The 57,671-nt window shown below is 41.5% G+C and carries 51 protein-coding genes, 2 tRNA genes and 1 riboswitch (1 of these 54 running past the window's edge); of the genes, 31 read left to right on the top strand and 22 right to left on the bottom strand.

The genetic code is table 11. The features are described from left to right. Positions 1 to 4,245 carry the 5' portion of an alpha-2-macroglobulin family protein gene (locus tag C900_RS22580; protein ID WP_009582582.1) on the bottom strand. It extends 1,344 nt beyond the left edge of the window, so 4,245 of the gene's 5,589 nt are visible here — the first part of the coding sequence; the start codon lies at positions 4,243 to 4,245; its stop codon lies off the left edge, out of view. A 134-nt stretch (positions 4,246 to 4,379) separates the two neighbouring features. On the opposite strand from C900_RS22580, the gene C900_RS22575 reads away from it, so the two are divergent. The 5 genes from C900_RS22575 (at position 4,380) to C900_RS22555 (ending at position 10,317) form a co-directional block, all read left to right on the top strand. After that, positions 4,380 to 4,853, top strand: coding sequence for a hypothetical protein (locus tag C900_RS22575; RefSeq protein ID WP_009582581.1), 474 nt, complete (start codon positions 4,380 to 4,382; stop codon positions 4,851 to 4,853). Positions 4,854 to 5,264: 411 nt separating this feature from the next. Continuing rightward, positions 5,265 to 5,954, top strand: coding sequence for a response regulator transcription factor (locus C900_RS22570; RefSeq protein WP_040497336.1), 690 nt, complete (start codon positions 5,265 to 5,267; stop codon positions 5,952 to 5,954). Between the two features lie 374 nt (positions 5,955 to 6,328). Further along, the gene (locus C900_RS28825) at positions 6,329 to 7,312 is read left to right on the top strand and encodes a sirohydrochlorin chelatase (protein ID WP_009582577.1); all 984 of its coding nucleotides are present in this window, start codon (positions 6,329 to 6,331) and stop codon (positions 7,310 to 7,312) included. A gap of 8 nt (positions 7,313 to 7,320) precedes the next feature. Further along, complete coding sequence (locus tag C900_RS22560) at positions 7,321 to 9,645, top strand: TonB-dependent receptor (protein WP_009582576.1); 2,325 nt, start codon at positions 7,321 to 7,323, stop codon at positions 9,643 to 9,645. Between the two features lie 6 nt (positions 9,646 to 9,651). After that, positions 9,652 to 10,317, top strand: coding sequence for an HmuY family protein (locus C900_RS22555; RefSeq protein WP_040497335.1), 666 nt, complete (start codon positions 9,652 to 9,654; stop codon positions 10,315 to 10,317). 183 nt (positions 10,318 to 10,500) lie between these two features. Here the strand turns inward: C900_RS22555 and C900_RS22550 are convergent, their stop codons facing one another. The 5 genes from C900_RS22550 to C900_RS22530 form a co-directional block, all read right to left on the bottom strand. Continuing rightward, positions 10,501 to 11,256 carry a hypothetical protein gene (locus tag C900_RS22550; protein WP_009582574.1) on the bottom strand — a complete coding sequence of 252 codons (756 nt, stop codon included), beginning with the start codon at positions 11,254 to 11,256 and terminating at the stop codon, positions 10,501 to 10,503. A gap of 126 nt (positions 11,257 to 11,382) precedes the next feature. Beyond that, positions 11,383 to 12,153, bottom strand: coding sequence for a DUF4097 family beta strand repeat-containing protein (locus tag C900_RS22545; RefSeq protein ID WP_083867557.1), 771 nt, complete (start codon positions 12,151 to 12,153; stop codon positions 11,383 to 11,385). Between the two features lie 71 nt (positions 12,154 to 12,224). Then, positions 12,225 to 13,001, bottom strand: a complete 777-nt coding sequence (locus C900_RS28820) for a HEAT repeat domain-containing protein (protein WP_009582572.1) — start codon at positions 12,999 to 13,001, stop codon at positions 12,225 to 12,227. Positions 13,002 to 13,005: 4 nt separating this feature from the next. Continuing rightward, positions 13,006 to 13,545 carry an RNA polymerase sigma factor gene (locus tag C900_RS22535; RefSeq protein ID WP_009582571.1) on the bottom strand — a complete coding sequence of 180 codons (540 nt, stop codon included), beginning with the start codon at positions 13,543 to 13,545 and terminating at the stop codon, positions 13,006 to 13,008. A 155-nt stretch (positions 13,546 to 13,700) separates the two neighbouring features. Then, entirely contained in the window at positions 13,701 to 14,813 is a 1,113-nt protein-coding gene (locus C900_RS22530) for a T9SS type A sorting domain-containing protein (protein WP_040497334.1), read from the bottom strand. A gap of 371 nt (positions 14,814 to 15,184) precedes the next feature. On the opposite strand from C900_RS22530, the gene C900_RS22525 reads away from it, so the two are divergent. Then, positions 15,185 to 16,228, top strand: a complete 1,044-nt coding sequence (locus C900_RS22525; protein ID WP_009582569.1) for a hypothetical protein — start codon at positions 15,185 to 15,187, stop codon at positions 16,226 to 16,228. 24 nt (positions 16,229 to 16,252) lie between these two features. Here C900_RS22525 and C900_RS22520 read toward each other — a convergent pair whose 3' ends face one another. Next, positions 16,253 to 16,750 carry a DUF6232 family protein gene (locus tag C900_RS22520; RefSeq protein WP_009582568.1) on the bottom strand — a complete coding sequence of 166 codons (498 nt, stop codon included), beginning with the start codon at positions 16,748 to 16,750 and terminating at the stop codon, positions 16,253 to 16,255. A gap of 325 nt (positions 16,751 to 17,075) precedes the next feature. Here C900_RS22520 and C900_RS22515 point away from each other — a divergent pair, with 325 nt between their 5' ends. Together C900_RS22515 and crcB are read left to right on the top strand one after the other, a co-directional pair. Continuing rightward, positions 17,076 to 17,516 (top strand): hypothetical protein, encoded by a 441-nt coding sequence (locus tag C900_RS22515; RefSeq protein ID WP_009582567.1) that lies wholly within the window; start codon positions 17,076 to 17,078, stop codon positions 17,514 to 17,516. A gap of 21 nt (positions 17,517 to 17,537) precedes the next feature. Then, a complete protein-coding gene (gene crcB / locus C900_RS22510; RefSeq protein ID WP_009582566.1) occupies positions 17,538 to 17,915 on the top strand; it encodes a fluoride efflux transporter CrcB in 378 nt (125 codons plus the stop codon). A gap of 26 nt (positions 17,916 to 17,941) precedes the next feature. Here crcB and C900_RS22505 read toward each other — a convergent pair whose 3' ends face one another. Together C900_RS22505 and C900_RS22500 are read right to left on the bottom strand one after the other, a co-directional pair. Beyond that, positions 17,942 to 18,577 (bottom strand): carboxypeptidase-like regulatory domain-containing protein, encoded by a 636-nt coding sequence (locus C900_RS22505; RefSeq protein WP_009582565.1) that lies wholly within the window; start codon positions 18,575 to 18,577, stop codon positions 17,942 to 17,944. Between the two features lie 212 nt (positions 18,578 to 18,789). Further along, on the bottom strand, positions 18,790 to 19,839 hold the full coding sequence (locus C900_RS22500; protein WP_040497333.1) for a M42 family metallopeptidase: 1,050 nt from the start codon (positions 19,837 to 19,839) through the stop codon (positions 18,790 to 18,792). Between the two features lie 394 nt (positions 19,840 to 20,233). Continuing rightward, positions 20,234 to 20,358: riboswitch (SAM riboswitch) on the top strand. 256 nt (positions 20,359 to 20,614) lie between these two features. Between C900_RS22500 and C900_RS22495 the strand changes: the two genes are divergently transcribed. From C900_RS22495 to C900_RS22410, 18 genes are all read left to right on the top strand, one after another. Further along, positions 20,615 to 20,962: a 4Fe-4S binding protein gene (locus tag C900_RS22495; protein ID WP_009582559.1), complete on the top strand. Its 348-nt coding sequence runs from the start codon at positions 20,615 to 20,617 to the stop codon at positions 20,960 to 20,962. 18 nt (positions 20,963 to 20,980) lie between these two features. Next, a complete protein-coding gene (locus C900_RS22490) occupies positions 20,981 to 22,159 on the top strand; it encodes a trans-sulfuration enzyme family protein (RefSeq protein WP_009582558.1) in 1,179 nt (392 codons plus the stop codon). Between the two features lie 158 nt (positions 22,160 to 22,317). After that, a complete protein-coding gene (locus C900_RS22485; RefSeq protein ID WP_009582557.1) occupies positions 22,318 to 24,438 on the top strand; it encodes a HEPN domain-containing protein in 2,121 nt (706 codons plus the stop codon). Next, positions 24,435 to 25,190 carry a uroporphyrinogen-III C-methyltransferase gene (gene cobA / locus C900_RS22480; RefSeq protein ID WP_009582556.1) on the top strand — a complete coding sequence of 252 codons (756 nt, stop codon included), beginning with the start codon at positions 24,435 to 24,437 and terminating at the stop codon, positions 25,188 to 25,190. The genes C900_RS22485 and cobA overlap by 4 nt, the downstream gene beginning before the upstream one ends. After that, positions 25,174 to 25,767, top strand: coding sequence for a precorrin-2 dehydrogenase/sirohydrochlorin ferrochelatase family protein (locus C900_RS22475; protein ID WP_009582555.1), 594 nt, complete (start codon positions 25,174 to 25,176; stop codon positions 25,765 to 25,767). The genes cobA and C900_RS22475 overlap by 17 nt, the downstream gene beginning before the upstream one ends. Continuing rightward, a complete protein-coding gene (locus tag C900_RS22470; RefSeq protein WP_009582554.1) occupies positions 25,727 to 26,428 on the top strand; it encodes a phosphoadenylyl-sulfate reductase in 702 nt (233 codons plus the stop codon). Before C900_RS22475 ends, C900_RS22470 begins: the two co-directional genes overlap by 41 nt. Positions 26,429 to 26,882: 454 nt before the next feature. Then, a complete protein-coding gene (locus C900_RS22465) occupies positions 26,883 to 29,519 on the top strand; it encodes an ATP-binding protein (RefSeq protein WP_009582553.1) in 2,637 nt (878 codons plus the stop codon). After that, on the top strand, positions 29,519 to 29,980 hold the full coding sequence (locus tag C900_RS22460) for a response regulator (protein WP_009582552.1): 462 nt from the start codon (positions 29,519 to 29,521) through the stop codon (positions 29,978 to 29,980). Before C900_RS22465 ends, C900_RS22460 begins: the two co-directional genes overlap by 1 nt. Before the next feature lie 57 nt (positions 29,981 to 30,037). After that, positions 30,038 to 31,393, top strand: a complete 1,356-nt coding sequence (locus tag C900_RS22455; protein WP_009582551.1) for a sigma-54-dependent transcriptional regulator — start codon at positions 30,038 to 30,040, stop codon at positions 31,391 to 31,393. Between the two features lie 508 nt (positions 31,394 to 31,901). Further along, positions 31,902 to 32,339 (top strand): response regulator, encoded by a 438-nt coding sequence (locus C900_RS22450; protein WP_009582550.1) that lies wholly within the window; start codon positions 31,902 to 31,904, stop codon positions 32,337 to 32,339. Positions 32,340 to 32,420: 81 nt separating this feature from the next. Then, a complete protein-coding gene (locus tag C900_RS22445) occupies positions 32,421 to 33,311 on the top strand; it encodes a Cbp1 family collagen-binding glycoprotein adhesin (protein ID WP_009582549.1) in 891 nt (296 codons plus the stop codon). Between the two features lie 234 nt (positions 33,312 to 33,545). Further along, positions 33,546 to 34,064, top strand: a complete 519-nt coding sequence (locus C900_RS22440) for a nucleoid-structuring protein H-NS (RefSeq protein WP_245558472.1) — start codon at positions 33,546 to 33,548, stop codon at positions 34,062 to 34,064. A 60-nt stretch (positions 34,065 to 34,124) separates the two neighbouring features. Further along, a complete protein-coding gene (locus C900_RS22435) occupies positions 34,125 to 34,676 on the top strand; it encodes a hypothetical protein (protein WP_009582547.1) in 552 nt (183 codons plus the stop codon). Further along, positions 34,673 to 35,509: a hypothetical protein gene (locus C900_RS22430; RefSeq protein WP_009582546.1), complete on the top strand. Its 837-nt coding sequence runs from the start codon at positions 34,673 to 34,675 to the stop codon at positions 35,507 to 35,509. The genes C900_RS22435 and C900_RS22430 overlap by 4 nt, the downstream gene beginning before the upstream one ends. Continuing rightward, positions 35,496 to 37,940 (top strand): leucine-rich repeat domain-containing protein, encoded by a 2,445-nt coding sequence (locus C900_RS22425; RefSeq protein ID WP_040497330.1) that lies wholly within the window; start codon positions 35,496 to 35,498, stop codon positions 37,938 to 37,940. The genes C900_RS22430 and C900_RS22425 overlap by 14 nt, the downstream gene beginning before the upstream one ends. A gap of 4 nt (positions 37,941 to 37,944) precedes the next feature. After that, positions 37,945 to 40,332 carry a penicillin-binding protein 1A gene (locus C900_RS22420; protein WP_009582544.1) on the top strand — a complete coding sequence of 796 codons (2,388 nt, stop codon included), beginning with the start codon at positions 37,945 to 37,947 and terminating at the stop codon, positions 40,330 to 40,332. 331 nt (positions 40,333 to 40,663) lie between these two features. Beyond that, on the top strand, positions 40,664 to 41,254 hold the full coding sequence (locus C900_RS22415; protein WP_040497329.1) for a DUF4136 domain-containing protein: 591 nt from the start codon (positions 40,664 to 40,666) through the stop codon (positions 41,252 to 41,254). A gap of 173 nt (positions 41,255 to 41,427) precedes the next feature. Continuing rightward, on the top strand, positions 41,428 to 42,378 hold the full coding sequence (locus tag C900_RS22410; RefSeq protein ID WP_009582542.1) for a hypothetical protein: 951 nt from the start codon (positions 41,428 to 41,430) through the stop codon (positions 42,376 to 42,378). A gap of 82 nt (positions 42,379 to 42,460) precedes the next feature. Here C900_RS22410 and C900_RS22405 read toward each other — a convergent pair whose 3' ends face one another. The 9 genes from C900_RS22405 to C900_RS22375 form a co-directional block, all read right to left on the bottom strand. Next, entirely contained in the window at positions 42,461 to 43,471 is a 1,011-nt protein-coding gene (locus C900_RS22405; RefSeq protein WP_009582541.1) for a LacI family DNA-binding transcriptional regulator, read from the bottom strand. 835 nt (positions 43,472 to 44,306) lie between these two features. Then, entirely contained in the window at positions 44,307 to 45,671 is a 1,365-nt protein-coding gene (locus C900_RS22395) for a hypothetical protein (protein ID WP_157494139.1), read from the bottom strand. 231 nt (positions 45,672 to 45,902) lie between these two features. Beyond that, positions 45,903 to 48,089, bottom strand: coding sequence for a peptidase domain-containing ABC transporter (locus C900_RS22390; RefSeq protein ID WP_040497326.1), 2,187 nt, complete (start codon positions 48,087 to 48,089; stop codon positions 45,903 to 45,905). A 5-nt stretch (positions 48,090 to 48,094) separates the two neighbouring features. Next, positions 48,095 to 49,255 carry an HlyD family secretion protein gene (locus tag C900_RS22385; protein WP_009582537.1) on the bottom strand — a complete coding sequence of 387 codons (1,161 nt, stop codon included), beginning with the start codon at positions 49,253 to 49,255 and terminating at the stop codon, positions 48,095 to 48,097. Positions 49,256 to 49,266: 11 nt separating this feature from the next. Next, on the bottom strand, positions 49,267 to 49,935 hold the full coding sequence (locus tag C900_RS22380; protein ID WP_157494137.1) for a CPBP family glutamic-type intramembrane protease: 669 nt from the start codon (positions 49,933 to 49,935) through the stop codon (positions 49,267 to 49,269). Positions 49,936 to 49,941: 6 nt separating this feature from the next. Beyond that, the gene (locus C900_RS30070) at positions 49,942 to 50,079 is read right to left on the bottom strand and encodes a hypothetical protein (RefSeq protein WP_157494136.1); all 138 of its coding nucleotides are present in this window, start codon (positions 50,077 to 50,079) and stop codon (positions 49,942 to 49,944) included. A gap of 138 nt (positions 50,080 to 50,217) precedes the next feature. Continuing rightward, complete coding sequence (locus tag C900_RS30910) at positions 50,218 to 50,340, bottom strand: hypothetical protein (RefSeq protein WP_009582535.1); 123 nt, start codon at positions 50,338 to 50,340, stop codon at positions 50,218 to 50,220. A gap of 52 nt (positions 50,341 to 50,392) precedes the next feature. Then, a complete protein-coding gene (locus C900_RS30065; protein WP_009582534.1) occupies positions 50,393 to 50,554 on the bottom strand; it encodes a hypothetical protein in 162 nt (53 codons plus the stop codon). Positions 50,555 to 50,585: 31 nt separating this feature from the next. After that, positions 50,586 to 50,771 (bottom strand): hypothetical protein, encoded by a 186-nt coding sequence (locus C900_RS22375; protein WP_040497325.1) that lies wholly within the window; start codon positions 50,769 to 50,771, stop codon positions 50,586 to 50,588. Positions 50,772 to 52,237: 1,466 nt separating this feature from the next. On the opposite strand from C900_RS22375, the gene C900_RS30060 reads away from it, so the two are divergent. Together C900_RS30060 and C900_RS22370 are read left to right on the top strand one after the other, a co-directional pair. Next, positions 52,238 to 52,408 (top strand): hypothetical protein, encoded by a 171-nt coding sequence (locus C900_RS30060; protein WP_157494135.1) that lies wholly within the window; start codon positions 52,238 to 52,240, stop codon positions 52,406 to 52,408. Positions 52,409 to 52,528: 120 nt separating this feature from the next. Further along, the gene (locus tag C900_RS22370; protein WP_009582531.1) at positions 52,529 to 53,770 is read left to right on the top strand and encodes a tetratricopeptide repeat protein; all 1,242 of its coding nucleotides are present in this window, start codon (positions 52,529 to 52,531) and stop codon (positions 53,768 to 53,770) included. On the opposite strand, the gene C900_RS22365 is transcribed toward C900_RS22370, so the two are convergent. Further along, entirely contained in the window at positions 53,767 to 54,177 is a 411-nt protein-coding gene (locus tag C900_RS22365) for a helix-turn-helix domain-containing protein (protein ID WP_009582530.1), read from the bottom strand. The genes C900_RS22370 and C900_RS22365 overlap by 4 nt on opposite strands. Positions 54,178 to 54,306: 129 nt before the next feature. Here C900_RS22365 and C900_RS22360 point away from each other — a divergent pair, with 129 nt between their 5' ends. Genes C900_RS22360 through C900_RS22350 form a run of 3 tightly spaced genes read left to right on the top strand, consistent with a single transcriptional unit; the run spans position 54,307 to position 55,031 of the window. Next, a complete protein-coding gene (locus C900_RS22360) occupies positions 54,307 to 54,549 on the top strand; it encodes a hypothetical protein (protein WP_157494134.1) in 243 nt (80 codons plus the stop codon). A 7-nt stretch (positions 54,550 to 54,556) separates the two neighbouring features. Then, positions 54,557 to 54,766: a hypothetical protein gene (locus C900_RS22355; RefSeq protein WP_009582528.1), complete on the top strand. Its 210-nt coding sequence runs from the start codon at positions 54,557 to 54,559 to the stop codon at positions 54,764 to 54,766. Next, entirely contained in the window at positions 54,759 to 55,031 is a 273-nt protein-coding gene (locus C900_RS22350; protein ID WP_009582527.1) for an HTH domain-containing protein, read from the top strand. The genes C900_RS22355 and C900_RS22350 overlap by 8 nt, the downstream gene beginning before the upstream one ends. A 30-nt stretch (positions 55,032 to 55,061) precedes the next feature. Here the strand turns inward: C900_RS22350 and C900_RS22345 are convergent. The 3 genes from C900_RS22345 to C900_RS22335 all read right to left on the bottom strand — a co-directional run bounded on the left by C900_RS22345 (position 55,062) and on the right by C900_RS22335 (position 57,232). Further along, positions 55,062 to 55,143: transfer RNA gene (locus C900_RS22345), tRNA-Leu, on the bottom strand. Positions 55,144 to 55,216: 73 nt separating this feature from the next. Then, positions 55,217 to 55,301 (bottom strand) — tRNA-Leu (locus tag C900_RS22340). A 149-nt stretch (positions 55,302 to 55,450) separates the two neighbouring features. Next, on the bottom strand, positions 55,451 to 57,232 hold the full coding sequence (locus tag C900_RS22335) for an ABC transporter ATP-binding protein (protein ID WP_009582526.1): 1,782 nt from the start codon (positions 57,230 to 57,232) through the stop codon (positions 55,451 to 55,453). Between the last annotated feature and the right edge of the window lie 439 nt (positions 57,233 to 57,671).

The raw sequence follows: 57,671 nt of genomic DNA, 5'->3' as shown, positions 1-57,671 counted from the left end.
CGATGAGGTGGTCTGCTCAATACATCCGTGCGGATATCTGATCAGGTACCTCAAGCGTTTCTCCAGGTTAATAGGGGGAATATTCGATACTTCCAGGGTGGCTTTATTAGTTTCAGACATCCCCAAAGGCATGAAATCCGGACTCCAGGATTGCCCCGCTTCCAGCAAGGCATCCATTACCCTTACAATGGGAGGATTAGGATTTCTGACATCCAGTTCTATACTATGATTAGCCTTTTTTCCGGCCGAAGTAGCCGCTATATCTACCTTGCCAATGCCTAATTGAGGCTTCACCTTCAGATCAAAGTATACCACCTGATCACCCAGGTCGTCAAAGGTGATGGTTTTGGATGCTGGTCCTACTATTTCAAACAAGTCATTGGCCTTTATCTGTACCTTCACATTTTTCACATCTTTTTCCTGTGCAAATACCGTTACTGGCAGCTTCACCTCTTCTTCCGGCCCTAGTACCCGGGGCAGTGTACCCAGCACCATAAGCGACTGCCTTACCGGAGTGGCTTTTTCAGCATTGCCATAGGCACCTTCATATCCTGCCACCACCATGGTACGCACAGAACCAATGTACTGCGGCATGATGAATTTATGGGTATTGGTTTTTCCTTTTTCCAGGGTAAAAGGCCCCAGGTATTTAACTACCGGTTCAAAACGATTGGCTTTGGTTGCACCTTCTTTTGTTCCTTCCTCGTCTCCACCTATAGCCAGCAGGCGCTCAAGCTTGCCACCAAAGGCTCCCATTACATATTCATAAAGATCCCAGGTCTTTACCCCCAACGCTTCCCGGGCATAGAAGGTATGCCATGGGTTAGGGGTTCTGAACCTGGTCAGGTCGAGCAGGCCTTCATCCACTACAGCAACGGTGTAGGTCATCTTCTTCTGGCTTTCTTCACTGACTTTAATGGTTACTTCTTCTCCAGGCACCAGCACGTCCGGCATGTTTATTACAGGCTTGAGGATCGTCTTCGGATCTTCAATGGCTATTGGGATCACTCCATATAACCTTATTGGCAGATCATTTACGGTTTGTTCGTGTTTTTGAAGCAGGGTAACGAAGACATAAATATTAGGGGCCATTTCTCCCGAAGCTTCAAAGGTAAAAGTCGTTTCTCCACTTTGTGTCTGTATCCAATGGGTTTCCAGCACTCTGCTACCACTTTCAATACTCACCAAAGCCCGTCCCTGACTGCTGCCCGGTATTTTAACGGTTACTTTTTCACCTACCTGGTACTTTTCTTTATCTGAAGTGAAATTAAGCATGGTAGCTCCGCCAGGCATGCTGTTCCTGTCACCTCCCCACGAGGTGTAGTGTATCTCACCGGTGCAGTGACCGCTTACAGGATCACAAACCCTAATGTAATATCGACCCCATTCATTCAGGTTAAATTGAAAGCTTCCCTTTCCATTGCTGGTGCTAGCTGTACCGCGCACTTTCGGGTCCATGCTAGACCTGCTGATATAGTTCGCCACGGATTCACCATTCTGGTTCCACCACCAGCGCCAGTCTAGCCTATAAACCTCCACATCAAGTTTCTTGCGAGAAACGGGATTCCCCTCTGCATCGGCAGTAGCGATATCTATGCTGTTGGGTTTATCGTAAAACAGTCGACTCCAGGTTTTCGACTCAGGAAGTTTCATCCCCACAAAAGAAGTGTAAGGATAGTAAGGCATAGAAAAATTATCTATACTGAAATTTCCCCCTTCTTCAAACACCTTGCCTTTAAAAAACGCTTTTAGCATTCCCGGTGCAGTAGATTCGGTGGAGAGGTTAGCATATACGGTTGCCTTTCCCTTGTCATTGACATACCCTTCAAATATTTTCTGACTCTCGGAATAAAACTCACGAGCCGGATCATCAAAAGTGTACGCCTGGAACTTATCAAAAGTGGTTTTGGAAGGCACCAGCATAACTTCAAACTCAGCTTTTAAATTTCTTGCCGGAGCGCCATGAAGCCAATTGACCTGTAGTTGACCGCTCACATCACTATCCAATGCGGTAAGTTTATCTTTTCCAAAGTCCAGATTGATCTTCAGACGATTAGGTTTAACGGTTTCTATTTTAATGCGTTCTGTAAATTCGGCACCTCCTACCTTTACTTTTGCAGTCCAGTTGCCTGTTGGCGCTTCAATATCTGTAGCTACACTAAAATTGTAGAAGCCGTTCATACCGGCTGACCTTACGATTCGTTTATCCAATTGAAAAGAGGGGTTGTACAATTCAAATATTACAGGGTGGGCTTCAGGGATCTTTTTTAGTTTATCCTCTAGCACAAAAGTGAGATGAAGTGTATCTCCCGGTCTCCAAACACCCCTTTCTCCATAAATGAACCCCTTGATACCTTTTTCAACCTTTGAACCGGATACGTCAAAATTACTTAATGAAAGGGACGAGCCATCATCCAGCTTCAGGTACCCTTTTTCATTGTTTCTGGTAGCCACTACAATGAATGGGTTCTTCTTTAATGGCATGATCACCAAACCATCGGCATCTGTAACAGCAGATGACAGCACCTGCTGCTGAAAATCGTAGGCATCTACCCTTACACCAGTAAGTGGTTCGGTTGTCTTCAGGTTAGTGACCAGTACCATCAGTTCACCACTGTTTCCTTTTTTAGCAATTACACCCAGGTCCGAGGCAAGGACGTTTCGTTTGACCGATTTATTGTTTCCATAAAGGCTGTAGTACGATGCATGACAAGGATTGTCACGTTCATCCCAGTCGTAATTGGGATCGTATTCATAGCGTTCATAAGAGTCCCACGTATCAAATTCAAGAGGATCGCTAGGATTCTCCAGTGGCTGGTCCTGCAATGACACCATGTTCTCTTCTGCCTCCGATTCACCGCAGTAGTATGACGAGTGATGCTTTCTAAAGCTCAAACGCACCTGATAAATAGCTCCTGGCTCCGTTTTCATCAGTTCGGCCAGGTCAAGTGTATACCTGTTCCATTTTCCAAGATCAACTATCCCCGAAGTATTTAAAGGCACTGTTTTACGAAGCACAGGCTTGGCCACACGTCTTAATTCGCGACTCCCGTCAAGGTCATTGCCCTGTAAAAACTGTATAATGTTATTTTCATAGACCTTAATGATCTCCACATCAATAGCCTTGAGGCTCACTGCCTCAAATGGAAACACCAGCCCGTTGGAGCTAGGCAGGATATTGCCCTGCCCGACCAGACGTACCGCAGGCTTTATTTGCGCGAAGGTAACCGATCTGGTATCACCGACATTCATTTTATAATCCAGAACATTGCGGATCCCTGGTGAAACGCGAACAGTCTTAGTTCCAGCTTGCCTCACCGGTGGATAAACAAACACCTGATTCTCCTTGATATCAAAGTCAAGTGAGTAAAGCCCATCTATGGAAATAAGCCCTTCCAGGTTTTGTTTAGGTTTCAAAGGGTCTGAAAACTGGAGCACCAGATACTGACTTGGACTTTGTACTACTTTGGCATCTATAAGAGTAAAATCTCCAAGGGCAGCGATATTTACCCCTTCTTCCTTCTTCTTATCTACACCCAGTGCAGTGCCATTTACTGTAAGTATTACCTTGCTTTTCTCTCCTTTTCTTTCAACACCCCCAACAACAAAACGGTGTTCACTTTGGCTGTGCTGCCAGGCAACCGGCAAAGATTTTCCATCTTGTACCGCTGTCATCAATTTTTCTACCTCAGTGTCATCAGCAGCATCCGCGGTGTGTAGCACTCCAACTATTCGTTGTTCTTTTAATGAAGATTTATCAACTGTTTCAATATTTTCAATTGATAACTCAAAATTTTGCTCAATAACCTGAAACTGATAATCAAAAACATCCAGCCCTTCAGGTACTTTTTGCAGCTTGGCCAATTGGAATTTTACGGAATATATCTGTCCTGACTTAAGTTTTTCTGCAGGCTGAAATTCAACTGTTCGCGAGTCAACCCAAAGTGCCTTACCCTTAACCGAGGGTTCGAAAGCGAATATTTTCTTCTCTACTTCTTTACCAAACATGGACGAATCGGCTACGTCCATGGCCAGGCGTACCCTTACAGTAGAGTTTGATGGCACAACGCCGGCAGTATAGGAAGAAATAAAAGCTGAAAATGCAGGGTCTATCTCATTCTTTTCCAGTGTACCTGCCTTTCCCGATTGGTTAAAATAAAGAACACCTGCCAGTATCAATACGATTCCTGCAACAGCTCCAATGATGATTTTCTTGAGTTTGCCGGAGTTACTTCCATCAGCCATAGTAAAATTGAATTAGTTATTTAAGGGCAACAATATCGCTAAATATTTTAAAAATACACTTAATGCATTCACATTTTATTCAGGATTTGTATGCAATTGCTGTTATTGATAGTTTTGCTTAAAACCAGATACCAATGAAATACATCCAGCTTTCTATTCTCCATATTATGACTGCAACCATTTTATTTTCATGCGGTCAAAAAAGTGAGTCTGATAATGACGACCTAAAGATTGAAAATAAAGAAATGCCAGCCGAAGCAAGGGCTGAAAAGGCGCTTTATGACGAGGTAATGGCCGTTCACGATGAGGTGATGCCGAAAATGGATGATATGATGAGGCTTAAGGGCCGGCTTCAGACTAAGTTAGATCTCGCCAGAGAGCAGGAGAACCAAAATCAGGAGGAGCTTAAAACGCTCGAAAATGCTATCAAACAACTTGAGGAAGCTGATGAGGCCATGATGCAATGGATGAGAGATTTTGAGCCACAGGAGAATATGAATGATCATGAAAAAGTGATGGGATACTATAAAGCTCAGAAAAATGAGATTGAAAAAGTGAAGGAACAGATGCTCAATGCCATGAAAAATGCACAGGATAATTTGAATTAATGTTTCTGTACCGACCCTGTTGATCTTCCGTAAACATGGCCGGGACTGTCCGTTTCAAACGGCTGGCCTAATATCATATATAAGGGAGCGGGAACGATGGTTACAGTCAGAGAAAATATCATAGCGGGTCATTGCCTATCCCCAAAGGTGTGTGAAATTACTTACTGTTAAGCCTCCATCACTCATATCCCTGAAACATTGGAACCGCATCGTTATTGATAACGGTGTTTCCTATCGGCAAATCTTTAAACAATTCTAATGACATATCTAAAAAACGGAGCAAGAAGCTTGTGCTCACCTGAAACTATATTCCCCTAAATCCAATAACACATACTCCATGGCCGTTTCTGGTTAATTTTTATTTAGAATAAATCTAAATAATATTGTTATTCGTTCGATTTTTCCTCAATTTTGAAGGCATTCAACCAATTTCTAAAAATTTCGACTTTCAAGGTGGCTCAACGGGATATACTAATAGCTGACCAACAGGCGCTGACGGCCACAGGCTTGACCTCTATATTAGCCGATATCTGCAGTGCTTCCTCCAAAAATGTTACCTCCGCTTCAGAATTATTTTCCAGCATGGGCACAGATCAATATGGAATACTATTTATCGATTACCGGCAACTCCCCGGATTTGACATTGAGCAATTTAGTTTATTGAGCGCCCGTAATCCTGAGTTAAAAATTGCAGTTGTATCCGATGATAATGATCACAAATCGATTCTACAGGTGCTTAATCAAGGTGTTTCGGTATTCATTACGAAGAATTGCGGCCTACAAGAAATTACCATGGCTTATCATGCTATGCAAAGGGGTGAGAAATTTTTCTGTAACAAAATTCTCAATATACTTCTGCAATTGCGCACACCAGAACAGGCTATAAAAAACTCTGTGTTAACTGAGCGAGAGTTGGAAGTTTTAAAGCTGATAGCGATAGGGTATTCTACACTGGAAGTAGCTGATCAACTTTATCTGAGCCCTCATACCGTCAGCACACATCGAAAAAACATTATTAAAAAGCTTACTATTAAATCCCCTACCGAATTTGTTGTTCACGCCATTGACCTGGGGCTGGTGAATTTTGATGCGAAATGCTAGCACATCACAGGTTACATTGTCTTGAATTCATTTACGCAGCAACAAACTAACACAGTCAGCCCTCATTCTACCTAGTACTTCTAAGAAAACTCACAATTTATCGTCATTGGTAACTAAGTGAGGCAATCCCCTCCTCTTTGGCGTGCATTAAGAGGGGATCGCTTCGATTCCTCCTCGTGGCAGGCACGGGACAGGCGCGATAACGACAAGGGTTTTCTTATAGACACTACCTAACACTAGGTATATATCTACCATTTTCAGGTGCTGAATATACCCTTTTATGCGTATCGCAAAATCCCCGGAGATAGTCATTGCCAAAGAAATCTGATTCCCTGACCTTTGTCATTATTTATAATTATTCTAAATAACTAAATATGAAAACTCTAATACGAACCTTTATAGTAGCTATGTGGCTGATATTTTCCACGGTAGCAGTCGCCCTGACCCACTCTACGCCCAAAGTAGGAATACTGATACTGGCACATGGTGGCAGTAATTCGTGGAATGAACATGTAGAAGCGGCTGTTGCGCCCATTCGCTCAGACTTTCCGGTAGAAATTGCCTATGGAATGGCATTACCGCGCACCATACAGCAAGGGATTAATAACCTGGAAAATAATGGGGTTGATAAGATTATAGTCGTTCCGCTTTTCATTTCTTCACATAGCTTTATCATTCGCCAGACTGAATATTTATTGGGCAAACGAAATGAGTTAGCCGATCCGCCTATCGTTATGGATCATTCCGGAGGCCATGGCGGCCATGGCACATCGGGGCATCATGGCTCACAGCATGGGGCATCGGATCAACACCACTCTGCGGGGTCAGGCCATAAGCCGGAGCTGCTCCCTCTTCAATTTAAATCGGAGATAATAATGACAACTCCCCTGGACAACCATCCTTTGGTGGCTAGCATGCTGTACGATCGCATACAGGAATTAAGTGAGCGCCCTGCTCAGGAAACAGTAGTTATTGTTGGGCATGGCCCCAACCCGGAAGACGACAATCGCAAGTGGGTAAAGGCCATGGAAAGTCTTGCTGACCAGATCAGAGAAAAGCAGAAAACTGCTGGTACACAGTCTAAATTCATCTTTACTACAACCGTGCGCGATGATGCCGATGAGGCTATTTACGAACAGGCCAGGGAAAATTTAAGAAACATGGTTCACCAGGCCGGCAAGCAAGGTGATGTTATTGTAGTCCCTCTTTTGCTTTCAAAAGGCGGTGTCGAAAAAGGGATTGTAAAAAGGCTGGAGGGACTTACCTACAAATGGAGTGGAAAGACACTTCTCCCCGACTCAAAAATAACAGAATTTATAAGGGTATCCATTGATCAGGCCCTGCATAGCAAACTTTAGATTGCAGTATGAGGCTTATATGTATTATGTGCATTGCAGCATGGGCTTTACCCGTAAGCCTCCATGGGCAAAGCTCCTTTATCTTCTCTATCAGCGGTAAGGTTACGGATAGCTCCGGCAGTCCATTGATAGCAGTAAATGTGACCCTGGAAGGCTCCAATCGGGGTACTGCTACTGATGAGCATGGAAAATTCATATTCACCAATATACCCTCAGGAGAATATGTTCTGAGTTTTAGCGCAATTGGTTTTTCCAAACAAAAGCTAACCATGACAGTGGAAAAGGAGTCACAGTCCATTAACATCAAGCTCGTTGAAAATATACGGCAGCTTTCTCCCGTTGTAGTTACTGCCACCCGCAATGACCGTGTCGCAAGTGATATCCCGGTGAAAGTCAGCACCATCGACAAACAGCAGATACAACAAACCGGGTCTTTAAGGCTAAACGACATATTGGCGGAGCAAACTGGGTTGACTATCATAAATGATCATGGTGCAGGCCTTCAGGTACAGGGCCTGGATTCGGATTATACGCTGCTGCTGATCAACGGAGAGCCGGTAATAGGGCGCACTGCGGGCACCCTGGACCTCAATAGAATTACAGTAGGCAACATTAAGCAGGTAGAAATAGTCAAGGGCCCGGGCTCCAGTCTGTACGGTTCTGAAGCGCTGGCCGGTGTGGTGAATATCATCACAGACCGGGCATCAGGTACCGGAGGTAGTGCGGCCTTGCGCTATGGCTCCAACAACACTACCGATCTGGCGCTTGAGGGGCAATATAAAAGTGAAAAGTCAGGACTTTATCTATTCGGCAACAGGTATAGCACAAATGGATATGACCTTTCTAAAGACGTGTTCGGCCAAACAGTAGATCCGTTTTCCAGCCACACCTTGGGCTCAACTTTTGACTATAATTTCTCGTCAAAAACGAATTTCTCGATCAATGGAAAGTATTTTACCGAAACCCAACAAAGCAAATTTAAAACCGGGACACAACAGCAAACTGTGATCGGAGCAGGTGAGGTTACCGAATGGAGTATCAACCCGAAGCTAACCCACAGCCATAATGATCAGTTGAAGTTAACATTTCGATTCTATGGTACCACTTACAACACAGAATCGTTGTTAGAATATAAAACTACTGGTGAAGTATATGACAGAACCTCTTTCGGGCAATCTCTTTATAAGCCTGAATTACAAGCTGAATACTTCGTCAACGCCAGGAATATTATAACAGGAGGCGTTGGCAACACCTGGGAAGCCGTAGAAGCCACTCGTTACCAGTCACGGCAGCATTTTTCAAACACATATTTATTCGGTCAATATGAATGGCTCCCGCTCGATCGACTCAATATCACCGCGGGGGCGCGTATAGATATGCACAGCGCCTACCAATCGCAACTGAGCCCGAAGGTGGCGCTCAAATATGATGTACTTCCCTGGCTTTCCATCCGGGGTGTAGCGGGCGTAGGTTTCAAGGCGCCCGACTTTAGACAACTGTACCTCAATTTCACCAATTCAGTGGCTGGCTATAGCGTGTTTGGAGCTGGCGTGGTAACAGCAGAGGTTGAAAGTATGCAGACACAAGGACTTATAACTGAAATTCTAACTGATCTAAAGCAGTTTCATGACCTAAAAGCCGAAAGCTCACTTTCCTTCAATCTTGAGTTTCTGACCCAATTATCATCTACATGGTCAGCATCAGTTAATCTCTTTCAAAATAACATATCTAATCTTATAGAAACAGTAACGGTAGCCAGAAAAACAAACGGGCAAGCTGTTTTCAGCTACCTCAACAAAGATGAAGTTTATACGCAGGGATTTGAAAGTGATATGAGCTACTCACCAGCACAATCGCTTCGGCTTTCTGTAGGTTATCAATATCTGGTTGCCAAAGACAGAGAGACACTAAGCAATCTGAATGATGGGAACATTTATGCCCGCGACCCGGATACGCAGGAAACCTACAGGGTGAGTAAGAGTGAGTATGGAGGTCTCTTTAACCGCTCAAAGCATACAGCTAATGTTAAGGCTTTTTATCATCATGCAAAAAGTGGTTGGGGTGCCAGTCTTCGGATCAATTACCGTAGTCGGTACGGTTTTGCCGATAGGAACGGTAACGGAATTCTGGACATTGATCAGGAATACATCAACGGCTACGCAACTGTCAACACCAGCATTACTAAAATTATTGGAGAAGTCATCTCAATACAAGCTGGTTGCGATAACCTGTTTGATTATAAAAACCCGGAATACATTACCAGCCTGCCAGGAAGATTATTCTGGGGTACTGTACGGATGAATATTAAAAGTAAAAACAAAAATAAACCTTAATTAACCATGAAATATTTTAAGACAACCGTTATGGCCATTGCTATTACATTTTTGACCATAGCTTGTGATGATGATGATAATAGTGTTGTAGTAAAGCAACTCGAAGCCGAGGTTGTAGAAGACCTGCAAGCTGACCCTCAGAGCAATCCCGATGGCACAGCCAGAGAGGGTACTAATCAATTTACCCTGTACAGTCTTAAAGACAACAAGGTGATACCCAATAGCGACAGCGCGACAACAAAATGGGACATCGGTTTTCGAAGTACAGCAATCATTGTTAACGGGGGTGACAGCGGACCCGGTCAGGGCGAAGCTCAAATTACAACAGGGATCTTTGAGGAATTAACAGAAGCTCCTGAGACCGGTTATAAAAAAGATGAGGAAGGGAGTTATGCCATACAAGGCACAGATGGATGGTATAACTACACCGGCCATACGGGCACGCCTGTCAATGCCATTATACCTATACCTGGAAAAACAATTGTGATAAAAACCGCGGAGGGAAAATATGCCAAAATAGAGATCCTAAGTTATTATTATGGTAGTCCTAATACTACTACCGCGGAGTTTGCTGACATGGCCACAAGATCACCTTCACGTTATTACACGTTCAGGTTCATCTACCAGCATAATGGTAGTAGAAACCTTGTGAATACCAGCAGTTTAAATTAGTGTCTCCACCGGCCCGCGTCTCTCAATGATATTAAATTAAGATGTCATTTCTTAACTTAATGGCATTGCGCGTTCTCCAAGGAGGGTTCGCTGAATCTCTTCAAGATGACAAGCCACAAAACAGTCAATGGCCATTCTGAATTTATATATAATTCGAATGGCCACCTGATCGTTGTCATTGCCTCACCTTTTCCTCATGTAGACATTGCCGTACTTCGACTCCAGGTCATATTTAATGCCTCCACCATTGAGTTGTGTCGTGATAACAGTCCATTTGTTATAATCCAGGATCGCATCTCCGGTCCGATCAAACCTTGCTTCCAGATCAGTATATATTTGGCCATACTTTGTCCTGGCCTCAAGATCTCTTTTAGATGCCACAGGAATACTGATATCAATCCCTCCGTATTTGGTCACTACCTTAAGTGGCGCATCTACACCAGCAATTTCCACCATACCATATTTGGCTTCTACTTCCACTGGCTTGTTGCGGGGCACAAAAACCTCCAGCTTTATTTCTTTATGAACACCTTGTGAAATGTATTCATGCTGTCGGCCGTGCTCCTCCATGAATTTACGCACCTCGGGAGCATTCCAATTATCCGTATTAAAGGTATAAACGGTTCCGTCCTTTCTGATAGTGATTCTTCTGGGCAACTCGTCATGTCCTTCTATTTCCGAATATATTGACAACACACCATTTTTCACTGCCCCCTTCAGTTTGAAGGCCTCGTTATTTTCACCATTGTTGATGTCCGCTGTACCTTTAATAAACACTTCATTTTTATCCCAAGAGGTGATCTTTATCAATTCCGGATATTTAAAGCTTAAGGTAATTTTTTCTATTGATGATGCATCAAACTGCTCATTGACCTGACCTTGTGCATGGAGCAAATGCCCGATGAGAATCAGGAATATTGTTAAATGACTAGTTTTCATTGTTGTTTGAGTTTTTGATTTTGAAGAGTACGAGGTTAGCTTGTAGCTTCAAAAGAGGCAGGTCATTCGACTATTCATTTCAGGAATGACCTGCCAAAAATCGAGATTTCTGACCTTTGATTAATACTACTTTTTGCGAAGAAAAACATTACCATGCGTTGCTGACAGCGTTAGCTTTGTACCGCCAGCGCCTAATTTGCCATTGATCTTTTTTGCTCCGAATACCTTCATGCCTTCTGGGTTATCAACTTTTATATCCAAATCAGAATATACTTCCCCCCAGGCAGTAGAAATAGCCAGATCAGCATTAGTTGAGGCAGGAATAGTTACATCCACATCACCATGAACAGTGGCAATAGAGCTTGGCAATTTTTGTGTAACACTCGAAAAGATCACATCAATGTTGCCATGAACAGAGCTTACCGAAACCGGACCCGTAACATCGACAAGCCGTATATCACCCCCTTGCGTTTGCACTTCCATTTCTTCAGTGATATTTTGAGCCTTGAAGTCATCACCATGAATTGACGAGTTGATGTATCTCACCTTCACGCCTTTCGGCACTTTTACCACATATTTGGCATCTGCATTGCGGGCTACCTGATAAACTACCTTATGGTCTTTCCCCTCATCTTTCACTGCCAGGCCTATACCCGTATTATCTGACAGCCCAAGTCCATTGACAGGCCTCAGTCCTTTGGCGCGTTCAGGTATTTTATATTCCCCGGAAGGTTCAATGATCACTTCGCTGCCGGAATAACCCTCCACCTCTACGTGACTTATTTCCTTAAATTCCAGTATACCGGAACTCATGGCTACCTTATATTGTGCTACACCCGGCACCGAAGCCATTACTAATATTAATAGTGCTAATACGTTTTTTATTTGAGTTTTCATTTTTCACATTTTTTGTTGTCCTATTTACTTTGAGTTTTCAAACCTTGTGCACCCGGTTTAATATTTTAATTTCAGGACAGTTTAAATACGGCCATATGTGCCTCATCCTTTACTGTCTGAATAGTTTTTTCATCCTTAATTATTCTCTGGAGTTCCTCCACAGCTCCTTTTTGTCTCAATTGAACCATCAGGTTGATTAAAGTTATTTGTACCAAAGGGTCTGTCTGCTGCTCCATCGATACGATCAGGGCGGACATTACATCCGGCTCATCGGCATATTTCACCAGCGCTTCCACTGCCGCCAGTCGCACATTGGTGTTATCATCATTGTTCATGGTACGTATCAGCGCATTGATGATCTCTTTGTCTATATTTTTCACATCATACGCTGTATTTATTGCCTGAAGCCGTCTGCTTGCGGATGACCGGTCTTCCAATGACTGTATTACCAGGTATTTTGTCATCTCCATTTCTCTTTTCAGATCGGCAATTTGCTGCTGGTTCCTATTATTTTGGACTACCAGTAGGGTAATAAAAAGCCCTGAAACCAAAACAACAGATGCGGCAATCTGCCAGGGTGAGAAATGCCACCTTCGCTTCACGGTTCTTACCTTTACACCAGTTCCGGCCTCCTGCTTTAATAATTCTTCAAATGCACCTTTCATCGAGCAATCAGGCTCCAGCTCCCGGTCGTACTGCAGCAAGTCCATAGTGCGCTTCAGCTCTTCGAATTGTTTTTTGTGTTCTGCATTTTTTTCTATCTGCTTTGCCACGAACTCTTTTAATTCTCCTGCTAGATGGCCATCAATATAGTCGATCATCAGGTCTTTCATTTCTTCTTCAGTCATGACATTAAATTTTTTCAAGTTCAAAATATTTCTCTCTCAACTGCTTAATAGCCCTATGTACCTTCACTTTTACATTAGCTACCGAGCAATCCAATATTTGAGCAACTTCTTCGTATTTCATTTGCTGAAACCTCGTTAATATCAGTATTTCCCGCTGCTCAGGTGCGAGCTTAAACAAGGATATATACAGCAGTTTTTCCTTTTCATCCTGCACCATCACCTCATCCACAGCAGCAATTTTATTTTTCAGATCCTCCACTCCGGTATAATCAGAGTACATCATTTTGTTCCTCCTGAAATGATCCGCGTATATGTTTCGGGCAAGCTGGTATATCCAAGCCTTAAACTGCTTATCTTCCTTATAAGTACCCCTGTACCTGATCATTCTAAGAAATACGTTCTGTGTAAGGTCGTGCCCCAGTTCTCTATCGAATGTGATCTTCACGAAGAAATTGTATAACCGCTTGTGATACCTATCAAATAATTCGGAAGCTTTTTCAAGCTCACCATGCTTAACAGCTATCATCAGCAATTCGTCAGTCATAAGGGTTAATGGCTATTTTTATTTGTTGCGTTTGGATACCGCACTTTCCACGGATGGTTACAACTGAAGTTAAAAAATTTTAAACATTTCCATAAAAAGAGCCCGACTGATCTTCAGCCGGGCTCCAAGCGCTAAAAAGATATCTTAAATTTAAATTATTTGATCAGCAGGTTTTTAGACACAGCGTGTGACCTTGTCTTAAGATTTACGTAGTACATACCTTTAGGAAAAGAAGTTACATCAATTTGAGCTGCAGATGTAAACTCTCCGTTGAACTCTTCACTGTATACACTTACTCCGTTAATATCCATAATTTCAACCTTCACGGACCCTAATCTGCTGATGTCTATTTTAACCTGATCCACTGCAGGGTTAGGATATATATTTAATTGTACATCAGCTACAGAATTATTAACAATGGTGATCATACCTGAATACTCGAATTGGCCGTCATAATCTGTTTGCTTCACTCTATAGTAGCTGGTGCCACTATAAGCATTATTGTCGTCAATCTCGTAGTTATTTACTTTTTCGCTGGTGCCGGCTCCATTTACAGATGCCACTGTTTCAAAATTGACACCATCTTTAGAACGTTCCACTGTAAAGAAGTCATTGTTCAATTCGGAAGCGGTGGCCCATTTAATAACTACCTTATCGAAAGATGCTGTAGCTTTTACATAAAGGAACTCTACGGGCAGGGTGCCGCCACTCACTAAAGTGTATAACCCGGAATCGTTAGAAGAAAGTGCGGCTTCATCGCTATAGGTACCGGTTAAGCTGGAACCACCTGAGCCGGTTGCTGTACCATAAACGTAAAAGTCATTGGTATTATTACTGATACTAGAGCTTCCACTGGCATTAAGATCACCTTGTACTACTATTTTGCCATCATTCGTAGATACTGAACCTCCACTGGCTATGAAATTACCGGTTATAACCAAAACCCCGCCTGATTCTACAATCAAGGATGACTGTCCGCTAACTTCCACATTCCCATCCACCAGCAGGGTATCGTAAACAGTAAGCACCACATTGCTACCTAGCTTTATATTTCCTGATCTGGTTACTCGTCCGTAACTATTGATGTAAGTCACAGAACCGCCAATGTTGCTACCTGGCGTAACTGGCAATGATAAAGGAGACCTGTTCCATGTAGCAGCATCGTCCCAACTTCCAGTATAATTATCATTAGAAGTATAACCACTCTGTCCCATTACATAAGTACTTAAACTTATTAAAATTGCCGATATGTAGAGTAACTTTTTCATCTTTTCAGTGCTTTTGTTCGCTTACAAAGATGCACCCAATTTATATGCCACCTAGCAACATTATTCATAATCACTTGATTTTTAGTAATTTATGAACGAATCAGAAACAGCAGAATTAATAATTATTCCCTAAATGGGAAAAATGTATTTAATTTGATTCTCAAACAGGAAATATATTACGAAGTAATTTTTATTCATTTTTTGACAAAAAATACATCAAATACCTCAGTGCTGTTTATTTATTATCGCTGGTACTGTAGTAGGTATACTAACGCACTTTTATATATCGCTGATGCCGTTTTTAATATGAGGATACCCAAACAATTCTTTATTAAAGCTTATATTCACAAGCATAAAATCGAACAGCGGAGATGGCAATAATTGACAAAAAGAAGAACATCTACAGGATCAGTAAAAAACTAAGAGCTTATCTCATCGAAAATGATAGAGAAATAAAGCTTCCTATCACCTATCAGGACTTGCTGAGGTATGACAACTCCATACCGCTATTAGATAAAAACAATAAAGACACCCTGTGGGAATCCGTATTCTACCCTCAGGATGACATGAAGCACATCCATTATAGCTTAAAGAAGATATATGCCATACTCAAGGCTGATGGAGACTTGTCTGTAATGGAGCATTTATTTGTAGATCGTATTGACCTGTGTATCTATGGCAATACCCAGCCATTCAGGGTGCGTATTGTTAATCGTATTAATGATAATTTTGATTACTTCTACATAAAAAACGCTGATGCTTCCCGGATATACGGTCTTGAGCTGGAGCATCTGCTATCGCCAAACCGGATCAGCTATTTTGTTGACGACAATACTTTAATTGAAGAGCATATCATTGGCATTCCCGGAGATCAGTTTATGAAATATCACCTTCATGATAAAAACCTTAATAAAATACGGCTGGCAAAAGAATTTGTTAAATTCAATGAACGGTGTTTCGTGAGGCTTTTGGGTGATATGCACTCCAGTAATTTTGTAATTGATATCACTCCTGATTTTGAAGAAATAGATTACCGGATACGGGCTATAGATTTTGATCAGCAGTCGTATGAGGGCAGAAAGTCTATCTATCTCCCCCAGTACTTTAAGCAAAATAACCCCTTGATCAAGATCGGCCTTCAATGTATGACCCCGGAAACGGTGAAGCAATATCAAAAGGAAGAGCGTTCGTTAATAGCCACGCGTGTAAAGGCCAGCCGGGATAAAATTAAGCAATTGCTGGTGGCGATGTCAGAAGACAAAATATCTCCACAGGAAAATGTTGACCATCTAAAAAAAGAGCTGGCCACGCATTATAAGAACAAAGACTTCCTAAAATGCGGCTCTATGGGTGAAATATTAAAAAAAAGCCTGCAAACCGTTCTGGATCAAAAACCCTCGTATCACTTCCCTTAGTTGCAGGCTTTGTTTATGGCGGCCTTAGCTAATAACTACTTGTTCCCTGCTTGTTACCCTTTCCCTGCCGCTGTATCTTCCTTTGTCCGTATAGCGGTAGTAAGCCTTTTTCAATGAGGCTACCACCAACGCTGCGTACTCACGGCTTTTACTCACTATCGGCTGCTTCTCCCCTTCCGCAGTGCCTATTTCTACTGCATACTTATCACGTGCAGCGATCATCCAAATGATACCACCGAGAATCAGCGCTACACCCAACCCAATAGCTACCATATTAGTATCAATTACATAAATAGCCTCGGCAGCTTCGTAAGTCAAACGGTCAAAGATTTCAAGCGAACCGGCCAGAATAGCCAAAAAACCCAATACAAAAAGTATGACGCCGGGAGCCTTGCTCGCGGGCACTCTCGACAGATCCACATGCGTGATACCATCAAGATTATACTCTTTCTTCTCGGTGTAAAATTTATCCCTGGTAATTTTCACACCGTGTCCATCAGTATATATAACTTCTTCTCTCATGACTTTTATCTTTATCTCTAAATATTATTCATGACAAAACAAATGCCTGCCCTTGATCATTGCTATATATGCCGTCACAAGACTTTTATTACGCCTTGTGCGAGCAATTTATTCCACAAACGGATGGCTTTTTTTCTCCTTTTTGTTTCTTTGTGAAAACTAATTTATAATTACTGTCTTTAAGAAATGCCAATGTCAGCGTTACGCATGCCCGAAAAATGCTCTTCCCGACAACTGTACGGGACTCCGCTTTTTGGGACTTCATCTCGCTCTTTTGTGGGAACGTTTCTTAAAGCCACTAGAGTTTTCTTACAAGCACTTACTGATGATAATTGCCAAACCAAAGATCGGGACACTTTTTTCACTCGGGGTATTTATATTGGCCAGTCTGGCGGTAGCTACTATCACAGGCTACTATATGATCAATGCCAGTGAAATTACATGGTATCAATATGTGATCGTACTTGTGCTGTATCCGCTGGGCTTTGGCCTGGCTGCAAAAGTTATTTTCGGATACAAAATCGTAGAGGTCGGAAAAGAAAAAATAGATATCCGCTTTCCCACCCGGTTTACAAAAAGGGGGTATAAGTTGAGAGACATCGATTTCTGGAAGGAAACACAGGTAAAAGCAGCCACGGGCACTTACAAAGAAGTGGAGATTACTTTCATTGACAAAAAGCATCTATATTTATCATATCAGGAGCACACCGACTATTCCAAAGTGATACAATATCTAAAAAAGAAGTGTGCTAAAAAGATGAGGTAGAGACATCAAATTACAATAGCCATGATTAAAAATATATTACTCGTAGGGGTGGGTGGTTTTATGGGTAGTATTGCACGTTACCTGGTTTATTTGGTGGTTGGCAAAAGGCTGGTCTCCATTTTTCCCTGGGGCACCCTCATCGTCAATGTAGGCGGAAGCCTCATTCTTGGCATTTTCATGGGTATTATGATCAAAACGACTATGATTAACGACAATATAAGGTTACTCATAGCTGTGGGCTTCTGTGGTAGCTTTACTACTTTCTCTACTTTTGCTTATGAAAACATGTTCCTTTATCAACAAAAGGCCCTACCCACAGCGCTTGGTTATACCTTTGCCAGCCTGGTTATTGCAATAGCAGCGATCTTTGGTGGCTATTTTATTGGAAGATCTCTATGATTCCTACTCTCTGATAGCCAAAAACACTATCGATTTGGATCTTTTTTACCTTTAAACTTACCTTTACGAACATCGTCAATAAAATTAGACCACCTGATAGGATTCAGAAAATTATTGGGAGGGATCTCACCATGTAACTCGTAAAGCCTGTTGTACCGCATCTGATCATAATAATATTCATATTGCTCATTTTTATCCACAGAGCGCTTAATATCCCGCTGCACTTCAAATACCAGATCACTCATATTGCGTTGAGGTTTTGTGTCTAAGAAGGCCTTCTCGAAATTTTTTAAGCTCGGCCAGGGGAAAACAACCACCTCATTGAGCATTACAGCCTCCTTCCTCATCAATTGCAGCAGAGAATATTCGTCTCCCTCCAGTTTGAAGGGCATTACAAAAGCAGCATCGCTAAAGCCAATGGACGAAAACATCAATGTATCTCCCGGGTTGATAAAGATCGAAAAATATCCGCTGGCATCGGCAGAGGTACCATAATGTGTACCTGCTATGGCAATATTTACATACGGAACCACTACATGGTCGTCTGCATCTACCACAACACCCACCACTCTCACGGCCTTTGCCGGTGATTTCTGTTTCTGCGCAAAAGTAATGGTGACACAAACTATAAGTAGAATAGCAAAGAGGGAATATCGCTTCATACTATTATGTTATTTTGGAAAGTAGGGAGTCTCAAAAGTCAGTTCGCCATTCCAAACTTAATTTGGAACCTCTAAAAACAGGCCGGAACTTGTCCGGGGATTAAATCAGGATGACCTTTGAGACTGCCTGCAATTCCATGTTTTTATTTTTAACAATATTGAAGCCAAATGATCTTAAAAACTATGACTTTTGTTAGGTTGCCAAAAGATTCTTACCGGTGTTCCCAGTCGTATTGATCAAGGGACTCCAGGCAGGCCTTTAAAAGCTGGATGCTCCCCTCGATATCTTTCTTATGAGCCATCTCAATTACCTGATGCAAGTGCCTGGTTGGTATGGAAACAGCACCGGAAATGGCTCCTCTTTTACCCATGCGCTGTATTCCGGCAGTATCAGTACCTCCGGCAGTAAGTAATTCCGGCTGCCATTGGATACCGTACTGATCGGCTGTTTTTTTCATATAATCCACCATGCGGTAATCACAAATAGTCATAGCATCCATGATCTTAATAGCTGCCCCTTTACCCAACGAGGTTACTTTTTCGTGTGGCTGGGCGCCAGGCAGATCATAAGCTATGGTGGTATCCAGGCCAAAGCCAAAGTCAGGATCGATCGTGTGAGCCGCTACATTAGCCCCTCGTATTCCTACCTCTTCTTGCACGGTGAATACTCCATATATATCGTAAGGGCATTTTTTGAGTGTTCTCAAGGTTTCGATCAAAACGAAAACCGACACGCGGTTATCGATCGACTTACAGTTCACGCAGTCCCCCATTTCAATAAGTTCACGCTCCCGTGTTATGGGATCTCCTACACTTATCAGCTTATCGACTTCCTCTTTGGTCATGCCAAGATCGATATAGAAGTCCTGTATTTTGGGCATTTTGGTCTTTTCCTCTGCACTCATTACATGCACGGGCTTAGTACCCATCACCCCCATCACATCTTTTTTCCCGTGTACTATCACCCGCTGCGCTGTCAGTGTTTTAGGGTCAAACCCTCCTAACGTAGTAAACCGGAGAAAGCCGTTGTCATCCACGTGGGTAACAATGAAGCCAATTTCATCCATATGAGCGGCCACCATGGCTTTTTTATTACCAGAAACACCCTTTTTATAGGCAATAACGTTGCCCATATTGTCAATATCCACACTATCAACGAGCGGCTCCACTTCTTTAATAATCAAATTTCTTATTCTGCTTTCATAGCCCGGCACTCCAGGGGCCTCACATATTTTCTTTAGTAATTTTACATCCATCGACATATCTGCTAGTTAGTTTTTGTAAGAAAACTCCAGTGGCTTTAAGAAAACAAGGTCAAGTTCGCCTGCGCACCAAAGTGCTATGGCACATAGGTGCAAAGTGCCAAAAAGCGGAGTCCCGTATCGTTGTCGTACAACTGCCGGGAAGAGCATTTTTTGGAACGAGCATAACGCCTACATTGGCGTTTTTCTTATAGACACTAGTTAGATTTTCATTCATAAATTGCTTTATTCAATATTAGCCAAAAAGGAATAATAACACCTAAGGTTGGGGCAACATTCTATTGTATCAAATTGCAGCAATAAAACGTTTGCAGAAAATAAACCTCAACAAAAATTTGCAGAATTGATTTTTAAGGCTTTACATTTGTATTATCAATTACCCGTAAGTGTAGTTGATTTATAAAGAATGAGGTGAGAGACAGGCTCTGAGACCCTCTGGCAACCATCAGTCTAAGTGATATAGGTGCCAAATCCTGATCCCAAATGTTCGCCAGGTTGGCGGATGGGAGAATATAAATTGACTGAATAATGAAAGCATCTAACTTCTTACAATTCCGATCCAAAGACCCACAACAGGGTTTATTTTCTAATTTTATCGTCAAAGCCGCAGGTAAGCACATTTGTTGTTGCTGTTGTTGTACCTGGCAGGCCTAAGAAATCCATCTCATTTCCGGCCAAATTCCAATCAGGTGCATTAATACACACATGCACCGGGAGATTTAATATGTCTCCACCACAGCCGAACACATTTTTAAAAACAAAAACGAATTATCAAATGGCACTATTAATAACTGAAGAATGCATTAACTGCGGGGCTTGCGAGCCAGAATGCCCCAATACAGCTATCTACGAGGGTGGAGAAGAGTGGTCATGGAGCGATGGCACTGATCTTTCCGAAGTAGAACTTGAAGATGGCAGCACCATACCCGGAGATGAGAAACAGGAACCATATTCTGATGAGTTTTTCTACATCGTAGCTGGCAAGTGTACAGAATGTACAGGATTTCATGAGGAGCCGCAATGTGCCGCTGTATGTCCTGTAGACTGCTGTGTGCCTGATCCGGATTATGAGGAGTCAGAAGAAGAACTTTACAGCAAAAAAGAGTGGCTACATGCCTCATAAAAAAGCAAGAACTGATAAATGTCGAAATACAAACACTTTGAAACCAAGGCTATACGCAATCAAACGGAACGTTCTCCGTTTCGGGAGCATTCTGCGCCATTATATATGACCTCCAGCTTTACCTTTGATGATGCAGAGCAGGCACGTGCTTTATTTGCAGATGAGGAAGAGGGGAATATATACACGCGTTTTTCTAACCCGAACAATACGGAGTTCATAGATAAACTATGCGCATTAGAAGGTACGGATGATGGCATAGCCACTGCTTCAGGCATGGCTGCGATGTTTGCCAGCATGGTTGCCTTACTTCAAAGTGGAGATCATATTCTGGCATCAAGATCGGTATTTGGGTCCACGCACCAGTTGTTTACGCAGATATTCCCGAAATGGGGCATTCAGCATTCCTATGCAGATATCAACAACCCTGAAGAATGGGAAAGCAAGATACTGCCAAATACGAAAATGATCTTTGCAGAGACCCCTTCAAATCCTGCATTGGACATTATAGACCTGGAGTGGTTGGGGCAATTGGCAAACAACCATGGTCTAATTCTTAATATTGATAATTGCTTCGCCACTCCTTATCTACAACAGCCCGCTATATACGGAGCGCATATTGTTACCCATTCGGCAACCAAATTTATAGACGGGCAGGGCCGTACGATCGGAGGTGCTATACTGGGCGACAAAGAGTTGATCAAAGATATTCGTTTTTTTGCCAGACACACCGGACCTTCTCTTTCACCATTTAATGGCTGGCTGCTATCTAAAAGCCTTGAAACACTGGCCGTACGGATGGACAGACATTGCGAAAGCGCTCTGAAAATTGCTGAATACCTGGAAGGACATGAAGAATTGGAGCTTGTAAAGTACCCATTTTTAAAATCACACCCTCAGTATGAGCTGGCAAAGAAGCAGATGAAGCTTGGAGGGGGACTCGTAACTTTCATCGTGAAAGGGGGGATCGACCGGGGAAGAAGGTTTTTGGATAGTCTGCAAATGTTGTCACTGACGGCAAACCTGGGCGACTCAAGAACTATAGCCACACACCCGGCTTCTACTACACACTCTAAACTCACGGATGAGGAAAGGGCTGAAGTAGGGATTTTACCGGGGTTGGTACGTATTTCCGTAGGACTGGAAAATGTCAATGATATACTTGAAGATATTGAAAATGCACTGAACGCATCAAAATGAGGATTAACAACGATATCGCCATCTGGATGTGTTGCTTTTGTTGTCAACACATAAGGGATTAATGTATCCGTGAAGGAATAAACTTTAAAAAGGCCTCTTCCCGGATACCAACGAAGAGGCCTTTTTATTTGAACAAAAAAATTAAAACGCACAGTGATATGACCTTAGTATTAAACGAAAACATCTCAAAAGCAGCCCAAAAGGACATCCTGGAACTGCAAAAAAAGATATCACAATTCAAAAAAGGAGAGATACAAGAGGAGCGTTTCAAAGCTTTTCGCCTGGCAAGAGGAGTATACGGCCAGCGCCAATTGGGAGTACAAATGTTCCGAATTAAGCTACCCTATGGCAAGGTTACCGGTGAGCAGTTAACAAGGATCGCGGACGTTTCCGAAGAGTACACCAACGGCAACCTGCATACTACTACCCGGCAAAATATTCAGCTTCACTTTGTACACCTGGAGGATACTCCTGAGATGTGGGCTAAACTGGAAGAAAAAGGGATCACTACAAAAGAGGCATGCGGTAACACTGTAAGGAATATTACAGCCTCTCCATTGGCTGGTATAGATCCTGACGAGCCTTTTGACGTAGCCCCTTATGCTCATGCGGTATTTGAATATTTCCTGCGCAACCCTATCAATCAGGAAATGGGCCGTAAGATCAAGATCGCCTTTTCTTCGAGTGATAAAGATGCTGCATTCACATACATCCACGACTTTGGCTTTATTCCAAGAATAAAAGATGGCCAAAGGGGATTTAAAGTAGTGGTTGGCGGGGGGCTGGGCGCTCAGACGTTCATTGCTGAGACCGCCTATGAGTTCCTTTCCGAGGATAAGATCATTCCTTTTATTGAAACCGGGTTGAGAGTATTTGATCGCTACGGAGAACGGGAAAAAAGGCATAAAGCACGTATGAAATTCCTGGTAGAGGCTAAAAGGGGCCTGGGTTTGGAAAAATTCATGGAGCTGATAAGTATTGAACAAAAAGCCAATGCGCATCATTCCTTAAACATCGACACCGGTTCGGTCCCTGTTGAAATACCAAAAGAACAAAAAGCGCCTGAACCGGACATAAAAAATAAAGAAAAATACAAGGAATGGCTTCAAACAAATGTGCTGGAGCAAAAGCAAAAAGGTTTCTACGCCATAAAAATAAGACTCCCCCTTGGAAACATCCATGCCGGAACTGCCCGGGAGTTGGTTAACCTTACCAAGGGATACATTGCCGATGATATTCGGATCACGATAAGTCAGGGATTACTGCTTAAGTTTGCCCGTAAGGAAAACCTGCCCTACCTATTCTATGTACTTGACCACCTGGGCCTTGCAGAGCCTGGTTCTGAAAGTATTGTAGACATTACTGCCTGTCCGGGCACAGACACCTGTAATTTAGCTGTAACCAATAGTACGGGCATCGCGGAAGAGCTGGAGCGAATGATCAGCAGCGAATTTCACTCACTGATCACAGATTCCGATATACACATTAAAATAAGCGGATGTATGAACTCTTGCGGTCAGCATATGATCGCAAACATTGGCTTTCATGGCAGCTCTATAAAAAACGGATCAGCCGTAATACCTGCACTGCAGGTGGTACTTGGCGGTGGTGTAGATGAGTATGGGCGTGGCTTTATCGCTGACAAGGTGATCAAGTTACCAACTAAAAAGATCCCTGAAGCCGTAAGAATTTTGCTGAAAGACTACGAAGCGCATTCTGAAGAAGGAGAATATTTCAACTACTACTACCTGAGACAGGGCAAAATGTACTTCTACAACCTTTTAAAACCATTAGGAGACCTTACTGCCCTGGGTGGTGACGACTACCTGGACTGGGGAGAAACGGAAGCTTTTGTGCCTGAAATAGGTACGGGAGAATGTGCCGGGGTAAGCTATGATATGGTGGGTACCATTTTACAAGATGCCGAAGAACGCCTGCACTATGGAGGTGAAGCACTTGAAAACGGCTATTATGCAGACTCTATTTATCACAGCTATAGCACGTTTGTAATTACTGCCAAAGCGCTTTTGCTAAGTATCGATATACAGTGCAATACTCATATCGGCATTATCAAAGATTTCGCTAAGCACTTTGACGGAGGCTTAGGCCAGGATTTCGAAGCAAAAGTCCTTCAGATCAATCAGAACATTCCAGAGCCTGCTTTTGCTACAGATTACCTGGAGCAAGCCAGGGCATTCTTTCGGGAGGCTTTGGCGCTGCGGACAGTTCAGGCGCTGGAAAGCGAAAAAGAAGTTATTTCAAATTATTACAAAGCATGAGCAAGATCGGACAATTAACACTGGTAGGTGCAGGGCCCGGTGACCCTGACCTGATCACCATCAAAGGCGCAAATGCTATTGCCTCAGCAGAGGTGATACTTTATGACGCCCTGGTAAATAAAGAGCTTTTGAAATATGCCGTAAGCACCTGTACCAAAATATTTGTGGGTAAAAGAGCCGGGCAACACAGCGCCATACAAGAGGAGATCAACCAGCTTATCGTTGAGCATGCACTGAAAGGCAAGCATGTAGTAAGGCTAAAAGGTGGCGACCCCTTCATTTTTGCACGTGGCAAAGAGGAAATTGACTATGCAAAAAGTTTTGGTATCCCTACAGAAGCAATTATCGGTATCTCGAGCATTAACCTGCCCGGCTACTATGGTATACCTTTAACAACAAGAGGCATCAACCAGAGCTTTTGGGTGGTAACAGCCACTGACCTTAACGGAAAATTATCCGATGATGCCAAACTGGCCGCTCAGTCATCAGCTACGGTCGTATTTTTCATGGGATTAAGAAAACTCCGGGAAATCGTGGAGCTTTATCTGTTGCAAGATAAAGCCTCTACTCCCGTTGCAATTATCTCTCAGGGGTCTCTGCCTACAGGAAAGGTAGTACATGGCACCATAGAAACCATTCTGGACCAGAAAGAATACATACCAACTCCCGCACTTATTGTTGTGGGTGAATCAGTAGGTGAATATCTGAATGTTTACCAAACAATAAACATAAGTAATGGAAACCACCAATAAATTATTTCCGGTATTTCTCAAACTCAGCAAGCTGAACACTCTTATTGTGGGTGGTGGGAATGTAGCGCTGGAAAAGTTAAATGCCCTGCTGAAAAATGATCCAGGGGCGCTGGTAACATTGGTAGGGACACAGATATCAGCAGGCATAAGAGAGATAGCAGCCGGTGTACCCAACGTACGGTTAATTGAACGTCCTTTTCAAACAGATGACCTGAAACCGGAAGTACGGATTGTCATTTTAGCAACAGCAGACAGGGCTGTTAACGAGATCATTTACAACCAGGCGAGTGAGAGGGGTATTCTCACCAATGTGGCAGATACCCCCGACCTATGTGATTTTTACCTGGGGTCTACAGTAACGAAAGGGCACGTAAAAATTGGTATTTCCACCAATGGCCAGTCGCCCACCTTTGCAAAAAGATTTAGAGAGTTGCTGGAAAGCATACTGCCAGACGAAACAAATGAGCTGGTTGAAAACCTCAATAAGATCCGGAGGCAGTTAAAAGTTTCTTTTTCAGAAAAAGTAAAAATATTAAATGCGCACACAAGAGAATTGGTTTCGGGAGATAACGACTGATCAAAATTTTGATATCAGTGAGGCAAATGAGCAATTTGGGTCACTGTCGCCCAAAGAGCGATTGGAAAATATCTTTCAAAACTTCAAACCGGAAGAGATCCTTATCACCTCCTCGTTCGGAGGCTCATCGGTAGTGTTGCTACATATGCTGTCTCAGGTTAAGCCCGGGCATCCCATCCACTTCATCAACACGTCTTTCCATTTTAAAGAAACACTTGAGTATCGCGACCAGCTTACCAGGCAACTGAACCTTAATGTTGTAGATATCAGTGCAAAACCAAACAAAAATCGCTTCACCCACGAAAACAAAACCTGGAAATACAACCAGGATCTATGCTGCTTTATCAACAAGGTAGCTCCACTTAGCGAAATTAAAAGTGGCTATAAAGTATGGATATCCGGACTCATGGCTTTTCAGAATGAAAACAGGAGAAATATAAAAATACTTGAGCCAAAGGGTAACCAGATAAAAGTTCATCCACTTATTGATATGTCGTCATCCGATGTTGATCTGTATCAACTGATATATGAGCTGCCTGCTCACCCGCTCACAAGTGAAGGGTACGCATCTATCGGATGCCACAATTGTACATCAAAAGGACGTGGTCGCAATGGCAGATGGTCTGGTACTGCCAAAACCGAGTGTGGCCTACACTCCTGATCTCTTCCGTCATCCACAGCTACTATCACCGGGGAAGAAAAGACTCACTGTGTATTTTCTTCCACATTATGACCATTATTCCTTCTTCATCTTCTTTTTGACTTGCTGGAACATTTATTGCGCTAATCTTCTTTATCAACAACTCAAGGTCATTTTCCTATAGCTTAACGTTTTCATTTTGAACACCTTCTATCAAATTGAAAAATTACAAGGAAATTTAAAGATCGTAAAATGCAAAATTTACGTTGTATTACATGATGGAATACATGTTGTAGTAATTAGTGGTTGTAAGAAAACTCTAAGTGGCTTTAAGAAACGTTAAGGTCAAGGCTTGTAAAGTGCCAAAAAGCGGAGCGTACTGGGGTACGTGAGCATTTTTGGGACGAGCATAACGCAGACATTGGCGTTTTCTTAGAGACACTAATTATATATTTATCAACCTTTATAACTGAATATGAAAGGTAAAATTATTTTAACCTTTGTTTTTGCCCTCCTCGCGCTGGCCCTTATCGGATTTATCGGTCAGATGACTTTGACTCAACTGATAGTTTCTATTAAAGAAGAGTCTCAGCCCAATCAAAAATTGACCGTACTGAAAGATATCCTTACTGACCTGTCTGATGCTGAAAGCAGCGTAAGGACCTATACCATTACCCGTGAATCGGAAAATCTCACACCTTTTTATGAATCTATCACCACGATCGATAATAAGATGACCAGGCTCTATGATCTGGTAAAGAACAGAGAGCAACTGGTAATGATTGACTCTATGGAGAGGCTTATAGAACAGAAATACGGCACTCTGAAAGAGCTTATTGATATTAAAAAGGATCATGATACAGAAGAGCTTTTCGAACGTGTATTGGAGAATATTGCCAAATTAAGACAGAAAGACTCGATCCCCGAGCCAATTGCTTACCGCTCAAACCGCCCCTCGGAATCTATATATGACAGAATACAAAAAGTTGAGATCCCCAAGCCGGAAAGAGAAGAAAAGAAATTATCGATCTTTCAACGCATTTTCGGCAAAAACCACGACAATGATCAAAGCAGCACTGATGATCCGACTGAAGACAAACCCGCCGATCTGGCGGAAGAACTATCCGGTGAAGATCTGCCTCATGAGCATATACAGGAGTCTCAGCCCGACTCGGCATTAGCTAAAAATGCTTCAAAAACTCCCATACTCTCCAATAATGACCTCAGCTCAAGGGACATTGGCCGTATGATCACTAAAATAGGACAGGAGCGCACACAAAACATCAAAGCAGTAAAAGAACAAGAGTTGGCGCTTACCGTCAGAGATAATGCGCTGATGCAGAAAATTCAAAAAGTGGCTAATGAGATTGAAGCAAAAGAAAAAAGTATCTCTCTTAGTAGGGCCGAATCAGCCGAAAAGGCCACAGACAGGGCTATTGACCTAATCACCATCACTTTAATTGCCGCGTTGGTTTTCTTTGCCGTACTACTATTCATTATTTTCAATGATATATCCAGAAATCAAAAAAATAAGGAGAAGCTGAGAAAGGCCAAGGAGAAGGCAGAAAAGCTTGCAAAGGTAAAGGAAGAATTCCTTTCCAATATGAGCCACGAGATCAGGACCCCTCTCAACTCCATTATAGGGTATACCGAGCAATTAGAGGGCACTCCCCTGCTCCAGGAGCAAAAGAAATACCTCAGCAGCATCCATCATTCGGGCAATCACCTGCTGAGGATCATTAATGATATACTGGATTATGCCAAGCTGGAGTCGGGCAAACTCTCCCTCGAATCCATTGGCTTCTCTGCCGGCCAAAATATTGATGAGGTGATAGAGTCTTTTGAAAATCATTTTAAAAAGAAACACCTGGAGATAAGGTATGAGATAAGCGACAGCGTACCAGAAGTCGTTATTGGCGACCCCGTTCGTTTCAAGCAGATACTGATCAACCTGATCGGTAACTCGATCAAATTTACTTCTAAAGGAGCAATCGAAGTTAAGCTGGAAGCAAAGGAAACAGATAAAGATGTAGCAAGGCTAGCACTGACAGTAGCCGACACAGGCATAGGGATCCCCCCTGCAAAAGTCAATTCGATCTTTAATGACTTCGCCCAGGTAGACTCCAGTACAACACGTAAATATGGCGGTACAGGACTGGGGTTATCTATAGTTAAAAAAATAGTCGAAATGCATGATGGTACCATTTCCGTAGAAAGCGAGGAAGGAAAAGGTACCGCCTTCCTGATTGAGCTTAGCTACAAAATCGGCAGCAAGGAAGACCTGAAAGAAGTGCAAAAGGCTTTGCCGATACAGTACGATCTGCTTTCGGGCAAAAAGATCATGGCCGTGGATGATCAGGAATATAACCTTGAATTGATCAATGTCATTTTCAATAAGTGGAAAATAGACGGGACTACTTTCACCTCGGCACATGAAGCAATAAAAGCCTTCGAAAGCGAGCCATACGACCTCATACTTATGGACGTGCAAATGCCGGAAATGAGCGGCCTGGAAGCTACTGAAAAGATCCGCAGTATCGAAAAGAAAGCCGGTAAAAGGATACCAGTCATTGCACTTACCGCTGCAGCATCCAGGGAGGAAGCCGATCAATGCCTGAAAGCGGGCATGGATGGGTATGTATTAAAGCCCTTTACACAAATTGAACTATACTCCAAGCTCATCGAAATGCTGGTACCTGACCACAGGACTGTACTGCAGCATGCCACTGCCGCTCCAATAGAAGATAAATTGAATCTCGATGACCTTCAAAAACTATCCAATGGCGATGCCGGATTTGTTATTAATATGCTAAAAATATTCCTCAAAAACTTTGATGTCGACCTATCAAATATTTACCAGGGATTACATACCAGGAACTGGTATACCCTACGATTAAAATCCCATAAGATGATCCCACCGTGTCGTCATCTGGGATTAATGTCATTAGTGATACTTTTAAAAGAAATAGAAAAAGAATCACAGGATGGAAAAGATCTCACTAAAGTAGAAGAACTTTTACAACGAGTTTCAGACACTTACAATGAGGTCAAGCCTGAAATACAAACGCAGATAACCCGGCTCGAAAAGAATTTACCTAAATCTGTTGCGTAATGGAAGCAGTAAAAAAACAACCCGATACTCTAAAGTTGGAAATAGTAAAGGAAGAGAAAAAATTAAAGTTTTTCGTGGTAGATGATGACGAATACTTTAACAATATCGTTAAATCGTACATCAAAAGGATAGGAGAAGAGATAAATATACAGGTCGAGACTCGCTGTTTCCTCAATGGCAATGATTGCATAAGAAAAATAACAACAAACCCTGATTTTGTAATTCTCGATTTTTACCTGGATGAAAACAATGACATCACTCTCACAGGCTATGATGTGTTAGAGAAGATCAAAAAATACAATTCGGACATCCGTGTGATCATTATTTCGCAAATGCACGAATGGGAAAACTTTGAAGAGGAGTTTATGAAATTTGGAGCCTCCGGATTTCTTAAAAAGGATGACGAGCTTTATGATAATCTAAAAAAAATGATCACAGACTCAGATATAGACCTGCTGTGAATTTTTAACCTGTAATAATAAAGTCTAATTTTATGGTCGAAACCAATCATAGTGTTAATGGCGAAATTTTCCATTTTCGTAGTCGAGGATGACGAGTGGTATCGGGAACTGCTCACTTACAATTTATCTCTTAATCCTGATTATGAGATCAGAAAATTTGACAACGCCAAGTCTTTCCTCGATGAGTTAGACCAAAATCCGGATGTTGTTACTCTCGACTACCGCTTACCCGACATGGAGGGTGAGGAGGTACTTCGAAAAATAAAAGATTATAATCCGGCCATTGAGGTGATCATCATCTCCGAACAAGAAAAAATAGAGACCGCTGTTAACCTCCTCAACCTGGGGGCATACGATTATATCGTAAAATCGCGCGATATCAGAGATAAGCTACTTAACACCGTTAGCAACATCCGAAAGCAGTCGCACCTAAAGGAAAAGGTGGCTACGCTGCAAAAGGAAGTACAGAAAAAGTACAGTTTCGAAAACAGTATAATAGGAAGCAGTGACAGCATTAAGAAAGTATTTTCCCTTTTGGAAAAAGCTATCGGCAACAATATCAGCGTTATCATAACAGGTGAGACCGGTACGGGCAAGGAGCTGGCAGCAAAGGCTATCCACTATAACTCAACCAGAAAAAACTATCCTTTTGTACCTGTTAATGTGGCGGCCATACCAAAAGACCTGATTGAAAGTGAGCTTTTTGGCCACGAAAAAGGGGCTTTTACCGGGGCCAACTACAGAAGAATAGGCAAATTTGAAGAAGCGGATAAAGGCACTTTATTTCTTGATGAAATAGGTGAAATGGACCTGACACTACAAGCCAAATTGCTACGTGCGCTTCAGGAAAAAGAGGTGACAAGAATCGGAAGCAATAAAACCATCAAAACGGACTGCCGCATCATTGTAGCCACCAATAAAAATCTACTTCAAGAGGTAAAAGCAGGGAAATTCAGAGAAGATCTATACTACCGGCTCTTTGGACTCACAGTAGATATGCCTCCTTTGCGCAATCGTAATAAGGATATTATCATCCTTGCAAAGTATTTCATTACCAGCTTTTGTCAGGAAAATAAGCAAGAGCCACCCGTGCTGAGCAATAAAGCACAGAAGAAGCTGCTGAACTACAGCTTTCCCGGCAATGTCCGTGAACTAAAGTCCATTGTCGAGTTGGCAACGGTGATGTCCAACAATGGAGAGATCACAGAAGATGATATCAACTTCAGTAACAATGAAGAGTTGTACGATCCCCCGTTATCAGGAATGACTTTAAGGGAGCATACAACACGAATAATCAAGCTATACCTAAAAAAGCACGAAAATAACATTAAAGATGCTGCCAAGGAATTGGATATCGGATACTCTACCATATACAGGGTATTAAAAAATGAAAAAATTGATGATGACGATTAAAGGTAATCGTTGCGGGCCTACTTAATTTGAAGAAAGGGCTATAAAGATTTTCCCCCTCTGGGGCCCTCTGGGGACTCGTTTGCTCTTAAGTTAACGTGAGTTCGATATAGTAGAACCTCTTAAATAGTATTCGCATATAAAACAGACTAAAAAACTTCTTTTTAAGGTCATTCTGCCTGTCCCGAACTTGCCTTAACTTACCTCGGGGAGGCATGAAGAATCTTACTAAGTTCAGGGTACTATTCACAACTTAGCCAATCAACACCATCTGAATGACTTTGCTTAACATTATCCTGAGTTTAACCGCCTGACGCCTATCCTCTAGCGATCATCAAGCCACTACCGAGAAAAATCGCAGATCATCTTTTCATTTTCACAAAAGTTGTCAAAATGAAAAAAATTCCAGACCTGTCAATCTTGTTAAGATTCTGAATTTCAGATACTTAATAAAATGGCTCAAGTTTTGGCATATAGCACCTGTCAGATTAGACATGCTAAAGCCAACTAAATGAACCTGTTAAATAATATAAAGATAGTAATAGCCGAAGATGATCAGTTTTATGCTGAATCACTTAAAAAACATATAAAAAATAACCTGGTCAACGGAGATTCAAATCTTTCTTTTGATATCAGGCACTATAGCTCTGCTAAGGAATGTCTGAACAATATCGAGAAGGGAACTGATATCATGTTGTTGGATTACTATCTGGAGGATAGTTCAGGACAAATGCCCTATTCGGGTACTGAATTGCTCAAGATTATTAACAGCTTCTGTGAAGATTGTAAAGTGATCATTATCTCCGGCCAAAAAGACCAGGACATTGCGATACAGCTTTTTCAGATAGGTATTTACGAATACATAGTAAAGGACGAAGATACAATGGTACGGTTATCCGCCACCTTAAGAAGAGCGATCAGAGATAAAATTTTAGACCACTACATATAAAAGGGAAATGGCGCAGCCCTTTTGTACTGCGCCAATTAAAATGAATAATTAAAAACAATAATTGTTAAAACGATGAGAACTATGAAGAAGTATATAGTAGTATTATTATTAGCCCCGGTTTTTGTGGCTTGTAATCAAAAGAAGGTAGATGAGCTCACAGCACAAAACCAGGAGTTGTCTACCCAGAAACAGGAATTGAGCACTGAGTTAGAGGCTTATATGAAGACCTTTAATGACATTGAAAACAATCTGAAAGAGATCAAGCAAAGGGAAGAGCAGATTAGTGTAAGCACCGGTGACAACGTACAAGCACCAGCCAATGCCAAAGAAGCTATTGTCAGAGATATTCAGGCAATCAATACGTTGATGGCCGAAAACAGACAAAAAATGGAAGAGCTCCAGTCTAAGCTCAACACAGACAGTAAAGAGTTTAAGCGTTTGGTGGCTAACCTAAACAGAAGGCTGCAGGAAAAAGACGGGGAGCTGGTGGCTCTAAAAGAAGACCTGGAAAGACTGAATGTGGAAAGAGAGCAACTGACAAAAAATGTAGAAACACTGACCTATACAGTTGATACATTATCCAACGCGTACACCAGCAACACAGAAACCATAGCCAGTCAAAGTGAAAAAATTGCCAACCAAATAGAAGCGCTCAACACCGCTTACGTGGCAATAGGTACATATAAAGACCTGGAAGGTGAAAAAGTGGTGACTAAGGAAGGAGGTATTCTTGGAATTGGAAGAACTGAAAAGCTAAGAACCGACTTCAACGACAAAGCGTTCAGCAAAATTGATATTACAAAAGTCAATGACATACCTGTATACGCTAAGAAAATAGAGTTAGTAACTACTCACCCGGAGGATTCTTATGAATTGAAAAGAAATGAAGAAGATAAAGTTGAAAAGCTTGTGATCCTTGATCCTGACAAATTCTGGAATTCATCAAAATACCTGGTGGTAATGGTAAACTAAGCAACCACTATTATAAACCTGTAAACCAGGAAAACCAAAGAGGGTTCAAATGGGGCCCTCTTTTTTTTGAGAAACATGTGTACTATTTTCCACATTTCTCGTTTTAAACAAACAACAACCTGTACCGAAATCCGCCACTGCAATCTCTTAAGATACAGAGAAATAGTTGGCATATTATTTACTGTAAAAAGAAAAACAATCAACAAAAAAAAATCTTAAGATCTTATGTTAAAAATGAACAATTTATTCCGCTTATCCAGGATTATCATGCTAGCTTTGGTGGCGATAATGATGATCGGTGGAGCTGGCTGCAAAAGCAAAAAGAAAGCAGGTGACGTTTCTGATGCTGAAGCTGAAAAAGCCAGAATGGAACAAGAAGCCAAACTAAGAGCAGAGGAAGAAGAAAGAAGGAGAGCTGAAGAAGAAAGATTAGCCAGAGAAAAAGCGCGGGCCGAAGCGGAGGCGCCTGCACAAAAACTGGAAATGTATTTTGAAGCTATTGCCAACGCCAATAGCATCACCTCTGCCAATCAAAGTATTGATGAAGCGTTGACTATGTTTGCTTCACCTCAAACTCCCGTGCTTATCGTTATCAGTGAGTCGGGCGGACAAAAAGATTATGACCGTCCTACTACCATTAAGGAGTACCTCAACTATCTGAAAGACCAAAAGAAGAATATCAATACAATTGGTGATCTTCAGGTTGATTCCAGGGGAAAGATCACGGAGATAGAACTTGTTAAGCAGAAATAATTTTCATTCAGAAAGAGAAAAGTAATGTCAACTATGTATAAAAATAAACTTCTTGTAGCAATGTTATTTTGCTCCTTTATAGTGGGTTCGCTATCAGCGCAAAATGACAATATAAGCCCCGAACGAAAGCAGGCCATTGATTCACTGGCGCTGGAAAAAGTAAGGGATCTCAGTAAGTACATCAGTATCATTGGAAATAAACAAACGCCCTTCTCAGAAGCTAACCGGGTAATGGACCGGGCTTCGGAACTATTTGCTGACGATAGCGAGATAGGAGTGTCGTCTCTAAATAGAGAAGAGATCAACTATTATAAAGTACGCCAGTATTTCGAGCGTCTGATGGCGCTGAACTATGACCGCGTAAAGATCAGGTGGTACAATATTCATTATATCAGCGATCTGGAGCGTCAGCCCGATGGCCGATATGTTGGCGTGGTAACGATCTATCAGAGATTCGAAGGAGAATCGGATGACGGACTGACCTATAAAGACACCACCAAAAAAGATATTACCATATATGTAGAAAGGAAAAAGACCCAGATCCAGGGAAGAACTGTTGAGTTCTGGGATGTATTGTTAGGTGATATCAGAGTGACTGAAACCACAGCATGAGGTATATAACGATTCCCTTTTTATATCTTACCACATTTTTCATCTCCATACACTCACAGGCACAAATTGTGAGTGATATGGATGATGAGAGTAAATTATACGCTGAAACTAAACAGGTCAACCAGTTTTTCAGGCGCTTCAATGGGGAGGAAGATGAACGTGGCGAGCGGTATTACTCCCGCGATAAAGAATTCAGAAGTCCAAAGCTTCGAAAAAATTATATCACTATCCTTTTTGATGCAGATAACCGAGGCATCCATGATGAACTCAAAAAAGAATTTATTGAGTATGTCACCAATAGAAACAATCCGGTAATCCTTGACTTTCACGAAGGAGAGTGGTTTTCAGAGGTCACCACTACCTTTAATTATAAAGGCAAGGACCGGACCTTTATTCTTTTTATGAAGCTCGAACAAGAACGGTTGGGCTATAAATGGGTTATTTCAAAAGTATATTCTGATGCTTTCCGTGATTACCTGAAAAGAGACACCACCCAACACGGTAAATTCCTGCATCCGCTCAGTCATGAACTTGACTTTATGAATCTGAGAAAGGTATTTCAGGATGAATCAACAGTGGATCGATTTGTAGTAAGGGATTACAAACCTGATTACCTCAGCTTATTTTTATACGAAATAAAAATGGGCAATCTCAAATTTAAAACCATTCGCCACGTGAAGTTCCATTTCTTTCAGATTGACAACTGGTATTTTGAGCTATCTGAATTTAACCGCCCGGGCTACAATACGGGTTGGCTTATATCAAATTTAGTCAAGGTGGCTGATAAGGATAAAGACCTTTTAAGAAAGTACATCTACTATGAAGATAAGTAAATCCATTGTCGTTGGACTCTTCTCACTTTGCTTAGCGTGTATTTTTAATTATTCCAAAGGCCAGAGCAATGTTGAACAGAAGCAAATTGCCGCACAGGAGGAAAAGGTGAAAGATATTATCGCCTTTCTGGAGTATGTGTTGAACACGCTCGGCAATCGTTCTACATCAGCCCGCGATAAAGATGTTATCGTCAATCAAAGCTATGTCAAAATTTTCAGAGACAGCCAGGTGCAGATTGAAGATGACCTGGATGAAAACAGGGATGTAATTACCAATAAAAATGTACAGGCATATCTTAAAGATGTAGATTTTTTCTTTAAAGGGGTAAAATTTGATTTCACCACTGAAGATATTAGCCATTATATCAATGAAGATGGCGAGCTATTCTTCAAAGTATCATTGATACGGCATTTACAAGGTATTGATGTTGAAGGCGACTCTGTGAACAATACACAAAAGAGATTCATTGAAGTTAACCTTAACCCGGAGTCACAAGATCTTAAGATTGTAAGTATCTATACCAATGAGCTTAATCAAAAAGAAGCGCTGGCTCGCTGGTGGAATGACCTTTCTTTTGAATGGAAGGCTATCTTTAAAAGAAAGGTAGAGCTAACACAGACCGCTACCGACACCGACATCAAACTTATCTCGCAAATTGAAGCGCTGGATATTTCCGGTAACCGGTACATTACTAACATTGAACCTCTTGCACAGCTTACTCACCTGAAGAGGCTCGACATATCCAATACGAATATAGAAGACCTCACCCCTATCAGGAACCTCACCAAACTAGAGGAACTGATCATATCAAATACGCAGGTTAAAAACCTGGAGCCACTGAAATATGCCCATGCCATACAGTACCTGGAGCTGCAAAATACTCAGATTGAAGATATTACAACTGTTAAGCGATTGGTTAAACTGCGGACTTTGAACTTAAGCGGAACAAATGTTTCGGACCTTTCCCCGCTCTCTTCTCTCCCGGAGTTGGAAATTGTGAACATATCGCATACACCCATCTTCAATCTGGATGACATCACTACAGTAAATACTTTAAAGGAAGTGAATATCACCAATACTAATGTCAACACCCTGGCCTCTTTAGGCCAACTGACAAAGCTGGAAACCATCAGGGCAGATAGCACTCCCGTATCATCCCTTGAGCCCCTCAGCCAGTTAAAGAACCTGAAGGTGCTTTCTATAAATTATACAACAGTTTCATCGCTTGCTGCGCTGAATGATCAGCCCCAACTGGAGCGTGTATATTGCGATGTGACCCTGATCACTAAGGAAGCTGCGCAGAACTTTATGGCCGCTAATCCCGGGGTTCTGGTCATTTTTGAATCCGAAGACCTTAAAACCTGGTGGGTCGGTCTGTCTGTAGCCTGGCAAAATATTTTCAAGCAATTTGCTCACATTGGCAATGGCAAACCCACTAAAGAGGAACTGGCCAAGGTTACGAATATTGACTCTATCAATATTGCCGGCAATGTATACATTGGCGACATCGAACCATTGTCAAAACTGAGGAAAGCGGAGAAGGTAAATATAAGTAACACGGCTGTGGAAAGCCTCTCGCCCCTTGAGGGGATGAGAAACATTCAGTATTTAGACATATCCGGCACCAATATCACTGACTTTCAACCTATATCCACTCTGGATAATCTGAAAACATTCAAGGCCAACAAAACAAAGCTACCGAATCTTACGGGACTGTTTGGGCTGACACGGCTCACCAAGGTAGAAGCTGATCATACGCTGGTAAATGAAACTCATGTACAAGAGCTTTTAAAACATCAGGACGGGGTTCTGGTCCTGTTCAAATCAGAGTACCTGCTGTCGTGGTGGGAAGGTCTTGAGCAAGAATGGAAAAATGTATTTTCCGTGCAGACGACCGTGAGCGCAACCCCTTCAGCGGAACAGCTTCACAGGCTTATTGCACTTCCGGTAGTACAATTCTCTGACGCCAACATCAGGGACCTGCTGCCGCTTAAGGATTTCCTTCAACTAAAAGAGCTAAGATTTTCCGGCACTGCAGTTGCCGACCTCTCACCTTTGGCAGCATTGAAAAGTATAGAAATATTACAGGCAACGCGAAGTCCGTTAGGAAATATTAATCCGGTCGCCCACTTCAGAAATATTAAAATATTAGATATTTCAAATACATCTGTTGACGATCTTAAAGCTATAGCCGGGCTTTCCCAACTTCAGGAATTAAACTGCTCCGGCACGCAGGTGAGTAGGCTCAAATATCTTGATGATCTCACGGAACTAAGAGTACTGGATATTTCCAACACCTCCGTAAAACGTCTGGATGAAGTGGAACATTTGGGATTAAAAGTACTGAAATGCTACAATACCCGAATTTCCAAAAAAAGAGTAGAAGCTTTTAGACGCTCCAACCCGGAGTGTAACGTTATATATTACTGACGCAATGGCCAAACACGAATTGAAGAAGGAGAAGACAAAAAAGAAGGGAACCAGAAGAAAGTATAAAGTCATAGGCCGTCAGGCATTAAAAATAGCAGGTATTGCAATAGGAATACTGGCAACTGCTTTCTTTATATTCTTCTTTTCAGTTAAAGCCGGCTTTTTCGGGAAATTACCCGCAACGGAAACCCTGAAAAAGATAGAAAATAACACAGCCACTGAAATTTACAGTGCCGATAGCGTGTTGTTAGGGAGATTTTTTATTCAGGAAAGAACCAGGATCCGGTATGAAGAGGTCCCTGAACATCTGATAAACGCGCTTATAGCCACAGAAGATGCCCGTTTTTTTGATCATGAAGGCATTGATTACCGCAGTCTGGCCCGGGTATTCTTCAAAACCATACTACTTCTTGACAGAACTTCAGGAGGTGGAAGCACTTTAAGCCAACAATTGGCTAAGAACCTTTTTCCCCGGAAGGATAACGGATGGTTGAGCGTACCGGTTAACAAGGCTAAAGAAGCTATCATTGCGCATCGGCTGGAGGAAATCTACACCAAAGAAGAGGTGCTCCTGCTCTATCTAAACACTGTTCCTTTCGGAGATAATGTATTCGGGGTAGAAATGGCGGCTAAAAGATTCTTCAACAAAAAAATATCGAAACTCAGCATACAGGAGGCTGCCGTTTTGGTAGGTATGCTTAAAGCCAACCACACCTATAACCCCAGAATATATCCCGAAAATGCGCTCAACAGACGAAATGTAGTGCTTATGCAAATGGCCAGGTATGGCTATCTGAATGATCAGCAGTATGATTCCATTAGTGCGCTGCCCCTCAAGCTCGATTATACAAAAATAACCCATAACACAGGTATTGCCACTTATTTCCGCGAACAGTTAAGACAACAACTCGAAAAATGGTGCGAAAAGCATCAGAAACCTGACGGTTCCGACTACAACCTCTACACAGACGGACTTAAAATTTACACTACTATAGATTCCCGAATGCAAAAATCAGCAGAGGAAGCCATGCAAACCCATATGGCCGATCTGCAAAAAGTATTTGACGATCATTGGTCTGGCAGAGAACCATGGAGCGATAATAAAGATGTAATTAGTCATGCCATAAAGCACTCAAAGCGATATAAGCGGCTTAAAGAAGAGGGGCTGTCCGAAGATGAGATACGAAAAGAGATGGCCAGGCCAGTACACATGAAAATATTTACCTGGTCTGGCGAAAAGGAGATCAGTATGTCGCCGGTCGATTCTATAAAACATTATTTGCGCATTCTGCAAACAGGCTTTCTGGCTATGGACCCGCGAAACGGTGATATTAAAGCCTGGGTAGGTGGCATTAACTACGAATTTTTCAAGTATGATCATGTGAATGAGAACACCAAACGCCAGGTAGGGTCAACCTTTAAACCGATCGTATATGCTGCGGCCATCGAGGATGGGGCGAATCCCTGCAGGTATGTCTCTGCTGAAAAAATAACGTATACAAACCTTGCCAACTGGTCACCGGGCAATACACACGAGGAAGACTACGACAAGAAGTATTCCTACCAGGGAGCACTGGCCAACTCTGTCAATACGGTTTCCGTCAGAGTACTCGAAGAGGTGGGGATAGCCAAAACCATCGCACTGGCGGAACGTACCGGAATCAGATCGGAATTACCCAAGGTACCCTCCATTGCCTTAGGCACTGCTAACATCTCTCTTCTGGAAATGGTTACCTCATATTGTGCGTTCGCCAATGGTGGATATGCCGTTACACCCAGGCGCATTACTGCCATCACCGACAATAGTGGAAATATCATTGAAATATTTCAGCCAACTCAGCACAAGGAGCAGGTGCTATCATCAGAAACGGCCACGATGATGAATACGATGCTACAAGGGGTGGTAAATAATGGCACAGCATCTCGCTACCGATGGAAGTATGGCTTAAGGAATGACCTGGCAGGAAAAACGGGGACCACGCAATCCAATGCCGATGGCTGGTTCATTGGTTATAACCCTTCATTAGTGGTAGGCGCCTGGGTAGGAGCTGATAATCCGTCAATAAGATTTAGAACCACTAATCTCGGATCTGGCGCCAATACAGCGCTTCCTGTAGTGGCCGGTTTCTTTAAAAAAATTCAACAAAGTAAAGCGCTAAATACCTACGCCAATGCAAAATTCCCCGAAGTACCCCATCACATTCTGCGCCAACTGGATTGTGAGCCTGTAAAAGAGGAAAAACCATTTATGGAATGGCTGTTTGGCAATAAGGATGACACGGAGAAGAGGACGGAATTTAAAGAACCACGTTCCAGAGAAAAGAAGAAAAAAGACAAGAAAAATATCTTTAACAAAATAGAGGGTCTCTTTAAGAAGAAGAAAGATAACTAACAGATTTCGGCCGGTGAGACAACGATGTACGATTTTCTATACTCTGCGGAATACACTATACTTAAAACTGGCGCGCGTTTAGCGATAGCGTAACGCGTGCCCTTCCAGTAGCTCCAAATAACAGGTCACCTCACCAGGTTCAACGATGTACGAATCTCTATACTCTGGGGAATACGATGTACACTGGCACAGTTATAAAATGCGCCTCATCCCATCCAAATATATTAACCCTTGATCTGCAATTAGTTGCATAAAAACATCAGTTTGTGGCATCCTTTTGGGGTTATATAATGATAAACAAATTTAAATAAATCACTAAAACAGTTTAGCCATGAAAAAGATAATGAAATATGTGTCAATAGCTTTTTCAATGCTATTGATCTTACACGCCTGTGGGCCGAGGGTTCAGACAGGCAAGACGGCCAATGTAGATATGCGCAGCTACCAAACTTATGCATGGCTGCCAAATGGAGACAGTATTCTAAATGACAAATATGACAGTAAACTTCTAAATCAAACGATCGTAAGCGAAATCAACCAGGAAATGCAAGCCGAAGGGTATACACTTGATCGTACTGACCCTGATCTGCTGTTGTTAGTGCATATGATGTTTGATGAAGAGACTTCCACCGTCAGAGAACCTGTTTACGCTACCTATGATTATTATGCACCCGCCATGTATGTAAATCCATACTATGACCGGTATTATTATTACGACTACAACCGCGTCACGAGTATCGTAGGGTATGACGTAGATCAGGTGGAATACACGGAAGGAACACTTGTAATTGATCTGATCGATAAGGACTCCAATACTGTAGTGTGGAGAGGTACTGCAGAGGATTACATACGTCCTTATAACCTGCGAGCACAGATTGCCAACTACATTGATGAGATCTTTGACGAGTTTCCGGCTTCATAAAGTCCGGAAATCACATCAGTAATAGCTAATAAGTGTCTGGGCTAACTGCAAAATGTACAGGAGCCCAGACACTTATTCATTGATATATGCATGATATATTTATAAATGTTACATTCAGCAATAGTTATTACAAATCATTACTAGCTTTGAACTTTTAAGACACTGAAATTTATATGACTAATATTATTAAAACCTCAGTTGTCGTTGGCTTACTTTTCTTTATTTCCTGTACTGCGGATGATGCTGATCCACCCGCGGGCAATGATCAAAAAGATCTTTCCGAAGCAGAAAACATAGAAGTTTTTCCATCCTCCCACCCGTTGAATGAGGATATATCACAAAAACCTATTGATGTCAATTCATCAAAAATCATTAACAATATAGGTCCTGGAACGGGGCTTTTTACGGATTTCGGTAGCGGCACCTGGGAGGGGGCTCCCATTGGTATACCTTATGTGGTTGTTGGCGCCAACCAGCCGGAAGTGGCCATTACCTATCGTGCTAATGATTATGATGGTAATTACGGTGATGAGAGCGATCCGGGACCTTTTCCTATTCCACTGGATGCCCCGGTAGAGGGTAATGGAAAGGGTGATAGCCATGTAATATCCGTTGATGTGGCCAGCGGCATACTCTACGAACTGTACAATGCCAGCAGAACCAATGATGGATGGGGTGCTTCATCCGGTGCATTGTTTGATTTGAATAAAGTAGAATTCAGACCCGAAACCTGGACATCAGCGGATGCTGCGGGGTTGCCAATCTTTCCCCTGCTGGTGAGGTATCCTGAAATCGAAAAAGGGGAAATCGACCATGCCATACGGTTTACCTTGCCTAAAGCAAAGATCTATGGCGGTTATGTACACCCGGCCCGCCATAAAGTTTCTGATCTGGCTGGTGATGACCTGTTACCCTTTGGGGCCAAGCTAAGGTTAAAAGCCGACTACGACATCTCTGGCTTTTCGCCAACAAACCAGATCATACTGAATGCCATGAAAAAATATGGGATTATACTGGCTGATGTGGGGTCATCTATGTACCTGTCGGGCGCTCCTCATGAGAGCTGGAATAATGACGACCTCCGCGAGCTGCGCGATATAAAAGCCGGTGATTTTGAAGTGTAGAAATGGGCGAAATACACACTTACTAAGAAAATCTTCTGTGCTGCTGCTGGCAAAGCAGCAGCGTAGCCAATATCTTTTAAACCTATTTTGTCTTGGACGAATCCCTCACCACCAATTCAGAAGGAATTACCCGCCTACTCCCTCCATCGATATTTTTATGATTGATCTGGCTAAAAAGACATTGTGCCGCTTCAAGGCCAATTTGATAGGGATTGTGCCTGATGGAAGTTAAGTTGGGTTCAACGATACGGCAAATAGGAAAGTCTCCAAAACCCACCACAGAAACCTGATCAGGCACCTTAATATTCATTGATTTCAAGGTTAGAATAGCTTCCACCCCCAATTCATCATTTACAGTAAAAATACCGTCAATATCACCATTTTGGCCCATTAGTCTGTGAATTGCTTTTTTGGCATTCTCCGGGTCAAAATCACACGGGATGATCAGCTTCTCATCAATGGGTATATTTTTATCCTTCAGCGCCTGCTTGTAACCCTGCATGCGGTTGTAACTGGCTGTAAGGTTGTCGGGACCTGCCAGATGCACAATCTTGCGGCATCCGGTATCGATCAGGTGTGTTACTGCCCGGTGGGCTCCTTTAAAATCTTCGGCCTCTATTTTCGGCACATTAAAACTGTCGCTTATTCTATCGAAAAAGACCAATGGCACCTTATTATCCACAATGGCTTTAATGTGGGTGATAGTCTTCTGCCCTTTGGCCAGTGAGATCAAAAAACCATCCACTTTGGCCGATAATAACGACTTCACGTATTTCCTCTCCTGATTTTGAGACTCGTTGGTTTGACATATCAGTACCTGGTAGTTATTCGCTACAGCTACCTCCTGAATACCGCTGAGCGCAGAGGAAAAAAAATGGCTGGCGATCTTCGGCACCAGTACGCCTATGGTAAAAGATCGCTTTGTCCGGAGGCCGCTCGCCATCTGGTTAACCTGGTAGTTCATCTTTTTTGCCAGGTCTTTTACAGATTTTCGCGTTTTCTCACTAATGTCGGGGTGACCATTCAATGCTCTGGAAACTGTAGATGGTGATATGCCCAAAGTAGAGGCTATATCTTTTATGGTGATACTCATTGAGGAAACAGTTAATTTGAAATCTAAATTAAAGCATAAGATAAGATAATTACGAGACTTTAGGGGGTAAAATCTCAAAGTGAAATCTAAATAAGTGATGTAGAAAAAAGGTTCTAGCGGCTTCTTGTTAATTCAAACGATTGAAGTGTTTGCGAACTTTCATTAGAAAATAAGCCGTAACAAATATAATATCTGAAATAGAGATAAACAATAAAGTAAATGACTGGCGTCATTTACTTTATTACTTGGAGAACCATACCTTCTTAAACCTTTGAAATTTTTTCCTGATATTAAAGCTGAAATCAAAAGGTTTTTCTCCCACGCTGATAGCCCTGACAGTCATGAGTATACCGCCAGCAATAATCATAAATAAAATACTCTCTTTGCTGGGTTTACCTTTGACAACCCAGGCCCAATAAAGACCTGTGGACACACAGATAGCTAGAAAACATAAATAAAATAACCAGTTTCTCATGATTTAACCTTTGAATGGATAAATAAATTTCAATTTTCGAATCTAAGCAGATTTTTTTCGTGTTTGAATTATTGTTACGAATAAAGAGAACATAAGAAAAATGACCAAGGTGTCATTTGTATCTGAGGGGAGAATCTTAAATACTAAATTTGAAATTAGTACAACTGTACAACTGTGTAAATGACTATCGCTATTACACCGATTCTAATTTTTACCCTATTTTTCATTATAAATTTGTTTCAAAATCTATTATGACTTATTTTTTAGCTGCAACAAAAGCGATACTGGGCCACCTCAGTGTTTTACTGTATTTCTTTTATTTCATCCTCCATGTAGTAGGACTCATCTAGCCCATTAACATCAATTTGCTTCCAAAGTTGCCCGACCAATCAGATTTCCATTCCGGTCAACAATGTGAATTTTATACTTTCCCGGAGGCAAAACGAGTGCAGTATTTTTTTTAATGATGGTCTGATCATTGGGAATAGCTGATTCCGACCGATCCATATCAATAGCTTGAATAAGAGAGCCTTCATACTCGAGGTAATCGTCAGGTATTAAATAGTAATTTGACTCATCTGATTTCAGCCATGTAGGCCGATTAAATTTAAACTCAGTTTTGGGATGAAAAACCTGAATATCAATAGATTCCTGAACAAACGGTTCGACAAAGGGTTTGTTTTTTCCATCTAAGAACACTGATGGTTCCGTAATGGAGAAATTTTTATGAGCCTCCATATACAAAGCGTTCATTTTTGTAGAATCAGGGAGATAAACCATCCTCTCCTGGTCAATGGTAAGTACATCTTTATTAAGAAGTCTTTTCAATTGGGCACCCATGGGTTGATAGCCATCGTCACCTACCTCTAAAATATGACCATAACCTGCATGAATGAGTACCTTGGCATTGGAATCAATTTTTATAGTCTGATTGAAAATGTTCATCGCCTGATCGAAATCCCGTTCTGTTCCATCGGCAATGGATTGGGATCGGGTTTCATAGGTAACAAGTTTATATCCAATTTTCAATGCCTCAGCTACCATTTCTGCAAATACCGGATCCGCGGTATAGAAACCTGAATTTCGTTCAGCGTAACCCCTGTCATTAATATCAGGGTCATCATAGCTTAATGTTTCCAAAGCCAGGTATCTATATCCTTTATCCCACAGAGGCTGCAAAAGAGTACGAGTGAAAGCACGGTTTTGGGAACTGTAATGTGCTTCATTGATAAGGGTAAATTGGAAATGATCTGCCCGAGAAACAATAAAATCTGTCGCATTATGTGGTTGAACACGCTTGAAATAATCGGGCCTATCAGTTTGATATTCGATTAAAGCCAAAAACTCACGCATCCTTGCTTTGGCATCTTCAGAAACAGTACTGTCTGTAAGTGCCTTTTCAACCCTTAACTTCATAGCTTCATAATCACCGTCAATTACGGCAATATCGCTACTGTTATCCCTGGCATCCTGAACTGCATATTTTAGGGTATTTTCATGATCTCCAAAAAAAGAAGCGCGTACGGCCATGATCTCAGCGCTAAACTCATGATTGCAATAAGCAGAAAACTCCTCCAAATATCCTTTCTTATCCACAGGTGATATATTGCTAAATTCAGAGTTATGGATACATGCGAATTGTAGCATAAGTAATAGACTAATTCCAAGTAGCTGTGTAGGGGTCATAGGTGCACTTTTTGGGTTTTGAGTAAATACTTGTTTCATTGTTAAATGATTAGATTCAGCTTCATATCTATTAAAAATATACCAAAAGGCACGAAGTTAGACCAATTAAAGAGGTAAAGGCAATTTTGATATGATTTCTAGTCATAACTTTTGTAGTTAACTTTAGGATCACTCTTTATAAGGTCGCAATCGATATTGCCGGCACTTAAACCTGCCTGCATTGCACCATCAACTTCACCTGTGGCATGTCGTTAGTGATTTACATCCCATTCACCTCACCAACTCATGAACTCTCTCGTATTCAAACATTGGAAACTGTTGTTGCCACAAGTTGGAATATTCCCCTTTAGAATTTATTAACTGGTTGTGAGTGCCTTGCTCAACCAGAGTGCCTTTTGAAAGAACGAAAATCTTGTCAGCATTCATGACCGTGCTCAATCTGTGAGCAATGAGAATAACCGTTTTACCGCTTTTTTTAATCAGATTGATGGCCTTCTGGACATACTGCTCTGAGGCCGAATCTAAGGATGAAGTAGCTTCATCCAGAATAAGGATTTCAGGGTCTTTATATAGGGCTCTGGCAATGGCTATTCTCTGCTTTTGTCCTCCTGAAAGGGAAGCTCCATTCTCTCCCAAATAAGTATGAAAGCCGTTTGGCAGAGACTTAATAAACTCCAATATATTTAGCTGCGAACAAATTTGGAGTATTTTCTCCATATTTGGTGCAAACTCACCAATGGCTATGTTTTCAATGACATTACCTGCAAACAGGTCTACCCTCTGAGGAACTACTGAAACGACCTCTCTAAGGCGTGTTATATCAATGTAGTTTAAATCATAATCCCCGATGGAGACATTGCCTTTTTCAATGGGATAAATTTTTTGAAGAATAGACATAAGTGTGGTCTTACCTGAGCCACTTTCTCCTACTATAGCATTTATTTGTCCACGGGCGAAACTTATGTTGAAGTCTTCAAATACCGTTGCTCTGGAGCCATACCTAAAAGAAACGTTCTGAAAAGTGATATCGCCTATTTTTTCTTTGGTAAGCTTGATTTTATTTTCATTATCTTCTTTTTCCAAATCCATTAATTCAAACAGGCGGTCAGATGCTATCATAGCATCCTGTAGTGTCTTGTTCATTCCGATCAAACTAATGATGGGGCTGGTGAGATAGCCTATTAGGGCATAGAAAGAAAGCAGCTCACCCGGTGTGATAGCATTGTCAATTACGTAAAGAGAGCCAACCCACAGTAGTATAATCGTGAACAGACGTGACAGGAATTGTGAAGAATTACTCGAAAAGATATTGTTCATGCCAGACTTATAGACCTGTTCCAGCAATTTTACAAATCTTGTTTCTGTTTTCAGATTAGCGTAAGGCTCCAACCCAAAACTTTTTATTGTGTACACGGAGTTTAAGGACTCCACCAATTGCGATTCAAGATCAGCAGACGTTTCCATTAACTTCCTTTGGGTTCGCTTATTGAGGACATTGGTTAGCCAGTAGACAAACATATACAATGGCACTACTGCCAACATAATTAAGGCTAGTTTCCAGTAGTAAATGAACATTAGAGAAAATGCAAAGACCACGATAAACACATTGACAATTAAATCAATCAAGGTATTATTGATAAAAGTCCTTATTTTTACAGCATCGTTTACTCTGGATATGATCTCACCCACACGCATATTATCAAAAAACCGCTGAGGCAATTTTAGCAGGTGCTTGTAATACCCTAATATGAGTCTGGCATCTATGAGTTGTCCGGTATTGAGGGTAAAAACAGATTTCATTATCCCTATAAATATTTGCAGTAACAGGAGCACCAGCATTATGATGCTTAATAGGTTAAGGAGATTTGTATTACCACCAACAATTACAAAATCAACTATTTTCTGAACATAAATTGAAGTGGACAAGCCTATAATGGTGTACACAGCCGCTCCGATCAATGCTTGTATCATTACTCCTTTATGAGGCTTTAGAAGATACCATAGCCTTTTTTTTACAGCTACTTTTTCATCGCCAGCTTTGAAACCTTCATCAGGCATAATCAATATCAGAACACCCGTCCAAATCTTCCTGAATTCCTCGTAGGAGTATTTATGTACCTTACCATCTCCGGGATCCATTACAGTGATACTCCTATCTGTCACTTTGTATATCACTACATAATGTTGTAAGGCTTCTTTTACCACAACATGAGCAATAGCAGGCTTTGGTATTTTGATAAGACTGTCAAGCTCCCCTCTGACTCCTTTAGCCACAAAACCCAGTTTTTCTGCCGCTTCGATCATACCAAGAACATTTGTCCCTTTTTTATCAGTAGAAGCAAATTGTCTTATTCGGGAGATTGGTAGCTTTAGGCCGTAGAATGATGAAATAGAGGATAAACAAGCAGCTCCACAATCAGTTATATCGTGTTGTTTTATTTTTGGAATTCTTTTCATCCTTATCAGGCGTTAGGGTTGAGCCAATCGTCCATTTTGTCATAGAGCAATTGCCATAAACTTCTTTTAGCGATTATAAAGCGGGAATTGAGTGTCATGCCCTTTTTCAACCTCCCAGTGTAACCATTTTTCAGTGAAAGGCTGGTTTCCTTCATTGAGCAAATGACCCTAAAAAAAGGCTGGTTGTCTTTAATGGTGATGTCACTGGCTATTTCTTTGACCGCACCAGAAGCAAACCCCCATTGATTGTAGTTAAAGGCATCAATTTGAAAATTTACCTTCTGATCCATTTTTATCAAACCAATATCAGAAGGGGAAATATATGTTTCCACCACCAATTCTGAATCCGGTGATATTTTTAACAGGCTTTGATTGGGAAAAATCTGCACTCCCACCGCTAAACCTCTTAGCTCTTGAATGGAACCGGACACGGGAGCAATAACTACGTAATCCCTTTGATCTTCCTTAATTTTATTAACCTCGGAAGTAATTTTCTCCCTTTCATTTTTATACCCTTGTAGTTCATCAGACCATTTCGTTAATTGTGACAGGTGCAATGCTTTGAAATCCGCTAATGACCTATCGAACTCGAAACGGGAGTTTTCAAATTCTACCTGAGAAATGGCCTCCCCCTCAAATAATTTCTTACTTCTATGGTAATCTCGTTTCTTCTTAATGTAGACCTGGTTGGCCTGATTGATCAATTCCTTAAACTCTTTATACTGACGCTGATAACTGGCAGTATGCAATGTGCTGACAGGGTTAAATGCGGATGGGGAAAGTTCCTGCAAAAGAACATCCAAATCATTGATGTAGCTTTCCAGTTCTTGTAACCTTTCTTTTGTGTATTCCAGTTGGTTAAAAACCCTGCTTGAATTAATCGTCAATAAGGTGTCGCCCGCTAGCACCATATCATTTTCGTTGAAAAACAGCTTATCTATTTTGCCTTGAGCTGGTGACATGATTTGCGTTACCTCGCTGTCTGGCCTTATTATGCCTCTGTTTTGCACACTGACATCTATATGAATTATTGGAAGTAGCCCAATGGCTATTATGAGACTGGCCAAAAGCGTAACGTATATAGCCTGTGATTTGACCGTATTTTTAGCTATTTGGGTTTCAATGGTAAAGTTTAATATTTCTGCTGGAAATATTTTTTTAGACATGGGTAAGTTTATTAATAGATCAATAAATTCAGGCTTAGTACGGCTATATTGTTAAGGGAATGTGTAATGATTGAATACATCAACCCGTATTTGATCCGTATGTAACCGAATATTAAGCTTATAGGGATGAATGCCATAAGAATCAAGAAGAAGCCTGCAACTGGATTGACATTATCATCAATTACTCCCAAATGACACAAGGCAAATATCACGCAGGTAAAAAAGAAGGTCTTGTTGTAATGCTTGCGAAGCAGAAACACCTGAGTTCTCTTTTTTGTCAATAGTACGGTTACTGTGACAATTATGAGGAAAGCAAAAAGAAGAAAAATTATCCCAAGATGCTTGAATGCAAGGGTGGCCACGAATAACATCAATGGTAAACCCCATGCATGCTTGGCCTTGCCACTTAAAAAAGACCTGAAACAAACTTCTTCAATAAATGGGGCTAATAGAATAGCGCTTACTATTTCAATGCTGCTCAAATCCATAAAAGAGGTTGTATGAGATTTATTACCGAAAAAGAGTCCAATTTGATCGACTACCAAATAGCTAAACCCTAATTGGATAGCAAGCAGGGCAAAAATCTCAAGCCAATTGATTGGTTGTTCACCCTTAATAGCTGTGGGGCTCATTGGACGTAGTTTTCGCATTGCACGAATTAAATTCAAATCTCTATCCAAAAGGGGTTACTTAAAAATCAACTGCCACACGTAAATATAGCCTTCCACGAAACTCTCGTAGTTATTAATAAAATATACTACAAGAGAAAGTGCTAGACCTGTATTTACCATGCCTTTCATCGATATATATTTGAAGATTTTCATTTTGTATTTCATTTTACGCTGCTTAGAGCGACCAGAACTGCAGGAGGAAGAATCCATCCACATCTTGCAGAATGCTTTGAAGTACTTGACTCACAAGAGCATCCGAATTTAAATCTGGAAATTTTGAACATTTATTATCTATCCCTTTAGCTGGTTATAAACCATGATGAATAGGGAGATCACTACATACACAATCAATATAATATTAAATAGCTTAAGCTTCTTGATTCTTCGTTTTAGTTGTTCTATTTCTTTGTCCATTGATATTAATTTTAAGCAACAGCCACCTTCACAAGATGGCTGTTTAAGTGAATTAAAGGAGCGTCCATCCCAACCGCGGAAAAGGCGCCTTTTCTATAAACGTATAAACAGTTCCCATTAAATACCCCAGATCATAAGAAAATTGATCACCACCTTTAATAGCACATAATTCTTCTCTGTTTATTTCCTCACATTTTAATTTGTGTAAATTCATAGTTATTAGATTTTAAGTTTTCATTTTAGGATTAGTTAGAGGCGTAATGCTCCCTTGCGGCAATAAAGCCTTCGACATAATCGTCATAGTTGTTGTACATATAGATAGCCGCTCCTGCTGCAGCCAAAACAGCTTGCCACCATCCTCCTTGAATTTCTTCTACCTCGCCGGAGCAGAGGGAAGTAACCCCCATTTTCTTTAAATCTATTTGTTGCATTTTAGTATAATTTGATTCATGGTTACGGACATATTAAAACGAGCTATGCCCTTCACTCGGATTCGGTGGCCAGCGAAATCAGTAGCAAGTGTAACATTAATTCAAAATAAAACCCAAAAACAATAATGTGTTTAAACGGGTAGTTATGTATGTTCTGGTTGCAAAATAATATTATCAAAAACTAGATTGTACTTTTTTAGCCCAAAAGGCATGCGGTATATTCTATATCTATAGTTTCTTTAAGCTGTGTACATGACGATTGTTAAGAATATATGGTTTGATTATTGGGTAAATATTACATGAGAATGTTTTATAATAAATTATAAATTTAAAAATAAACTTTGTAGTTATTATTGGGATGATGAGTTTAAACTCATCACTAACAAGTATCTTGCGATTTTGTCTTCATAATTGATGCATGCTTACTGAAATTAGTTAATCGATTCAGCAATATGCAACTTTTATTTTCTGCCTCCTCGCACCAGTTCCCGGACCTGTTCCCATAGCCGTTAACTTAAGAGAATAACGAGCCCCCAGAGGGGGTAAATCTTTGTAGCCCGGGGTGAAGCCCCGGGTTTAAACGAGAAGTTGAGTGTGCCATAGGAAGGCCCAACCATGGAACACAGGCTTCCTTGGCACACATGGCAGGAATGAGTTCGAAGCATTTACCTTAGTAAGCATGGATGCGCCAAAATAGCCTTCTCATCTTCCCAAGCTTGAATGTGGCGCATAAAAAAATCTAATCCTATCCCGGGGCTTCACCCCGGGCTACCAATATTGCATCCCTACCGGGATGCTTAAGTTAACGGCTATGGGACCAGTTCCGGGACCCCTGCGCAAAGCGCTTCTTGAGAAGTAGCCCGATAGACCTAGCCAATGTAAAGGCAAAGAAAAAAAACCTATTCTTCGGCTTTTCATTGGTTTTGGTGGAGTGTCACTACGGTTAATCACCCTTCTCCCAGGGGCCCCGGAACAGGTCCGGGGACTGGTGGTTATGGTTTTTTTTATTGAAGAATCGGTGAACAAGGTCTATTCATCCAGTCCTATGACAAACTATGTCAAAAATTGTACTTTAGCTAGAATTTCCTTCTTGGCTTGAGGCGAGATGACGGTGCTGGAATTGGTCAACATTTGTGCCCAGTGAACTGATTTAGCGTTGAAAATAAGTTTCAATTTTGTTCTTGCAGCACTGTAAACCATTAGTCTATCATGTAACATAGAGAATAATTATTGAACATTGTTTGTTATAAATGCCGACATTGTTAATGGGCATTACATCACAATGGATATACTGGTTGTGCTTTCAAACCAATAAATAACTCATATGCATATTCACTGCATTTCAGTTTCACTTGTTTGATATTAAATATGTCAGGTGTTATATATTGCTACCTAATACACGGGTTCCCCGGTATCGAATTCCTAATTTACGCATTCTAATTTATAGAAAACAAAATCACATAGATATGAAAAAATTATTTGCTCTTTCGATTTGTCTAATGGGTTTACTCTTAGGCTCTTGTGCTGACCCAGATGAGGATCTTTTTCATAAAACCAACAACGACCCTCAATCTATTGAAACGACCAATGGCGAGGATAATGGTGGTGAAAGTCCAGACTCTCCTCATGGGAATTGAGAATAACATCAAGTACAAAACCATTTTCATGTAAGGTTTAAGATTAAAAAAGGGGAATATACTTCCTCTTTTTTGTTTGATTTACACATCAACCAAATTATTGACCTTAAACCTAGTGAAATGCCCAGGAACATCATTTTTCTAACATTGTATTTTACCCTTAATCTCAGCCATTCTCAAAGCCTTAACCAACTCTATAATGAAGCCCTACACTCGTCTGACATATCCTTCGCCAAAGAAGTAAAATCTATGGCTCTAGCACAAAAGGATCAACAAGTATTGGCAGATTCATATCATCTAATAGCATACTTAGAAAAGCAAGAAAATAACTTTTTTCATGCGGTCATTAACTATATGGAGGCCATGAAGCACTATCGCGAATTGAGAGAGTATAAAAGTTTGGCACGTGTCGTAAAGAATTTGGGTTCAATTTATCGGAAAAGTGGCTTTAAAAATACTGGGCTTAAATACTTTTATGATGCCCTGTCTCTAGCCAAGCAACAACGGGATTCGGTTGAAACAATGTACATCCTATATGATATTGGGCAAACCTTTTGGGACATAGACAAGCTTGATAGTGCAATTTTATATTATCAAAAAGCACTTGAAATATCTAAGACATTGAATAGCACATTTGCCGGACGTATCTACAATGATATGGGCATGACCTATCGCGGCCAAGGGAAGTATGAACTCGCCCATCAATATTATGAATTAGCCGAGCAAGCTGACAAAAGCATAACCATGCGGGCGCGTACGCTAAACAACAGAGGCTACGCACATCTACTAAAAGGTGATACTGCCCTAGCGTACCGCTGCTTCAAGCAGGCATTATCGTTAGACCTGAATCAGGTGCAAGAAAGAACCCTGTCATTTATTTATAGCAACCTGGGTCGAATGCAAACAAAAAGGGATTCCGCTATTCATTTTTATGAAAGCAGTTTTTCTTACCTAAAAGACAAGTCTTTTAGTATGCCAGCAGAATATTATGGGATTTGCAAAGAACTGGAGAGTCAGTATCGGGCTCAGGGTAATGAAACTAAAGCATTATACTACGATCAGCTTCAGGATACATTTACAGAAGACCTGATCGAACTACAAGAAAAGCTACAGGGACTAAACATGCAGTATCAGGTGGAGGCTGCCACCTGGAAAATAGAAAGTGATCAGAAGGCTGAGAAGTTGAGCGCTCAAAACAAGATATTGGTATTGATAGTAGTGGCGTTGTTTCTTACTGTTATTGGCCTTGTGGCTTTTTACTATTACAGCAACAAATTGAGGAAATATAAGCGTAACTGGAAGAAAACAAAGCAGGACATTTACAATGAGGCTAAGGAACTGCAGACCGTTCTGAAAAGCTAGCTGCCAAGCTCCTCGCTATTCCTTAATTTACTCACCAGCTTATCCATAAAAGATTCAGTAGCTTCGAGCTTTCCACCCAGTCTTTGAATTTCCCTTTCCTGAGCTTCTACTTTCTTTCTGAGTTTTTGAATTTCCAGGATATGCTCAGCATTATCCCTGGCCATATTTTCTATTTCCGAGGCATCTATTCCGAATAATTCCAACATATTCATCTCCAACAAGTTAGCCAGTGGTGGTACAAGATCAGCAGGAGGAATGGACTTTCCTTTTTCCCATGAATATAGAGCCTGGGCTGAATAGCTGGTTCCGAGCAATTCATTGAGCTTATTGATAAACTCTTGCCTGTTCAGCTTTAATTTATCTCTATGAGCGGCAATTTTCTCACCTAAAAATTTTTTCTTACTCAATTTTTCAGTTTATTTATAACATTAAAAATTAATTATAAACTTTAAGGTTATATCGCATTATCAATATATCAAAAAAATGAAATTCGGTGCAAATTGTTTGCATCGCCAACCATTAATATTTTAAAAAACATGATCGCAACAAAAACCAATTCGTCAATGCTGGAGATCATTTCTCCACACTATGCATCCTTAGTTCTTGCAAATTATGAAATTATCCGGCATGTCCGGCTATGCTGGCTTGCGGAAGAAGAGCTGGAGTTAAAATACCCTGACCATATTATCAACAATGAATTGTGTTTTGAAAAGGAAAACGGAGTTATCAGATTCCGCCTGCAACAGAACAATGAAACAGTAGCCAGAATACATTTTTAATTTTTTTATGACTAAAGAAAGAATACTTGAGGCGGTAACAGGCCTGTTGATATCGAAAATTCAATTCGATGCCCGGTTTGAGGCCATAGACAAAATCATTCAAGCAGAAGAATGGGAAAAATTTGAAGAGTTCAGGACTTCTGTTCAGAGGAGCATAGTGATCACTGCAAAAATGCAAGCCAGGTTGCTTGAGATCAAAGACATAATTGATGATTAAGTTAATGGATTTTTTAAGTCGTATAGAATTTATTGACAAGCTTATCAGGGAAAGAGCTACAGGGAACGCCACTACCCTGGCATCAAAACTCAACATATCCAAACGAACGGTTTTTAACTACCTGAAATGGATGAAGAAGCGGGGAGCACCCATAGTTTACTCAAAAGCGGATGGCAGTTATATATATAAAAGAGAGGCAGTGTTTGTAATAGCTTTTGTAAGCTATGAAATAAAGAGAATTATTGAAGAATTAAAAAATCAGTAGAGAACAAATACTCGCTATTTATAAAAAAAGTGCGCACGAAAGGAGTCGAACCTTCACGCCCGAAGGCACTGCCGCCTGAAGACAGCGCGTCTACCAATTCCGCCACGTGCGCATTAAACATTTCCAGCTACAACAAACGTGCTTGCAGCTTCAAAATCAGCCTTGGTAGAAAGCTGATTTTAAAGTGCGCACGAGAGGAATCGAACCTCCACGGCCGCAATGGCCACCAGGCCCTCAACCTGGCGCGTCTACCAATTCCGCCACGTGCGCTGATAAGGGCCACAAAAGTAATAAGGTTTTATTTACCAACCAATAGTTAACAATGCCGAAATTAAGAATTATTTGAACCTTTAAAAACAGCATGCCTCAGGATGACCGCCCACTTTTAAGCGTTTAATATCGAACTCACGTTATTTTACCTACTCTTCATCCAACACCAGCAGCCCTTGTGTTTGTTTATCAACCAGTGAGGCATAGTACCCTCTGTTGATCATAAGTTCTTTATGAGTGCCCTCTTCTATGATCCTTCCGTTTTTTAAAACCACAATTCTATCAGCGTTTACCACGGTATTGAGTCTGTGAGCTATAATAAAGGTTGTCCGCCCCTTCATAAGCTTTACCAAAGCTTCCTGTACCAACGCCTCCACCTCGGCATCCATGGCAGACGAAGCCTCATCGAGAATAAGTATGGGTGGATCTTTCAATATGGCACGCGCTATGGCAATTCGTTGCCGCTCGCCTCCCGACAGCCGCCCTCCGCGTTCACCCGCAAAAGTTTCATAACCATCCGACAGCTCCATGATAAACTCATGAGCATTAGCTGCTTTTGCCGCTTGTATAATCTCTTCATAAGTAGCTCCGGGTCTTCCATACCGGATATTGTCCGCGATGGATTCATTAAACAAAAGGGCATCCTGCAGCACCACTCCTACCTGTCTGCGCAGCAACTTTTGCTTCAACTTTCTAAGGTCATGTCCATCTAGCAGTATCTGGCCATGAGTAGGGTCATAAAACCGCTGCAAAAGCGCTATCAAAGTTGATTTCCCCGACCCGCTTGGCCCGACAAAGGCTATAGATTCCCCGGGTTGTACATGTAGGTTGAAACCTTTGATGATCTCTTTATCGGAGGTCTCATACTTGAAGCGAACATTTTTATAAAAAACCTCCCCTTTTAAAGGTGGTGGCTCGATGGCGTCAGGGGCATCTCCTAAAAAATCCTGCTTATCAAGAATATTGAAAATATGCTCCAGGGAGACAGTCGCCATTTGGAAGGTCTTATAGATACCTGTAAGGTTTTGTACCGGCCCGAAGAGTCCACCAATATAACCGAGGAATGCTATGAGCGTACCCAGTGTGATCTCACCCCCGACAATTAAAAAAGCGCCATAACCGATGGCTGCTACCCGGGCAAAGATAACTATGGAGTTTTGAATAGCATTCACTTTAGAATCAAAGCCGACCCCTCGCACCACACGATCATTAGCCTCTCCCACATCCTTCATAAAGCGAGACTTTTCGTAGTCTTCCATGGCAAAACTTCTCACCGTAACAATACCTGACAGCACCTCATTGAATCGTGAGTAGATCCTGGCCCATTTATCCATTAAAAATCTCTCTCTTCCTCTCTGCTTAGGAGCCGCAAAAGTGGCTATAAGAGCGGGCATAGGGGCAAAAATCGCCACTAACAAGGTCATTCTCCAGTCGAGGCGCAGCATAACAACTATCGCAAGGATCAGGTAGGCAATAGCTGGCAACACATTGAATGAAATATCTGCAATAGCAGTTACAAAACCCTGGATACCTCTTTCCAGCTTCGTCATAACTGCCCCTGTACCCTGGGCACGATGAAAATCTACTGGCAAACGGTGTAGCCTACCCACTGTGATACTTAACAAATTATAATGGATCCTGATGCGTGTGCGCCATGTCAGCCAATTAGAAGTAGCCGCGATACCTTCTCTTACAAGACTCAGGCCCAGCAAAAAAAATACACCCTGTACCAGTTGTGCGGTTTGAAAGTCTTCAGTAAGTCCATCGAATACGAACTTCATGATCAGTGGCTCTACCACTCCTGCCACAGCTACCAATATGGTTAGCACCACGATAAGCGCCACAGTTCTTTTTTTTGGAGAAGCCAGGATAAGAGCTCTCCTTAGCCGGTGCCAATCTTCGCTAAAGCTGGTTTTATTTTTAGCCTCCATCTACAATATAGGAATAGTAACACTTAACGATACTACCCCAACAATTGCCAGTATGGTTATGTTTTAGGATCGTTATTCATTTCGGAACGCTGGTTGGTCGCCCTTCAAATGCACTTTAGTTCAATTACCTGCACGACAAATTTGATTTAGTACTTCCCCTCTTTGGAGGCCTTTGGAGAGGGCTCAATGCTCTTTAGCTAAGGACTGGCTTCAATAATAGGAGTTGTCATGCCGACTTTGGAGGGATCTTACTAAGCCGTTTCGTCTATGCTTCTTAGTAAAGTTCCCTCTTTCATACCAATGACAAGTTTTCATTACATGCTGATAGTCAGATAATTATTCCAATTCCCCACTTCCGTCATCCCGGACGTAACGCAGTGAAGATCCGGGATCCCCTCGCTACCGGCAGTGTCCGGGCTTTAGCTTCTGCCATTGATCT

The organism is Fulvivirga imtechensis AK7 (assembly GCF_000331535.1).
GTDB lineage: Bacteria > Bacteroidota > Bacteroidia > Cytophagales > Cyclobacteriaceae > Fulvivirga > Fulvivirga imtechensis.
Note: the sequence above shows the minus strand (reverse complement) of the source record. Positions and strands in the feature narration are given on the sequence as shown.

Coding starts and splice junctions, on each gene's coding strand:
- C900_RS22575 (WP_009582581.1), top strand. CDS start 4,380: ATGAAATACATCCAGCTTTCTATTCTCCATATTATGACTGCAACCATT.
- C900_RS28825 (WP_009582577.1), top strand. CDS start 6,329: ATGAAAACTCTAATACGAACCTTTATAGTAGCTATGTGGCTGATATTT.
- C900_RS22560 (WP_009582576.1), top strand. CDS start 7,321: ATGAGGCTTATATGTATTATGTGCATTGCAGCATGGGCTTTACCCGTA.
- C900_RS22555 (WP_040497335.1), top strand. CDS start 9,652: ATGAAATATTTTAAGACAACCGTTATGGCCATTGCTATTACATTTTTG.
- C900_RS22550 (WP_009582574.1), bottom strand. CDS start 11,256: ATGAAAACTAGTCATTTAACAATATTCCTGATTCTCATCGGGCATTTG.
- C900_RS22545 (WP_083867557.1), bottom strand. CDS start 12,153: ATGAAAACTCAAATAAAAAACGTATTAGCACTATTAATATTAGTAATG.
- C900_RS28820 (WP_009582572.1), bottom strand. CDS start 13,001: ATGACTGAAGAAGAAATGAAAGACCTGATGATCGACTATATTGATGGC.
- C900_RS22535 (WP_009582571.1), bottom strand. CDS start 13,545: ATGACTGACGAATTGCTGATGATAGCTGTTAAGCATGGTGAGCTTGAA.
- C900_RS22530 (WP_040497334.1), bottom strand. CDS start 14,813: ATGAAAAAGTTACTCTACATATCGGCAATTTTAATAAGTTTAAGTACT.
- C900_RS22525 (WP_009582569.1), top strand. CDS start 15,185: ATGGCAATAATTGACAAAAAGAAGAACATCTACAGGATCAGTAAAAAA.
- C900_RS22520 (WP_009582568.1), bottom strand. CDS start 16,750: ATGAGAGAAGAAGTTATATATACTGATGGACACGGTGTGAAAATTACC.
- C900_RS22515 (WP_009582567.1), top strand. CDS start 17,076: ATGATAATTGCCAAACCAAAGATCGGGACACTTTTTTCACTCGGGGTA.
- crcB (WP_009582566.1), top strand. CDS start 17,538: ATGATTAAAAATATATTACTCGTAGGGGTGGGTGGTTTTATGGGTAGT.
- C900_RS22505 (WP_009582565.1), bottom strand. CDS start 18,577: ATGAAGCGATATTCCCTCTTTGCTATTCTACTTATAGTTTGTGTCACC.
- C900_RS22500 (WP_040497333.1), bottom strand. CDS start 19,839: ATGTCGATGGATGTAAAATTACTAAAGAAAATATGTGAGGCCCCTGGA.
- C900_RS22495 (WP_009582559.1), top strand. CDS start 20,615: ATGGCACTATTAATAACTGAAGAATGCATTAACTGCGGGGCTTGCGAG.
- C900_RS22490 (WP_009582558.1), top strand. CDS start 20,981: ATGTCGAAATACAAACACTTTGAAACCAAGGCTATACGCAATCAAACG.
- C900_RS22485 (WP_009582557.1), top strand. CDS start 22,318: ATGACCTTAGTATTAAACGAAAACATCTCAAAAGCAGCCCAAAAGGAC.
- cobA (WP_009582556.1), top strand. CDS start 24,435: ATGAGCAAGATCGGACAATTAACACTGGTAGGTGCAGGGCCCGGTGAC.
- C900_RS22475 (WP_009582555.1), top strand. CDS start 25,174: ATGGAAACCACCAATAAATTATTTCCGGTATTTCTCAAACTCAGCAAG.
- C900_RS22470 (WP_009582554.1), top strand. CDS start 25,727: ATGCGCACACAAGAGAATTGGTTTCGGGAGATAACGACTGATCAAAAT.
- C900_RS22465 (WP_009582553.1), top strand. CDS start 26,883: ATGAAAGGTAAAATTATTTTAACCTTTGTTTTTGCCCTCCTCGCGCTG.
- C900_RS22460 (WP_009582552.1), top strand. CDS start 29,519: ATGGAAGCAGTAAAAAAACAACCCGATACTCTAAAGTTGGAAATAGTA.
- C900_RS22455 (WP_009582551.1), top strand. CDS start 30,038: ATGGCGAAATTTTCCATTTTCGTAGTCGAGGATGACGAGTGGTATCGG.
- C900_RS22450 (WP_009582550.1), top strand. CDS start 31,902: ATGAACCTGTTAAATAATATAAAGATAGTAATAGCCGAAGATGATCAG.
- C900_RS22445 (WP_009582549.1), top strand. CDS start 32,421: ATGAAGAAGTATATAGTAGTATTATTATTAGCCCCGGTTTTTGTGGCT.
- C900_RS22440 (WP_245558472.1), top strand. CDS start 33,546: ATGAACAATTTATTCCGCTTATCCAGGATTATCATGCTAGCTTTGGTG.
- C900_RS22435 (WP_009582547.1), top strand. CDS start 34,125: ATGTTATTTTGCTCCTTTATAGTGGGTTCGCTATCAGCGCAAAATGAC.
- C900_RS22430 (WP_009582546.1), top strand. CDS start 34,673: ATGAGGTATATAACGATTCCCTTTTTATATCTTACCACATTTTTCATC.
- C900_RS22425 (WP_040497330.1), top strand. CDS start 35,496: ATGAAGATAAGTAAATCCATTGTCGTTGGACTCTTCTCACTTTGCTTA.
- C900_RS22420 (WP_009582544.1), top strand. CDS start 37,945: ATGGCCAAACACGAATTGAAGAAGGAGAAGACAAAAAAGAAGGGAACC.
- C900_RS22415 (WP_040497329.1), top strand. CDS start 40,664: ATGAAAAAGATAATGAAATATGTGTCAATAGCTTTTTCAATGCTATTG.
- C900_RS22410 (WP_009582542.1), top strand. CDS start 41,428: ATGACTAATATTATTAAAACCTCAGTTGTCGTTGGCTTACTTTTCTTT.
- C900_RS22405 (WP_009582541.1), bottom strand. CDS start 43,471: ATGAGTATCACCATAAAAGATATAGCCTCTACTTTGGGCATATCACCA.
- C900_RS22395 (WP_157494139.1), bottom strand. CDS start 45,671: ATGAAACAAGTATTTACTCAAAACCCAAAAAGTGCACCTATGACCCCT.
- C900_RS22390 (WP_040497326.1), bottom strand. CDS start 48,089: ATGAAAAGAATTCCAAAAATAAAACAACACGATATAACTGATTGTGGA.
- C900_RS22385 (WP_009582537.1), bottom strand. CDS start 49,255: ATGTCTAAAAAAATATTTCCAGCAGAAATATTAAACTTTACCATTGAA.
- C900_RS30070 (WP_157494136.1), bottom strand. CDS start 50,079: ATGAAAATCTTCAAATATATATCGATGAAAGGCATGGTAAATACAGGT.
- C900_RS30910 (WP_009582535.1), bottom strand. CDS start 50,340: ATGGACAAAGAAATAGAACAACTAAAACGAAGAATCAAGAAGCTTAAG.
- C900_RS30065 (WP_009582534.1), bottom strand. CDS start 50,554: ATGAATTTACACAAATTAAAATGTGAGGAAATAAACAGAGAAGAATTA.
- C900_RS22375 (WP_040497325.1), bottom strand. CDS start 50,771: ATGCAACAAATAGATTTAAAGAAAATGGGGGTTACTTCCCTCTGCTCC.
- C900_RS30060 (WP_157494135.1), top strand. CDS start 52,238: ATGAAAAAATTATTTGCTCTTTCGATTTGTCTAATGGGTTTACTCTTA.
- C900_RS22370 (WP_009582531.1), top strand. CDS start 52,529: ATGCCCAGGAACATCATTTTTCTAACATTGTATTTTACCCTTAATCTC.
- C900_RS22360 (WP_157494134.1), top strand. CDS start 54,307: ATGATCGCAACAAAAACCAATTCGTCAATGCTGGAGATCATTTCTCCA.
- C900_RS22355 (WP_009582528.1), top strand. CDS start 54,557: ATGACTAAAGAAAGAATACTTGAGGCGGTAACAGGCCTGTTGATATCG.
- C900_RS22350 (WP_009582527.1), top strand. CDS start 54,759: ATGATTAAGTTAATGGATTTTTTAAGTCGTATAGAATTTATTGACAAG.
- C900_RS22335 (WP_009582526.1), bottom strand. CDS start 57,232: ATGGAGGCTAAAAATAAAACCAGCTTTAGCGAAGATTGGCACCGGCTA.